We start from the raw sequence: 57,671 nt of genomic DNA on the forward strand, positions 1-57,671 counted from the left end.
GACAAAAAAGAGTTTACGGCAGATATGAAGAATATCTATAATGCACCCAACAAAGAGGTGGCTGCAGCAGAGCTTGACAATTTGGAAAAGAAGTGGGGAGGAAAGTATCCTTATGCCATACTTTCATGGAGAAACAACTGGGATGATCTGACGGTTTTCTTCCAATTCCCCTTGGAAATCAGAAAAATAATCTATACTACAAATCTAATTGAAAACCTGAACGGGAAAATCAGAAAGTATACCAAATCAAAGCTTTCATTCCCTTCAGACGATGCCGTAAAAAAGACCGTGTATCTGTCACTTATGGAGATTGAGAAAAAATGGACACAGCCTATTCATAACTGGGGATTGATTATGAACCAATTTATGCTTATTTTTGAAAACAGAATACAGATATAAGAGGAAACTTACAACTGAATCCTGGTTCCATTTACACAAAATTGTGGACAGTGTCGATTTCAACTTCTAAAATAGCCTCCTTATATTGTGTATGTATGAACATACTGACTATCTTTCCGCCTCTATTGTATAAGTAAAGCTGTCTGCCCGATAGTATCCGATGTTGTATTCAATAGGTACTCCATTCACATCATAAACAAATCTTTTCCTTATTAATATAGGATCACTTGATTTTATCTCCAGTTTTTCTGCGATGAATTCTCCTGCAAGTCTAGCGGTAATCTCTTCTTTGCTGGTTTTTACCACTATATTATATTGAGTTTCCAGCATCTCATATAAGGGGCGGGTAAAATCTTCTTCACCTGTCAGTGGTATATTCGGGTTGAAATAGGAGATGAAGTAGACAAACGGGTATTCTTTTTTTCCTCTGACGCGTTCCATTACTACGCAACGCGTATCAGGATTAGAACTTGAATCAAAGAAAGTACCGATTTCTTCTGTAGGTCTTTTTAGGCTGATATGTAGCTCGAAATTGCGAATCTCGATACCTAACATCTTCATTTCCTGTGAGAAACTAAGCCAGTTTTTTACTCCGCCTACGATACCTTTCTTTACTACCTTCGTTCCGTAGCCTTTCTTTCGTACCAGAAGTCCTTCAAATACGAGTTTGTTGATAGCTTGTCTCAATGTGTTCCTTGAAATATGTAATTGTTCAGACAATTCGACCTCGTTGGGAAATAGCTTCCCGTTTTTGTACTCTTCAGATTCTATGAGTCTTCTTAGTATCTCTTCTGCTTGAATATGAAGAGGCTTGTCGCTATTATGATCTATTTTCATATCTATCCTGATTAGTTTATTTTCAGCAAATATAAGATTTATCAAAAAATAATCCAAGTTTTGTTTGGAATAAAAATAAAATCTATATATTTGCACAATCGAAATATGTATGAACATATAAAATTTAAAACGCTATAAATATGAGAAAAGCTAATTATGATAAATTTCCTTCTACGAAGCTGACGGGAATGCTTGTTCAGGGTTGGGATGCTATCATTTCTATGTTAAAAGAGAAAATGGATGCAAGAAAAGTGCTGGCAGTGGATTTATATACAGGAGTATATGAAGAAGAAGTGCTGGATGCTTTTTCAAAAGAATTCTCCGGAAGAGTGATGAATGTACGTGATTTGATGAAACCGGAAAAAGAAATTCAAACGTTGACAGAACGCTTCATGACTGAAGATGTATTATTTGGCTATGTCACCAATTTGAAGCTGGAAGATTATTTGGATGCGGATAAGGTGGCTGCTGTACGGAAGCAAATCAGTGAAGCAAAAGAAACCATTGTAATCATAGGTACGGGAGCAGCTGTTGTTGCTCCGCAGGATGCAATGGTAGTTTATGCGGATATGGCACGTTGGGAAATTCAACAACGTTTCCGCCGGCATGAGGTAAAAGCTTTAGGAATAGACAATCGGAACGATGCCGTTTCTTTGCAATACAAGAGGGGGTATTTCAACGATTGGAGAGTATGTGATAGGTATAAGGAAAGATTGTTTGACAGGGTAGAATTCTGGATTGACACCCATGTGGCCGGGACACCGAAGATGATTGATAAGGATACTTTCTTTAAAGGGGTGGAGGCAACGGTGAACACACCGTTCCGGGTAGTTCCTTTCTTCGATCCGGCTCCCTGGGGTGGTCAATGGATGAAAGAGGTTTGCGACCTGGATCGTGAACGCGAAAATTTCGGCTGGTGCTTCGACTGTGTACCTGAAGAAAACAGTCTTTATTTTGAAGTGAACGGAGTGCGCTTTGAACTGCCTTCGGTTGATTTGGTTTTACTGAAAAGTAAAGAATTGCTTGGTGAACCGGTGGAGGCACGCTTTGGAAAAGACTTCCCTATTCGTTTCGACTTTTTGGATACGATGGGCGGAGGTAATTTGAGTTTGCAGGTGCATCCTACTACTCAATTTATCCGTGACAGCTTCGGTATGTACTACACGCAGGATGAAAGTTACTACATGGTAGACGCGGAAGAAGATGCGGTAGTTTATCTGGGAGTGAAGACAGGAGTGGATAAAGAAGCGATGATCGGCGATTTGCGTAAAGCACAAAAAGGTGAACTGGTATTTGACGCAGAAAAATATGTAAATAAGATTCCGACAAAGAAACACGATCACTTCCTGATCCCGGGAGGAACGGTTCATTGTTCCGGTGCCAACAGTATGGTGCTTGAAATCAGTTCGACTCCGAACCTCTTTACTTTCAAGCTATGGGACTGGCAACGCCTGGGACTGGATGGAAAACCGCGTCCGATCAATGTGGAACGTGGTAAATGCGTTATCAACTGGAACCGTGATACGGAATATGTGAATGAACACCTTCGCAACCAATTTAAGGAAGTTGCTTCCGGAGATGGTTGGGTAGAAGAACGTACCGGATTACATCCGAACGAATTTATCGAAACCCGTCGTCACCGTTTCTCATCACCGGTGTTGCATCACACAAACGATAGTGTAAATGTATTGAATCTATTGGAGGGAGAAGAGGCCGTTGTTGAGAGTCCTACTCATGCTTTTGAACCTTTCGTGGTACATTATGCCGAAACATTTATCATTCCAGCTTCTGTAGGTGAATATACAATAAAACCTTATGGAAAGTCCTGTAATAAGGAATGTGTCACTATCAAGGCGTATGTCAGATTTTAGTAGTTGAACTTTTTAAGCCTAAAATAGTATATGTATGAATATGATAAACGGGTCGTTTTGACCCTGGATGCAGGAGGAACAAATTTTGTGTTTTCTGCCATTCAAGGAAATAATGAAATGATAAGCCCAATAAGTCTTCCGGCGGTTTCTGATAATTTAGACGAATGTCTGGAGGTATTGGTAAAGGGATTTGATAGAGTAATAGCTGCTATATCAGTTCCTCCGGTAGCAATAAGTTTTGCTTTTCCGGGTCCTGCTGATTATAAGAATGGAATAATTGGTGATTTGCCCAATTTTCCTTCATTCAGAGGAGGTGTTGCATTAGGTCCTTTTTTAAAGCATAAATACGGAATTCCGGTTTTTATAGAAAATGACGGGAATCTGTTTGCTTACGGTGAAGCCTTGTCGGGTGCATTGCCTATGATAAACAGAGAATTATCTTTAGCTGGCTGCAGCAGAGAATATAAAAATTTGATTGGTATAACATTAGGAACGGGATTCGGTGCAGGAGTTGTTATAGATAAAGTTTTATTGACCGGGGATAATGGTTGTGGAGGGGACATCTGGCTTATGAGAAATAAGAAATATCCAGATATGCTTGCCGAAGAAAGTGTTAGTATACGCGCTGTGAAAAGAGTGTATGGCGACTTGTCCGGACAAAACTCTGCCTCATTGAGTCCAAAAGATATTTATGACATTGCTGAAGGTATAAAGGAGGGCGACCGTCATGCAGCAATCACAAGTTTTAATGAACTTGGTATGATGGCGGGTGCTGCTATCGCTTCGATGTTGAATGTTGTGGATGGTCTGGTGGTTATAGGTGGTGGCGTTGCAGGAGCATCAAAATATATATTGCCTGCTTTGATAACAGAACTTAGAGCGCAGTTGACTACTTTTTCGGGAAATAAGTTTCCATGCGTTTCTATGCAGGTATATAATGGAGAAGATGAATCGGAAAGAGCTTGTTTTTTGAGTTTATCTGATAGTCAGGTTGTCATTCCTGGTACCCGTTTGACTACTACCTATCATCAATTGAAACAGACCTTGGTCTTGTGCAGTAAAGAAGGCGCTAGCCGCTCTATTATGCGAGGAGCTTATGCCTATGCGCTACAAAAAATAGATTTAACGTAATATTCGTAAACTAAATATCATATGAAAACACTTAAAAAAATCATTTTCATTTCTATTGTGTTAGGAATGATATCATCATTAATTATTTCGTGTAAAAATGATGATAAGGGACAGACAGGGTTACTGACCTTAAGTACTTTGGAGGGGAAAATTAAGATTGGGGATCATGTTTCTGTAGAACTGTCACTGCCTCATCCTGATTTGATTTCGAAAATTGTGGTTAAGAAAAGTATCGAAGGAAAAGAAGTCAGTTCTTATTTAAAGGAACTGAATGTGAGGGAGTTGAGCTTTCCATATACATTCACAGAGGAGATTATTGCCGGTGATGAAAATGGAATATTAGTGTACTCCTTTTATGGAATGGATGAGAATAGCAGAGTGGTGGATGCCGCAGACCTGGTTTTAACAGTGGAGCTGGCGCAGATTCCGTTATTGCTAAAATATGACTGGGTATTGGCATCACAAACGATTAAAGGAGAAGATACAGCTACTTCCGACTTGAAAGATGATATACACCGGTTTAATTCAGACCTGACTTGGCAGGTTGATTGGGGATTCATATTCTCAAGTGCCGCTTTGGAAACGTTAAACTCCTATTGTGCATGGAAGGTTACTATGGATGGAGCTACTGTCAAGACTTTATCTACCATTCACTATAATGTGTTTTCACCGTCCCAAGCTTTGATGACTCAATATAATGTATTGCAGTTGTCAGATCGTAAAATGATATTGGAAAGTTATCAAGACCTTTCAGGATTGGGTGATGACTATTCTTCAAATGAAAGAGTGCTGGAAGTCTATACGCCGATATCCAAAACCGAAGATTTTACTCCTTATCGGGGACAAAATCCGGATAATTATATTGTAGCGTCTTGTAATCCGGGATCTTATTAATAAACAATCTAATCATAAAAACACATGAATAATTTATTGAGGAGCATAACTTTATTGTTGTTGATGTTTATTCTGGGAAGTGTTAGTGCACAGAATACAAGTTTGAGCATTAAGGGTATTGTTCGTGATGCAATGGGTGACCCCATTGTCGGAGCTACTATTTTGCAGCAAGGTTCAACGCATGGAACCATTTCTAATAAGGATGGAGAGTTTTCATTATCTGTTCCGGAAAAATCAATGCTTGAGATTTCTTTCATAGGGTATCAAACAAAGATAGTTAAAGTTACCGCGCAAAAGAGAGAATTTAACATCGTGCTGGAAGATGATACACAAGTATTGGCTGATGTGGTAGTGGTAGGATATGGTGTGCAGAAAAAAAGTGATCTGACTTCGTCAATTTCCACTATCAAGTCAGAACAATTATCTTCTACTTCGATAACCTCTTTAGACCAGGGTATTCAGGGAAGAGCAGCCGGTGTAGCTGTTTTGAACACTTCGGGGCAGCCCGGTGCCGGAACTTCTATTCGAATCAGAGGTACCAGTTCTATTAATGGAAATAATGAACCTTTGTATGTGATTGATGGTGTCCCTGTGATTAGTGACGCAAGTACATTCAGTACCGGGACTTTAAAGAATCCCGCTCTTAATCCTTTGACTAATATCAACCCCAATGATATTGAATCCATTGAAATATTGAAAGATGCTTCTGCAACTTCCATATATGGTGCCCGTGGGGCGAATGGTGTTGTACTGGTCACTACCAAACAAGGTAAAAATGGAAAGCCTAAAGTCTCTATCGGAGCTAAATACACATTGCAGCAGGTAACTAAAAAAATGGATATGTTGAATGCAGTTCAATTGGCCGAACTGGGAAATGAAGCAACGGACAATGCGGGTGAAGAAAGAAATCCTGTTTTTGCAGGGTTGAATAATCTGTCTAAACTGAATACGAACTGGCAAGATGAGATATTCCGCACAGCACCTATGCAGAACTATGATATTTCAATATCAGGTGGTAATGATAAAACGACTTATTTTGTGTCCGGTAATTTACTGTTGCAGGATGGTATAATTATTGGTTCAGATTTCGGAAAAGGAAGTTTCCGCATTAATTTGGGGCAGCAAATAAATAAATGGCTAAAGACTGGCGTATCTGTGAATCTGAGTTATAGCCGTTCAAATGGTGTAGTGACGAACTCGGAAGGAGGATTTGCTTCTTCGATCACTTCTTGGGCGTTGGAAATGAATCCGGCTCTTCCTGTGAGAAATGAATCCGGTGATTACATCTATGAAAACAATCTCACTACAACTAACAATGTGGGTAATCCTGTACAAGATGCCTATGAAGCGAAAAATAGAAATACTTCATTCCGGACATTGGCTAATGCTTATTTAGAATGGGTTCCAGTTAAAAATCTAACTTTTAAAACGAGTATCGGTGTCGACTATTTCTATATAAAGGATCAGGCTTTCGCTCCCGGGGAGATTAAACGTGCAGAATCGAATGGTGGTTATGCCAGCGTAGGAAATCGTGACGGTTACAACTGGGTGTGGGAGAATACCGTCAACTATACAAACACTTTTGAGAAGCATACGATTAGCGCTTTGGCCGGTATGACGGCGCAAGCTTTTGTTTCGGAAAATTCGGCGGTTGCAACAGCTGATTTTACAGACGGATTTTTAGGATTCAATTCTATACAATCAGGAGCATTACGTCAAGCCGCAAGTTCGGGCATCTCCGAATGGCAGATGTTATCTTATCTGGCTCGTGTGAATTATAATTACGGTGGTCGTTATTTAATGAGCCTGACGGGGCGTATTGATGGATCTTCAAAATTTGGAAAGGGGAATAAATATGGCTTTTTCCCTTCAATTTCGGGTGCATGGAGAATTTCAGAAGAAAATTTCATGAAGCAGTCGCAAGCCATTTCAAATATGAAGTTGAGAGTAAGTTATGGTATTGTGGGCAATGAAGGAATTCCTCCTTATAGTTCGCAAGGGTTAATGTACAACACAGAAGCTTATTTTGGCAATAGTGAAGTGGCAACAGGAGTGGTGCCTTATACGCTGAGTAATCAAGACTTGAAGTGGGAAACAACTTCTCAGGTAAATCTTGGTTTTGACTTGGGGTTATTCAACAATCGCCTTACCTTAACTGCGGACTATTATCGCAAAAATACGTGCGATTTGCTGCTTGCTATGCCTGTGTCATTTAATACCGGTTATGATACAGCCGTAAAGAATGTTGGTAGTCTGCGTAATGAGGGTTTTGAATTTGCTTTGGGAGCAGTGCCTTTTGCCGGTAAATTCGGCTGGGATATGAATTTTACTCTCGGTTACAATAAGAATGAAATTACAGATTTAGCCGGAAGCCAGGAGAATCTTTCGGGGGCATCTATTTTGGGAGTAACCTATTGGACTAAAATAAATGAGGGTAAACCTATCGGTACAATTTATGGATATAGAACTGATGGTATAGCACAACTGAGCGAAGACTTGTCTAAAATTCCATATTTCTCTGGAAAAACCTTGAAGCATGGCGATCGTAAATATGTCAATAAGAATGGTGATAATGTGATTAATGAGGACGATTTATTTGAATTGGGAAATGCCAATCCGGATTTTACTTTCGGATTCAATAATACCTTTACTTATAACCTGCGCGATCATTCATCCATTGGGCTGACAGTCTATTTGCAAGGTGCGGTAGGTAATGAGATTGTGAACTTCAATAAGTTTTCATTGGAAAGCTTTGACGGACATAAAAACAACTCTGTGGCAGCATTGGAAAGATGGACTCCAGAGAATCCTACTAATAAATATCCTCGTGCCACGACCAAATCATCAGGTACTATTTTATCCGATCATTATGTGGAAGACGGTTCATATCTCAGAGTGAAAGATATCACGTTAAGTTATACTTTCCCCAAAAGCATCCTTCAGAAATTTTATTGTGAGGGACTTACAATCTTTGCCGGATTAAAGAATATTTATACGTTCACCAATTATTCCGGATATGATCCTGAGGTAAGCCGTTTTTCTAACGACAATCTTTCAATGGGAGCTGATTATGGTTCTTATCCGATGTCTAAATCGTATGAGTTTGGTTTAAGAATGAATTTTTAAAAAAGAATAGATTATGAAAAAATACATATTAAGCGTTTTATTGGGTGGAGCATTTATGTTCACTGCTTGTTCGGATTTCCTGGACGAAGTGCCTAAAGGGAATATTACAAGTGAAGGATATTATAAAACTGCTCAACATGCTATATCTGCTACCAATGCTATTTATGATTATTTGATTATCGGATATGCTCCCAATGGATTATGGGATAAAAACTATGGTGGCACTTTCTACAATGATTATTGGGTTCTTCAGGATATGTTTGCTGATAATTCGGAAACAAATCAAACCAGCATTGACTATCAGTCGGTAGAAAATATGCAGATAGACCAATATAATCAGCCTGTAGAATTGTTGTGGAGAGATTTTTATCAAACGATAAAATGTTGTAATGTTGTGATTGATAAAGTTCCATCCATTGATATGGATGTGACTTTAAGAAATCAGTTGGTGGCCGAAGCAAAATTCTTTAGAGCAATGATGTATTTTGATTTGATCCGTATGTTTGGCGATGTTCCTTTACGCGAACATAATGTTGAGAGTGCTGCGGAAGATGTAACTAGCCGAACCTCCAAAGAGACAATTTATGAACTGATCTTTTCGGATCTTAAGACTGCTGAAACCGATTTGAAGTACGCTGAACGTTTTGGCGGGGGAAGACCTTACCCTGCATCTGCATCAGCTTTGTTAGCCAGGGTTTATGTTACTTATGCAGCAGAATATCAGAGTAAGGGGCATTACCAACTTGCTGTAGACAAGGCTAAATCTGTCATCAAGAGTTTTCCTATGCTTAAAAACTACGGTGATTTATTTAAGGTGGCCAATCGTTTTAATACGGAAATAATCTGGGGAGTAAACTTTAGTGCGGCGTTGAGTGAAGGTTGGAAAGGTGGACAGTTTTTGGTACGTTTATTGCCTGCCCTTGACGGAGTCAGCAATGCTCAGGGATGGGAAAATGCAACCGAAGATTTGTGGAACAGCTTTGATCAGCAGAATGACCAACGCTTGGATGTTACTTTGAAAAGAAGTTTTACTTATAGTGATGGTAGCGTCGAGGATTTTGATAAGCCTTATGTTTTTAAGTATTGGGATAGCCAGGCTGAACCTAAAGGGAATAATACCGAGGCCATATTTCCGGCAATTCGTACTGCTGAGATGTATTTGATTATAGCCGAAGCTTTGAATGAAATAAATCAAGGAGCTAATGAGGAGGCGGTGATTGCAATTAATGCTGTAAGGAACCGTGCCGGGCTGACCACAGCTGTACCTACCGACTATAAGGGATTTAAAAATGCTGTATTGAACGAGTACCGCCATGAATTTGTGATGGAAGGACATCGTTGGTTTGATTTGACCAGAATGTGTACGCCGCAAGAATTTGTGTCTATCATAAAGGCTGCCAAACCGGAATCTACTCCTAAAGAATACCATGTGAAATTTCCTATTCCTCAAAGAGAAATAGACTTGTCACAAAACACGATTACTCAGAATGAAGGCTATGGACAATAACCAAAATGATAGGATTATGAATAAGTTTATCTATTTGTTGGCCTGTACATTATTTGTATCTTGCCAAAACAATAATAAGTCATCTGTGACAAAGATGGAGGTCGAACTCGATTCGATGTGGTGTACACGGCTAATGCCCGGGCTTGGCGGTGGAGTGACAGGAGGTGACGGTGCTATATCTATAGATTTGAAGGATGGAAGAAGTCTTTTTATGTGGGGAGACTCATTTTTTGGAGATGTTGTTGATGATAAAAGGAGCAAAGACTCTAAATTCGTGATGGGTAACACTTTTACGATTATCAATGAGAAAGGCGAATTGGAGACCTTGTATAGTGGTGATTTGAAGAATCCTTCCGCATATATACCGGCAGAGCAGGACGGAGATTCGCCCCGTTGGTATTGGCCTGGAGATGGATTTGTGAAAGATGGTATTCTTCATTTGTTTATGTCCAAGTTCAGGAAAGTGGGTGAGGGATCTTTTGGTTTTGAATATATGTGCTGTGACTATTTTCGTCTGGATGTGAAAACTATGAAGATCATTGATAAGGTGAATATTCCTGCTGCCAATCAGAATGGTGTACACTATGGACATGCAGTGATGCCTTATCAAAATGCAATCTACGTCTATGGAACAAAGTCGGATTCAACAGGAGCAAAGGCAGTCGTTCATGTGGCGAAAGCTGAATTGGTTGATAATAAGTTGACGAACTTTGTGTATTGGGATGGCGCTGGCTGGCAGTCGGACGCTACTAAAACGGCGAAACTTGAAGGACTTCAGAAAAATATCTCTGAACAATTTAATGTATTTAGTCTAAAAGAAAAGATAGTGTTGGTTTCCCAAAATCGTTCGGGAAATGCCAAAGAGATTTATTCTTATATTGCCGACAGTCCTGAAGGTGCATTTAGTCATGAGAAATTGCTCTATACGGTGGATGAACCTAATTTTGAAAAAGACAATATGATGACGTATAATACGATGGTACATCCTCAATACATGAAAAATGATAAAATATTGATGTGTTATAACGTTAATACTTATGATTTGAAGAAGGTATTTGAGAAGGCATCGTTGTATCAGCCTCGTTTCTTTTGGGTACCCGTAGATCATATATTAAAGTGATAGTTATGGTAAAGAATAACTCTTATTTGAAAGCCATTCCCGTGCTAGCCGCTTTTTTTGTTATGGGATTCTGTGATATAGTCGGTATTTCATCCGACTATATGCAGAAGAGCTTTAATTGGTCTCCAACCATGACAGGGTTTGTTCCTTCAATGGTATTTATCTGGTTTTTGTTTTTAGGGATTCCTGTTGGTAACAGAATGAGTAAATACGGGCGGAAAAATACAGTACTCGCCAGTATGGCGGTGACAGTGGTTGGGATGTTTTTGCCATTGTTGGTCTACAGTAGTGTAACCTGTATTATTGCGTACGTTTTGTTAGGCGTAGGAAATGCTATATTACAGATCTCTTTAAATCCGTTATTGAATAATGTTATTTCTAGTCCTCGGTTATTGACCAGTAGTCTGACGGCCGGACAGGTTATCAAGGCTGTTTCTTCGTTGGTCGGTCCTGAGATTGTATTATTTGCCACCCTGCATTTTGGTGATGATAAATGGTATTATTGCTTCCCTATTTTAGGCACTATTACATTATTCTTTGCTTTATGGCTGACGTTTACTCCCATTCGGAGAGAGCAGGTGGAAGAGAGTAAAGTATCTTTCTCTGATTCTTTCAACCTGCTGAAGAATAGAACTATACTCATTCTTTTTTTGGGAATATTCTTTATTGTAGGTGTGGATGTCGCTACAAACTATGTCAGTTCAAAACTGATGAATATCCGGTATGACTGGACTGCAGAACAAGTGAAGTTTGCTCCACAAGTATATTTCTTTAGTAGGACGGTTGGCGCTCTTCTCGGTGCTTTCTTACTGACCCGCATTGCAGGTGTACGTTATTTCAAAGTCAATATTCTGGCGTGTATCCTGATGCTTGTATTATTGATCGGTATTCAGAATCCCGCTGTTAGTCTATTGTGTATTGGCGGAGTCGGCTTTTTTGCTTCGTCTGTATTTTCTATCATTTATTCGATGGCATTTCAAGAGTGTCCTACAAAAATGAATCAGATTTCCGGATTAATGCTGACGGCTGTAGCCGGAGGAGGAGTGGTAACCCCTGTTATTGGCTTTGCAATAGACAATGCCGGAATTACAGCTGGGGTTATTGTCATTTTGCTTTGTGTATTGTATCTCACCTACTGTGCTTTTGCGGTAAGAGAACGCAAGAGTGGGGAGCAGACAGCTTTATAATAAATTAAAATATAATGATGAATCAGAACTTAATAAAAGGATTAGCAGTAGCTGCTATATGGTGTAGCAGTACTCTTGTACTTCAGGCAGCACAAGATAATATAGCTCCACGGGCGCACGTCACGGTATCTAATGTGTTGAATGAAAATTATGCTGCCGGCAATTTAGTTGACGGTAAAATAATGTATGGTGATAAGGGCGAATGGGCTTGCAAGGGGAGCGTTACATCGTGGGGAGTCATGTATACTCCGTGGGCACAGTTGGAATGGGATGAAGAAGTGTGTGTGGATCGAGTGGTATTATATGACCGTGTGTCTCTTGCTGAACATCTTGCCGGTGGAACTCTTCAGTTTAGTGATGGATCTCAGCTTAGTGTAACAGCTATTCCCAATGATGGAAGTCCGAAAAGTATCTCTTTTCCTAAGAAAAAGGTGAAATGGATTCGTTTTGAAGCAACAGACGGTAATGGAAAGAATTTGGGGTTGTCTGAAATCGAAGTTTTTGCCGCACATGGTGATCAAACTGACTATGTGGAGTGGGTTGACCCTTATATTGAAACTACCCGGGGACGATGGTTCTTCTGTACTCCGGGAGGACGTCCCTTTGGTATGGTGGCTGCTCATGCTTTTACCCGCAATAAAAATCAGGGAGGTGGCGGATACAATTATAATTTTCCGGATATCTTGGGATTCTCTCAAATAAATGAGTGGATGATTTCCGGTCCGAACATAATGCCGGTTGTAGGGGAAATAAATCCTACTGAAGGTATGGCAGGATGGAAATCGCCTTTTAAACATGAAAGTGAAATAATTCAGCCAGGCTATCATCGTCTGTATTTGGACCGATATAAGACTTGGGTGGAATATACGGCAACAGAGCGGGCTACATTCTATCGTTTGAATTATACCGAAAATGTAAATGCCAAATTATTGGTGGATGTAGGTAGTGTTTTGGGTAATTGCTCTATGGATAAAGCTACCTTACTGCGTGTCAGCGATACACGTGTTGTTGGAGAATTTTTCACAACAGAACGCTTCTGGGGCGGTCCGGACAGCATAAAAATAAGTTTTGTACTAGATTGTAACCGCCCTATAAAAAGTATTGACGGATGGAATGAGAAGGGCGTCTTGCCCGATGTTGAGGCCATTGCGGGGAATGCTGCAGGTATGGTCTTGAACTTTGGACAGCTAAATGCTGAAGAGTTGCTTTTTAAGATGGCACTCTCCTATACCAGTGTAGACAATGCAATAGCCAATATGGATGCGGAACTGAACCATTGGGATTTTGACAAGGTCTGTAAAGAAACCCGTTCAATCTGGAATGAGGCTTTAGGACGTATAGCTGTTGAAGGTGGTACGGATGCTCAACGTATCAAGTTCTATACTGACCTTTGGCATGTATTGTTAGGACGGCATAAAATAAATGATGTGAATGGCTATTATCCGGATTATGCCGGAAATAAATACGTCAATAAACGTACGTCTGAACCTATGAAGGTACGTCGTCTTCCGCTTACAGCCGATGGAAAACCGAAGTTTAATATGTATGGCTTTGACGGGCTTTGGTTGACACATTGGAATTTGAACGTTTTATGGGGTCTGGCATGGCCCGAAGTCATGGATGATTTATCTGCTTGTCTGGTTCAGTATGCTGATAATGGAAAACTGTTGCCTCGTGGGGCATGTTCGGGTGGATATTCATTTATTATGACCGGTTGTCCGGCTACTAGTTTACTGGTAAGCACATATATGAAAGGAATTATGAAAAAAGCAGATCCTTTGCATACACTTGATGTCATAAAACGTAATCATATGCCTGGCGGAATGATGAGCTATGAGAGTGCTGATGATTTAAAGTTTTATATCAGTCATGGTTATTGTCCGGACAATGCAAGCAAAACTCTGGAATGGGCATTTCAAGATTGGGGAGCAAGCCGGATGGCTGCAAGGTTGGGAAAACGCTCGGAAGCGCGTATGTTTGAAAAACGTTCACGAGCATGGACTCCTTTATTCAATGCGGAACAGGGTTTGGTATTTCCGAAAAAGAGAAATGGTGAATGGTTGCATCAGGATGGATTGAGTGGAAGCGGTTGGGTAGAAGCTAATTCCTGGCAGGCCACCTGGTCTTTGTCTCATGAACTACCTAAGTTGGTAAAGATGATGGGAGGTGCTGATAAGTTTTGTGAGAAGTTAAATTTTGCATTTGAGCAGGCAAAGGATTTAGATTTTGTTTATGCTTACAGTGGAGGATACGTAAGTTATGCTAATCAGCCCGGATGTTCTAATGCACACGTTTTTACCTATGGTGGAAAACCTTGGTTGACACAATATTGGGTGCGTCAGGTAAAAGAACGTGCGTATGGGGGAATTACTCCAGATAAAGGGTACGGTGGCCATGATGAAGATGAAGGTCAAATGGGAGGTGTCAGTGCTTTGATGGCACTTGGACTATTTAGTGTAACAGGGACGGAATCTGATACTCCATACTATGACATTACTTCACCTATTTTTGATAAGATTACAATCAAATTGAATAAAAATTATTATGAAGGAAGTACATTTACTATAACTACCCACAATAATTCTGCTGAAAATTGTTATATCCAACGTGCGCAATTGAACAATGTGGAATGGAATTATGCACAATTTGATCATGCAGACTTTGCCAAAGGAGGAAAGCTTGAGTTATGGCTAGGTAATCAGCCCAATAAATCGTGGGGAAAGCTTAAATATTTGGCTCCGGACTCAGATTTATAATTGAAATAGAACAGTTGCTATTTCTCTATTAAATAACTGGAACAATGTCGATTCTGGCATTAATACTGGGTGTGGTTCTGTCATAACTAATAATGTTGACAGAACCACTTTTTTAAGAGGCTGGAGATGCGTTGGAAGGATAAAATTTGATTTGTTTGGATATGGAAAAGGAAACGGCGTCTATTAAAGAGAAGAAGACGCTATCTTTGCCCGAATCCTGCTCAATGATTGCGGAGTGATCCATAGATAGGATGCTATATGCTTTAAAGGTACATATTGCAATAGTTCCGGTGTCTCTTTGATAAGAGTAAGATAACGTTCTCTTGCTCGCGGACTTCCGGAGCTGATAAGCCAGTTTTCCTGTAAAAGCAGTTGACGGTCCATCAGGTGAAGTCCCAGATTGGCGAGTCCGATAGAGGAGGAGAATAGTTGATTCAGAACAGTCCGGGAAATATAGTAAGCTACACTATCACACATTGCTTCGATATTGATGAGCGAATATGCATTGTCTACATATCCCCAGACGGAGAAGGCAGCTTCTCCGTCTGAAGCAAACCAAATGGTGGTATCTACTCCGTCTTTATGATAATATGCCCGCCAAATTCCTGTTTTTATGAAATAAAGATTGTTATTTCTGGTTCCTTCGCGTACAATTAATTCTTTCTTTTTGAAATGCACTTCTTCCATACAGCCCAGTAAAGTCTGTACGTCGGTTTCTGATACCTTATATCTGTTGCAAAGTTTTTCAATGAATGTATCCATGCTGCAAAGATACTCATCGTCGTCGGACCATGAAGCGATCTTTGAAATAAATTCCGATAATATAAAGCATTGTTAATAATTCGGCTAATGGCACAGCCAGCCAAATACCCGGCACACCCAAAAGCGGAGGAAGTATGAAGAACCCTATCAACATAAATACGATTCCGCGGAGAAGAGTGATGATAGTGGCCCGCTGTCCCCGTTCAATACTCTGATAGTAACCTATTCCTATCATGTTCACCGCAAAGAAAATGAATCCGATTCCAAAAAATGGAATTCCTTTTACCGCTATGTCAAATGCGGGATAACTACGGTCGATGAATGATGAAACGATATTCTGACTGCATAGCACAGTGAGGATGAAAAAACAGATTCCACAGATTAAAGCTGTCCGGAAGGCAAGATGCAGTGCTTTTCTGACACGATCGGGTTGACCGGCTCCGAAGTTGTAGCTGATAATCAGTTGTGCAGATTGTGCAATGGCATTGTAGACCATAAAGATGATGGGGAAGAAATAACAGGCAATGCTGAATGCTGCTACTCCGTCTTCTCCGAGATGGCGGATAAAAACATAGTTTCCTAAAAACATCATGCAGGCGATAGATGCTTCATTGACGAAACCGGAGGTTCCCAGTTTTATCATGTAACCGACATTGCGGAAGGTGAGCATCAGACTTTTTATACTCAATTTAATGCGGTATAAACGGATGCTATGAGAGAATCGTAGAAGGTAGATTAGAGTCATTAATCCCCCTGCAATGGTCCCTAGGCTGGTTGCGAAGGCGGCTCCCATCATTCCCCAGCCAAACTCGAAAATAAAAATATAATCTAAGATGATGTTGAGTATGGCAGCAACGGCATTACACATCATGGCATAGTTGGGCGAACCGTCCAACCGGATAAAGAACATACCTGTGCTTAATAGTTCGTAGAAAACCAGAAATGGTAGATACCATAACATATATTCTATCACAAGCGGCAACAGCTTTTCCGAGCTGCCGAGCAATCGGGCCAATGGTTCTACAAATAGGCAGCACAAGACGGACATCACTAATATAATGAGCGAAGAGAAAATAAGAGCTTGTGTTATATTGATGCTTGCCGCCTTATTTTTCCCTTGCGATAAATGAATGGAGGCAACTACCGATCCTCCGATTCCGAACATCAGTCCGATTCCGGTGGCAATCATAAAGAATGGTGCCGCGATATTGACGGCTGCCAGTGCATCGCTGCCAATTCCTTTCCCTACGAATATCCCATCTGTGATGACGAATATAGCCGAGAAAACCATTCCGAGTACTGTAGGAACCAATAATTTGCGGAATAACATGGAAACGTCCATACTGCCGAAATCAATACTATCTTTCATAACTTTCTATCTTTTGTTTGTTAAATCGGGTGCAAAGGTAGGGGTATGAAAGAAGATAAAAATTACCATTTGGTAATTTTATCCCATTTGTTGGATTCTCGTATATTTAGTGATATATTTGTGCTTCAGATTAATAATACAGTAAGAACCTTATGGATAAAATAAAGGCGGTTTTCAATTGGAGTGGTGGAAAGGATTCCGCTCATGCATTGTTGCGTGCTTTTCAATCAGAGCGTTATGAGATTGTTGCCTTGTTGACAACAGTGAATCGTGACACACAACGTTCAACGATGCATGGTATCCCGTTGCCTTTACTTGAGGCACAAGCTGCAAGTATTGGTATTCCTCTCTACATTGTTGACTTGACGCCGAAGGGTAATATGGAAGATTACTCATCGGCAATGTCGCAGGCTGTGGAATATTTTAAATCATTAGGGGTGACACACTTTATCTTTGGTGATATTTTTCTGCATGATGTACGCTGGTATCGTGAGCAACAGCTTTCACCATTTGGAATGGAAGTTGTCGAACCTCTGTGGGGACAATCGTCGGAAAAAGTGATGGAGGATTTTCTTTCATCAGATCTGGAAACTGTTGTAGTCACTACCATGGCTGACGGACTGGGAGCCGCCTTTATTGGCAAACTGGTTAATCGCGAGTTTGTGGCATCGCTTCCTATAGGAGTTGATCCTAATGGTGAAAATGGCGAATACCATACCTTCTGCTATAAGGGGCCGATTTTCCATTCTCCTGTCGCATTTCATCTGGGAGACATATTCTCACAAAGTTATGATATTCGTCTTGACGATGGGACGATGAAAACCTATACCTATTGGTTTGCGAATCTGAAAGAGGGTTATGCTACGGAATAAAGTCTTTTTGGGATTTATTTGATGATTATCTTCATAGCTTGTGCATCAAATGTCACAGATTCGTTCCGGAACAGTCTTTCTATATGTCCGCTCGTTATCATCTCATTTGTGGGGAGACTATACAATTGTGGGTTGTCAATCAGCATGATCGTGTCGCAGAGAGACAGGGCAATATCTAGGTCGTGTGTGGAGAACAGGATACACTTTCCTTCCGTTTGCGCGAGCTTTTTCAGTAGTAGGCAGAGTTCGTAGCGATTAGGTAAATCCAGAAAAGCAGTAGGCTCATCAAGTAGAATGATAGGTGTGTCTTGTGCAAGTGCACGTGCTATCATGATTCGTTGGCACTCTCCGTCGGACATCTTATCCATTGTCTTTTCTGCATAATCGGACATTCCTACCAGATGCATGGCAGTAACCACTTTTTTCTCATCTTCCGCTTGTAACTGTCCGATCCAGTTGGTATAAGGAGCACGTCCCAATGCGACTACATCTTTGCAACGCAGGTTGGCGATTCGTACTTTGTCAGTTGTTACAAAACTAATCTTTCGGGCTAATTTCTCCGGTTTCAGTGAAGCGATGTTTTTCCCATGCAGGATGATTTCTCCGGCTTTAGGTGTTTCCAGTCCCATGATGGCACGGAGAAGCGTGCTTTTTCCTGTACCATTCCGTCCGAGCAGTGCGACGAGCTGTCCACCCGTGATATGGGTGGAAACTTTCTCCAGCAATATACGTTGTTCGTATCCTAATGTCAGATCTTTTAGTTGAATCATTTGAATATACGCAAGTTTTTACCTATTACCCATAAAATAACCGGGACACCCAATAGCGCAGTGATACAATTCACCGGCAACAGAAACTTCTTGGCTATGATGTCACAAATCAGCATCCCGATCAACCCTGTCAGCATCGTACCCGGCATCAATATCCGGTGATCGGCGTTGTCAAACAGGATCCGTGTGATATGTGGGATAGCCAGCCCGATGAATCCTACCGGACCGCAAAAGGCTGTGACCGTTCCTGTCAGTAACGCTGTAGATATAAAAATAAGCGTTCTTGAACGCTTGACATTCATTCCCATGGTGCGTGCATAATTTTCACCAAGCAACAACAGATTCAGTGATTTGATACAGGCGATGGATAGCAGCAATCCTATGCATATTACTGGTGTTATAATCGTTAATTGCCCTGTCGTGATGTGACTAAGTGACCCCAAAGACCAGAGTGTGAACATTTTCAGTTGTTCTGCAGAACTTAGGTATTGTAATATCTGGATGATAGCTCCCGCTACGTAACCTATCATGACTCCCATAATCAGTACACCTAATATATTCTTTACTTTTCGACTGATGATGGCTACTCCCAACAGGATGACGGAAGTCCCTATCCACCCCGAACCTACAATACCGACTGATTGCAGAAAGGGAAAATCTGTCCAACCGAGAAGCGGGGCGCCTAGTATAAACAATGCCACTCCAAGACCCGCCCCGGAACTCACTCCCAACAAGTAAGGATCTGCCAAAGGATTCTGGAAGACTGTCTGCATTTGCAGACCGCTTACCGAAAGAGCTATACCTATTAATGCCGCTACTATGACGCGGATAAAGCGGATGGAGAGAACGATATTGCGGGTGGTTTCATCACATTCGCCGCCGGTGAGTACGGCTCCTATCTTTGATATAGGGATGAAAGTATCTCCTGTTGCTATATCTATTAATAGTAACAGGATGGCAACTATTCCTAATGCGGTGAATAATAGAGCGGTACGTCTGCGGGATGGTTTCATTTCAGGTGTCTGTAATAATAAGGTGAATCGTAAACGAGTTCCGGATGGAAAATATGAATCAGATCACGTAACACCACATCAGGACGAACAACTGCCGATTCCCAATAGTCATTGCCTCCTGTTGATGTCAGTCGCAAGTTATTGTTGTAGACTGTCTTTTCCCGGACGGCTTTAGCATCTGCAAATTTAGGATTCACAGCTTTTAATTCGTCTAATGTGGTGACCGAACCTACATTGATCCAATAATCTGCCTTTTGTATCAGTCCGTAGGCTGTTTCCAAGCCGATAGGAGTTGAACTGTTGGAATTATTTTCCTTATAGATATAATCTGCACCAGCGTCTGCAACCAACTGTGCCATGTAGCTTTGGGTGGAAGGCATTACCCAACTGTCGTTCCACGGAGTGTTGAACATGACGGTAGGGTGTTGGCTGATGGAGTCGGTAAGAGCTTTTAAAGCATGGTAGCGTTTCGGAATTTCCCGGAACACTTCAATCCCTTTCTTCCGGTTGTCAATCAATTCGGAAAGAACAACCATCCACTCGGCTTTTCCGAGTGGAGATTCTTCCAGATATTCTCCCATATATATATAAGGTATGGCTAATTCTTTCAGTTTATCTGTAACAGCTGTTTGAGCATCACCAATACCATATAATAGTACGACGTCCGGCTTTAATCCCAGCAACAACTCGTAATTCATTTCCGCTCCCATATCTTTGATTGAATCTTTGTGGGCGAGAATGTAGGGATTAGACACGTAATTGATGCCGGATACTCCGACAATACGTTTGAGTTCTCCCAGTGCATCAAGCATGGCGATATAGGAAGAAGACATACATACGATATTTCTGGCTCCGGCAGGAATGACGGGACCATTAAAGCCTGCAGGTGCTTGCTCTCCATTGCGCGAAATGAAATAGGACATTTTCACGTCTTGTGCTCCTTGCCACGGATTGGAGACTTGAATCAGTGTACTGGCTGCATTATCTGCCCCCAGTATTTTAAATCCGGAAGCATATTCGGGAGTATATATATCCTGGCTGAATGCTTCCAGAGATGTTTTATTACGGGATATACAGCTTGCCAAAAAGAAGAGGCATAGTAAAGCGATAGTTGAGATTGGAGATTTCACTTTTATACAGATTTTAATTAGAAAAAAGATTAGTGGATGCTTTCGAGTGGCAAAGATAGGACTAATTATTAGTTTGTTTTTATTTTCATTAGAATTTTCTTCTGATTTGTTTCTATTTGATGTATCTTTGCCGCAGAAATTTTGGTGTCATTCGTCCGATGCTACGGAAGAATGGTGAAAAGGGAATCAGGTGTAAATCCTGAACAGACCCGCTGCTGTAAGCTCCGCCAAAAGTTTTCCTACAATACTCAAATCCACTGTCTCACTTTGGAGAGATGGGAAGGGCGTTAGGAAAATGGAGTAAGTCAGAAGACCTGCCAAAGTTGAATTCTTGAAGCTTTCTGGGATTAGAGTTTGAAGAGTGCAGTTTTTAATTCAAAATACATCTTTAATTGCTGATGTGAAGTTTCAGAAAGGAGAAATATGCCTTTTTGAATGTTCCATTATACGGGGGAGAAGTACGTATATTGGTTTGAGTATGTAGAAAATTGCATCCTTGCTGTAACCCTATGAAAGTTTATTATTTAAATTAATAAACAGGAGGATTATGTTCAGGCAGATTCATTTTAGAGTATTTTGGATAGGATGCTTTTTGAGCATGTTTTTATTACTATCAGCACAAAGTAAACTGGATAGCTTACACCATCTTCATGAAGTAGTAATTACTGCTAAAATTAATAAGGAAGTGATTCCGGTGCAGTCTTTATCTGGTGATAAGTTAGAAAAATTAGCCGTACATTCGGTTGCAGATGCCATACGCTATTTTTCGGGAGTACAAGTAAAAGATTACGGTGGAATAGGAGGATTGAAGACCGTAAATATCCGAAGTATGGGGACGAATCATGTCGGAGTGTTCTATGATGGCATTGAATTGGGGAATGCACAGAATGGAGTGATTGATTTGGGACGCTTTTCTTTGGATAATATGGAGGCCGTTACTTTATATAATGGGCAGAAAAGTGCTATTTTCCAGCCAGCGAAAGATTTCGGTTCTGCCGGTTCTATTTATCTTCAGTCGAGAACGCCTGTTTTTCAGGCGAATAAGGCTTATCATGTAAAAGCTGCTTTTAAAACAGGCTCCTTTGGCGTTGTCAATCCATCTCTACTTTGGGAACAGAAACTAAGTGAGAATGTAAGTGCGTCACTTAGTACTGAATATATGTATACCACCGGAAAGTATAAATTTACTTATGCGGTAGCTGGGGGGTACGATACTACGGCAGTCCGCCGTAATGGCGATGTGAATGCTTTACGCACGGAAGGTGGTTTATATGGTAAAATAAAAGGCGGTTACTGGCGCACAAAAGCTTATTTTTATAATTCAGAACGTGGGTATCCCGGTGCTGTTGTGCGGAATCGTTTTTCACATGAAGATCGCCAATGGGATACCAATTTCTTTCTTCAGTCTTCTTTCAAGAAAGATTTTGGTGAAGCATATAGTCTGTTGTTGAATACCAAATATGCATATGATTATTTACACTATTTGGCAGATCCCAGAAAAGAGGAGGCCACTATGTATGTAAATAATACATATCGTCAACAGGAGGTTTACTTGTCAATGGCTAATAGAGTCACTATTCTTCCTTTTTGGGATATAAATCTTTCAGTGGACTACCAGTGGAATAAGTTGAATGCCAATCTGACTGATTTCCCTTATCCACGGCGAAATACGACGTTGGTGGCGGCGGCTACCTCTTTACATTTTGATCGTTTTAAGTTTCAGGCCAGTGTCTTGGGAACTTTCGTGCATGAGAACGTTGCTTCGGATACTACTTCAGCTGGGAATAAAATGGAATTTACTCCTACCGCCATCGCTTCCTATAAACCTTTCAAGAATATTGATTTTAATTTGCGTGCCTTTTATAAGCGGATATTTCGTATGCCGACTTTAAATGATTTGTATTATACATTCATAGGAAATATAAAATTAAAACCAGAATATACAAATCAGTATAATATTGGATTCACTTATCAGAAGTTATTTACCGGAACATGGTTGCAAGCCTTGAATGTTCAGTTGGATGCATATTATAATGAAGTGGAAAATAAAATAATAGCTACTCCTACCAATAATTTCTTTCGTTGGACAATGATTAATTTGGGGCTTGTTGAAATTAAAGGAGTGGATGTTGTTTTACAAGGAGCCTGGAAATTAGGTGATAATTGGACCTTTGACAGCCGCTTATCATATACTTATCAGAAAGCACAGGATTTTACTGATAAGTTGGATGAGGATACATATGGAGGACAAATATCGTATATACCTTGGCATAGTGGCTCGGCTATACTAAATGCTGAATACAAATCATGGGAACTGAACTATAGTTTTATATATACAGGTGAGCGTTATGATGTTTCGGCTAATACTCCGGATAATTATCGTCTTCCTTGGTATACAAGTGACTTGTCTATAGCGAAGAAATTCAATTGGAAAAAGAATGATTTTAAGTTGACTTTGGAAGTCAATAATATTTTTAATCAACAATATGAAGTGGTGAGGTCTTATCCGATGCCAGGAACTAACTTTAAATTCATTTTAAACTTAACTATATGATTGTGAATAATATTCTTTCGCGCGTCTTGTTTGGAATATTAGCAAGTTGCTGTTTGCTGGCTTGTCGGGGGGAGCTTCCGGTTTTACCGTCTGATGAGATAGAAGTCGGTAAGGATCCTTTAGGGGGTGTTCATATTAAAGGAATGTATCTTCTCAATGAAGGAAATATGGGTAGTAATAAGTGTACACTTGATTTTTATGACAGTACTACCGGTAAGTATCATCGTAATATTTATGCTGAACGGAATCCATCTGTAGTGAAGGAACTGGGAGATGTTGGAAATGATTTGCAAATTTATGGAGACAAGTTGTATGCTGTAATCAATTGTTCCAATTTTATAGAGGTGATGGATGTGGAAACTGCACAACATTTGGGGCAAATAGATGTGGTTAATTGCCGTTATATCACTTTTAGTAATGGAAAGGCGTATGTCAGTTCGTATGCGGGACCTGTTGGGATAGATCCCAATGCACGTCCGGGAAAAGTGGTTGAAGTGGATACGACAAATTTAGCTATCACCCGTGAAGTGGTAGTCGGTTATCAACCGGAAGAGATGGTGATAAAGGATGGAAAACTTTATGTTGCCAATTCTGGCGGATATCGTTTCCCTGATTATGACCGGACTGTATCGGTTATTGATTTGAAGACTTTTCAGGTTATTAAAACAATTGATGTAGCTATTAATCTTCACCATATGAAGTTGGATCGTTATGGACGTATATATGTTAGCTCGCGAGGGGATTATTATGGAACCGGATCAGATGTCTTTGTTATAGATACTCAAACGGATCGTGTGACGGGAAGCTTGGGTATTGCCGCGAGTGAAATGTGTTTGAGTGGGGACTCTATTTATATGACTAGTGTAGAATGGAGTTACGTTACAGAAAGTAATACAATTACTTATGCTCTCTATGACGTGAAACAAAATAAAATGGTCTCTCGCAATTTTATAACCGATGGAACAGAGGCGGAAATAGCAATTCCGTATGGGGTGACTGTGAACCCGGAGACGAAAGAAATATTTGTAACAGATGCAAAAAGTTATGTCGTGCCTGGTTATCTCTATTGTTTTAGTCCTGAAGGAAAGAAAAGATGGAAAGTCAGGGCAGGCGATATACCGGCTCATTTTGCTTTTACAACGAAAACATTTCAATAACTAACTGATATTTAATAAAAATGGACAAAAAGATTTTAAGACTAACATTAGTCATTGCAGTTTCTTTATTTTGGGGAACTGCATTTACAGGGTGTAGTGATGAAGAAAATACTCCGGCGGCTTATCAACTAAAGAAGGAGGATATTCGTGTATCACAACCGGAGGGTGGTTTTGCGGTTGTGATAGATCAACTACTAAAAGTGCAGGTTGAAAGTGAATCAGACGAAGGAATCTCTTATGTGTGGTTGTTGGATGGTACTGAAATTGCTCAGACGAAAAGCTTGGAGTATATGTTTGAAGAGGTGGGAGAATACGAATTGACATTACGTGTGTCACAGGGAGAGAGTCGTTTTGATTATCCCTTTACGGTTACAGTAACTTTTGAAAACATAGAACCAGCTCCTGAAGGAGCGACTGCTTATGTTACTAAAGTTTTTGATTTTGTTCCGGCTGTCGGACAATTTACTAATACATTGCCAGTATATAAAGAGGGTGATACACAGGAGGCTATGAATGAAAAAGTATTGGCAGCCATTGGCAATAATAAAAAAGGGATGATTTCGTTAGGGGGATTCGGAGGATATGTTGTAGTAGGTTTTGACCATACGATAACCAATGTTACCGGGAAACGTGATTTCCGGGTACTTGGCAATGCTTTTTATTCTGCGGCTAATCCAGACTCTGGCGCGCCAGAAGGAGGAAGTTGTGAACCGGGAGTTATCATGGTGGCTTATGATAAAAATCAGAATGGGAGACCGGATGATGATGAATGGTATGAAATTGCTGGTAGTGCTCATGAAGACGCTACATTAGAATTATGGTATGATAAGGCTGTCGCTGCCGGGAATGATGTGAAGACTTATCGAAATTATGAAATTACTTACTATCGGCCGGAAAAAGAACCGACAACTGCGGAAGAAAGAGAAATGTATATTCGCTGGGAAGATAACCAGGGAAAATCTGGATATAAAGTGAAGAATACATTTCATAATCAATGCTATTACCCGGAATGGATAAAGGAAGATAAAGTAACATTTAAGGGAACTTGTTTGCCTCAAAATGCTGTTGATGAGAGTGGACAAGGAAGTTATTTTGTTTTGTATAAATTTCGCTATGGTTATGCTGATAATGAATTGAATAGTAAGGATGAATCTGCTATTGATATAGATTGGGCAGTAAATTCGAAAGGTCAAAAAGTACACCTGCCAGGAGTCGATTTCATAAAGATATATACTGGTGTCAATCAGGAAAACGGTTGGCTGGGTGAATGTTCCACTGAAATATCAGGGGTTGAGGATTTACATGTTTTAGGAGTTGATATTGATACTCGCAAATAAGCTAAGAAATAATTGAAAATAAAAGTAAGAATGAGAAAGTTTTTAGTATTGGCAACTGTTGCTTTGGGATTTGTTTTTACGGCGTGTGATGATGAAGAAAATTTGAACTCGTCTGTGTTAATCGGAAATAAGTCGGGAAATAATGTGATAGCGCAATTAGATACATTGTATCTGGATGCCCGGGCTGAAAATCTGTCCGGAACGATGGAGTATTTATGGACAGTAGATGGGAAAGAAGTCTCAACCGCTTCAACATATAAGTTTTCACAACCTAAGACTGGAGAGTATGTTATAGGGTTGACTGTGTCGGATGGCAATGGAGAAACTCTTCAAACGAATATAACTGCCAAGGTAGAAGGTCGGTTTGGAAAAGGAACTTTTATTTTGAATGAAGGAAATATGAGTAATGAAACCGGAACTTTGACCTTTGTAGATTCAAAAGGAACAGCGATGGATAGTGCATACTATCGGGTAAATCAAACTTTACTCGGTAATGTCTGCCAGGATTTGTTCATTAGTGATAATAAAATTTATGTACTTTCTCAAAATGGAGCAAAGAATGGTGGTGAGGGATTACTGACTATTGCTAATGCGGATAATTTAGAGAAAGAAAGAATTTATGATAATGCTACTTTGTCTTGGCCTACTAATTTAGCGGTAATAAAAGAGGCTCTTTATATTCGTGATAATAAAGGTGTCTATATGCTAAATACTTCTACAGATGCTTTGACTTTTGTCGAGGGTACTGGCGGAGCCTTGAAAAATCGTATGGCTGTGGTTGGAGAAAAAGTTTTTGTGATGGGCAGTAAGAAGCTTTTTGTTATTCAGAATGGAACAGTTATACATACTATTCCTTTTGAAAGTGCCTTGTCTGGTATCGCGAAGGCATATGATGAAAACTTATGGGTATCATGTACAAATCCGGCAAGTATTAATAAAGTTAATCCTCTTGATTATACGGTTGAGTCTCATGCTTTAGATGTTAGTATTGGCGCCGGTTGGGGTGTTGCTCCTGCTTTTTCTGCGAAAGATGATATTGTTTATTTCAGTAATGCAGGCTTTAATCTATATCGACATATTTTCTCTCAAAATGAGACGGAAAAAGTTGCTAATATCAAAGATTATGTAGAAGATGCCGGAACATATTACAATAGCTTAGGTGTTGATCCGGTAAGTGGAGAGGTTTATTTTGCGACTTTAAAGGGATTTTCAGAGTACAAAATAAATGATATTGCCATATTTGATTTTACTAAAACACCAGCTTTACAGGCTGACATTAAAAATAAGAATAGTTTTCCGGCAGGAGTTTTCTTTACGGAGAATTTTAAGTGATAGATTTAACTCTATAATCTATCATTTTTATTGATGAGGACTTTCTCATTCAATCAAAAAATGTCCTTTTAAAAAGAGTATGTTTTTTGATTGATGGGAAAGTCTTTTTTTTAGATTATACTGTGACCTTGTGTGATTGGAATGTAATAAGTTTTAATAAAATGAATAAAGTGATATACTTTCAGGAAAACTCCTTAAATTTACCTCCACAATTCTGACTCAATTAAAAAACAGACTTATACTGCTATTGACATGAAAACTTGTAGACTATGTGGACTACTTTTGCTGTTACTTTGCATACATACTGTATTATATGCTCAACAAACAAGAACTGTCAAAGGCAGAGTGCAGACGTTGGAGCCTGAGAGTAATAAACGACAGCCTTTACCTTCGGCTAGTATTGTTGTTTTGCAAAAGAATGACTCTACTTTCATAAAAGGAATAACAAGCGATAAAAATGGTCGTTTTACTCTTGATTACCAGTCACAGAAGAAAAAACAATATTTGTTGAAAGTTTCTTTTATGGGAATGCAATCCGTATATCGTGTATTGGGGGATTCGGCATCAGTGAATGTCGGTACGGTTACATTGAAGGATGATGATATTCAGATTGGTGAAGTGGTAGTGACCGGGAAGTTGCAAGAAGTAATGATGGAGGGGGATACTACCGTTATTAATGCTGCTGCTTATAAAACTCCCGATGGAGCTTATTTGGAGGATTTGGTGAAGCGTGTTCCTGGATTGGTGTATAATAAGAAAGATCAATCGCTGACATATAATGGTCAACCTATCAGTGAAATCAATGTAAATGGCGAAGCCTTTTTCTCCGGAGATAAAAAGACTGCACTTGAAAATCTGCCGGCAGATTTGATTAGTAAGTTGAAAGTGTACGATAAAAAATCAAAAGAAGAAGAATTTACCGGAATTAGTTCAGGAGAAAAGAAATATGTACTTGACTTGCAGACCAAGGATGAATTGAATAAAACCTGGTTGACGAATGCCACTGTGGGGTATGGAAATAACCAGAAGAAGGATTTGGAAGGGCAGGTGAATTATTTTAATAAAGACGGAGAAAATCTTTCTTTCATTGGACGTTCCACCAACAGATATCAGAATAGCACTTACAAGGATAATATTAATAATTCGGTGGGAATGAATATGACTCATAAATTCGGAAAGAAGTTTTCTTTGACCGGAAGCATGAACTATAATCTCAATCGGAACGGAAATATTTCTTCCATGTATCAGGAGCAATATTTAACTGCTGGTAACCAATATTCTGCATCTACTAATGAAGGTAACTCTAAAAGCAGGTCGTTCAATTCTAATATCATGGGTAGTTGGGAAGTGGATAAACGTACACGCATACATTTTAACGGTGGTTTCAGTTTTTCTCCTAACTGGAATGAAAGCAATAGCCAGAATGCTTCTTTTGACGCTCCTCCTAACGTCAATCATGAAAGTTTGTTCGATGATTTTGAATCGATTTCCCAAGATATCAAAGTAAATCGTAGTGAAAACCGGTCGCGTTCGGAAGGGCAATCGAACCGTTATAATTGGATGATGGGGATTATGAGGCGGCTGAATGAAAAAGGTACAACTTTAGGATTGAACATTCAAAGTTCGGATTCTTGGGGGGATAATGAAAGTTTTTCGCTTTCAAAAACTACTTATTTCCGTCTTAAAGATAAGCAAGGCAACGATTCATTGCTTTATCGTAACCAGTATTTGAAGTCACCCCAGAAAAATAATTCGTGGCGGGTAGGGATTAACTTCACCCAACCTATCGGTAAGAAAATGCATATTCGTGCAGCGTATAACTGGAACACTCATTATGAACGCGATAACCGCGACACTTATGAATTGTCTTCTTTGGCGAAGTCGGATGTCTTTGGTGAGTTGCCTCCTGATTATGAAACGGGTTATGTAGATAGTTTGAGTAATCGAAGTCATAGTCGTACTAATGGACATGATCTGAATGTAGGCTTCAATTACTCTGATGATATATGGATGGTGAATGCATCATTAGGGATTACTCCGCAAAGGCGAACCATTGAACGGAAAATGGGGAAACTGTATGCGGATACCACTGTGCATACTATCGACTTTCAGCCTATGATATGGTTGGCCTGGAAAAAGAAAGAGGCACGAATTACTTTCAATTATGACGGTAGAACCCGGCAACCTTCTTTATCGGACTTAATGCCACTTACAGATAATAGTAATCCATTATATATTACTCGAGGGAATCCGGATTTGAAGCAAATGTTTGCTCATAGTATGCGTATAAGCTTTCAACATTCTAAAAAAGGCATATCTGCGAATCTTGGAGGACAGTTGGAACAGAATAGCGTTACGCAGGTAATGATATATGATGCACAGACTGGTGGACGTGAGACATATCCTGTCAATATAAACGGTAACTGGAATGTGTATGGAAGTGCTAATTGGTGGAAACGTTTAGGACATTTCTCTTTACGGTTGGATATGAACGGTAATCATAGTAATCGTGTCAGCATGATTAACGAAGATAGAAGTCTTGAGCCGGTGAAAAGTACAACGCGTGACACTGGATTGAATTGTGAGGCGAATGTTTCTTATCAGCCTATGTGGGGAGGTCTTGACTTCTCTACTTCCTGGAATTATCAGTATTCGCTCAACTCTGTAAATGACAACAATACGTATACACGTTATTATAATTTTCGTCTGGAAGGATATGTTGATCTTCCTTTGGGCATACAGTTACGGACGGATGGAGCTTATACATTCCGTAATGGTACGAATATCCGCAAAGGAGAAGATGATGAGATGTTATGGAATGCAAGTGCTACCTGGAGATTCTTGAAAAAGAAAGAAGCAGAGCTGTCTGCTCATTGGGTAGACATTTTAGGAAAGAGGAAAAGTTATAACCGCATGGCAACTTCCGATGGCTTTTATGAGTATCGTACGCAGGAAATAAAAGGGTATTTCATCGTTACTTTCAAATATAACTTTCGTTTGATGATGTGATTTTTAGAAAAAAGTCGTATGTTTGCTACAGAACCATAAAACAAAATGTACTATGAGCGGTAATTATGTTATCAACATCGGTCGGCAACTAGGTAGCGGCGGAAAAGAAATAGGAGAGAAGTTGGCAGCCCGTTTGGGGATTGACTTCTACGATAAAGAATTGATTAATCTGGCTTCTGAAGAAAGCGGATTGTGCAAAGAGTTTTTTGAGAAAGCGGATGAGAAAGCTTCGCAAGGTATTATTGGCGGATTGTTCGGTATGCGTTTCCCTTTTATCAGTGAGGGGGCTATGCCGTGTAATAACTGTTTGAGCAATGATGCCTTGTTTAAGGTGCAAAGTGATGTGATTCGTCATCTGGCGGCAGAAAAGTCTTGTGTCTTTGTCGGACGCTGTGCGGACTATATCCTGCGTGAACATCCCCGTTGTGCGAATATTTTTATTTCGGCCTCTATGGAAGATCGTATTGCTCGATTATGTGCCATGCATCATATTGATGTGGAAGCTGCAGAAGAAATGATAGAGAAAGCGGATAAGAGACGTTCGGAGTATTATAATTATTATAGTTATAAAACGTGGGGAGCAGCTGCTACTTATCACTTATGTGTTGATTCTTCTTCTTTGGGAGTTGAAGAGACTGTACGGTTTATAGAAGAATTTGTGGTGAAGAAGCTGCAACTTATATAATAGGTGTAGAAGAAGTTTATAAGAAAAATAAATGAAGCCGGTTATATCCTTCAATGGAATATACCGGCTTTATTATTTATAAGTTAAACATGATTTACATCATCGTTAATAATATCATCTGTCCCGTCAGAATACGGAGGAACATGGATAATGGGTAAACTGTAGAATACCCTACTGCCGGAGCATCTCCGGATGTTGTTTGATTGGCATAAGCCAATGCGGGCGGGTCGGTATTACTACCGGCTATCAATCCCATCAGGGTGAAGTAGTTTACCTTATAATATAATCTTGCGATAGCACCGATTATAAGCAACGGGATAACGGTGATAAGGAAACCACAACCTACGTATAATAATCCGTCACCTTCGACTACCGTTTGCACAAAATTGGCTCCGGCATCTATACCGACACTGGCAAGGAAGAGTACGATACCGATTTCTCGAAGCATCAGGTTGGCGCTCATGGTTGTATAAGTCACTAAATGGAGCTTATGACCGAAACGTCCGATAAGGATAGCTACTACCAGCGGTCCGCCTGCCAAACCTAATTTCAAAGGAGTCGGCATACCGGGGAATGCTATAGGAAGGCTGCCCAGAAGAATTCCTAAGAAGATACCAACAAAAATAGTCACAATGTTCGGTGTGTCCAGACGTTTTAACTGATTACCCAACACACCTGCCACACGTTCAACTGCATCTTGCTGACCTACCACCATCACACGGTCACCTACCTGAAGTACCAGATTTGGATCGGCAAACAAGTCCATACCGGAACGGTTGATGCGGGTAACGTTCACTCCATACATACTGCGAAAATGCATAGATCCTAAAGTCTTTCCGTTGATTTCCGGTTTAGTCACCAGAATACGGCGGGAAACCATGGGAAGGTCTTGTTTCTCCCAGTCGAGTTCCACTTCTTTACCGATAAATACGGTAATTGCAGGGGCGTCTTCTTCCGAGCATACAATGAACAATTGATCCCCCATATTGAATATGGTTTCATGGTTGGGAACGCTTACATGGCCTTCATGACGAATGCGTGAACAAACGAACTGACGGCCTAAAAACTCTTTGATTTCAATCAAAGTTTTTCCGCTGATTGATTCATTGCGTACTTCCAGACTCATCATGTGAGGTTTGTGATGTGCATCTCCATTTTGGGCTTTCAGACTTTCTTCTTCTTTAGTCATATTGACACGGAAGATGTAACGGATAGCGATGATTGAACCGATAATACCTACCACGCCAAGCGGATAAGCGCACGCATATCCCAGTGCGATTTGTGGACCTGTGTAATTAAGCTGGTTCAATGCTTCATTGGCGGCACCAAGTCCCGGAGTGTTTGTGACAGCTCCATAGAGGATACCTACCATCATCGGCAGTTCTACCCGGCCGTTCCAGAGGTAGTAAAGCCCCAGCGCAACAGCAATATTTAACACTACGATGCCTACAGCCAACAGGTTCAATGTCATTCCTCCTTTTTTGAAAGAAGAGAAGAAAGATGGCCCCACCTGAAGACCGATACAGAATACGAACAAGATCAATCCGAATTCACGGATGAAATGTAGGATGTGTGTATCGGCTGTGAAGCCGAAATGTCCCATTAGGATGCCGGCAAACAAAACAAATGTGACGCCCAAAGATACTCCGAATATCTTTATCTTACCCAGATACACTCCGGCTGCCACTACAAATGCGTAGAGGAGCACGATGTGAGCTACGGAACTGGGGTCCCACAATAAACTTTGTAACCAATCCATAATATAGCAGTTTTTATAATGTTTTTCTAAAAACGGGTGCAAAATTACTCATAACATTGGAGCAAATCAAATAAATGAAGAACTAAAAAAAATAAAGAATGAAGAATTTCTATACAGATTCTATGCGAGAGTGAGAGGTGTGCGAATTTTCTATAAAAAGAAGTTTTGTTTTAACTTATTGGTTATATTTGCATGTCGAACAACAGACAATTAGAAAGAGATAGATAAAAATAAAGACAATATTAATCTTGTTTTAATTTTAGATAAACTATGGCAGACAAAAAAGAAAAACTCTTCTCAGACTTTTCTCCTGTCTCCACCGAACAATGGATGGAGAAGGTTACAGCCGACTTGAAAGGTGCTGATTTTGAGAAGAAGCTCGTTTGGAAAACAAACGAAGGGTTTAAAGTGAAACCTTTCTACCGGATGGAAGATCTGGAGGGTTTAAAAACTACTGATGCGCTTCCCGGAGAGTTCCCTTATCTGAGAGGTACTAAAAAAGACAACAATGAGTGGTTGGTTCGCCAGGAAATCAGGGTAGAATGCCCCAAAGAGGCTAATGCAAAAGCATTGGACATCTTAAATAAGGGTGTTGATTCACTATCTTTCCATGTAAAAGCAAAAGAGCTCAATGCGGAATATATTGAAACGCTGTTGAATGATATTCAGGCAGAGTGCGTTGAATTAAATTTCTCAACTTGCCAGGGGCATGTTGTGGAGTTGGCTAACTTACTGGTGGCTTATTTCCAGAAGAAAGACTATGATGTAAAGAAGCTGAAAGGCTCTATCAATTATGATTTCTTCAATAAGATGCTGACTCGCGGTAAGGAAAAAGGGGATATGGTGCAGACAGCGAAAGCATTGATCGAAGCTATCCAGCCACTTCCTTTTTATCGTGTATTGAATGTAAATGCAATCTCATTAAACAATGCCGGAGCTTATATCTCTCAAGAGTTGGGTTATGCATTGGCTTGGGGTAATGAATACATGAATCAGTTGACTGATGCCGGTATTCCCGCTGCCGTAGTAGCTAAAAAGATAAAATTCAACTTCGGTATCAGCTCCAATTACTTCCTTGAAATTGCTAAGTTCCGCGCCGCACGTCTGTTGTGGGCAAATATCGTAGCTTCTTATAAACCTGAATGTCTGCGTGATTGCAGCAATAAGGGAGCTAACGGTGAATGTCGTTGTGCAGCAAAAATGGCGGTTCATGCCGAAACTTCTACTTTTAATCTTACTTTGTTTGACGCACATGTGAATTTGCTTCGTACACAGACTGAAGCAATGAGCGCTGCTTTGGGTGGGGTAGATTCAATGACAGTCGTTCCGTTTGATAAGGCTTATGGGACTCCGGATGAATTATCAGAACGTCTGGCTCGCAATCAACAACTATTGCTGAAAGAAGAATCTCATTTCGATAAAGTAATTGACCCGTCTGCCGGTTCTTATTATATTGAGAATCTGACTGTATCTATTGCTAAACAAGCGTGGGAAATCTTCCTTGCTACAGAAGAAGCAGGCGGTTTCTATACCGCATTAAAAGCTGGTACAGTTCAGGCTGCAGTAAACGAAAGCAATAAAGCCCGTCATAAAGCAGTGGCGCAGCGTCGTGAAATTCTGTTGGGTACTAACCAATTCCCGAACTTCAACGAAAAAGCCGGTGACAAGAAACCAGTGGAAGGAAAATGCTGCTGTGGCGGTGACTCTCATACTTGTGAGAAAGATGTGGATACATTGGTATTCGATCGTGCAGCCAGTGAGTTTGAAGCGTTGCGTCTTGAAACGGAAGCATCAGGTAAACGTCCGAAGGCGTTCATGCTGACAATCGGTAATTTGGCGATGCGTCAGGCACGTGCACAATATTCCTGCAACTTCCTGGCTTGTGCCGGTTATGAAGTTGTCGATAATCTTGGATTTGAAACAGTAGAGGCAGGAGTAGAGGCAGCTATGGCTGCGAAAGCTGATATTGTTGTAATCTGTTCCAGCGATGATGAATATGCTGAATATGCAGTTCCTGCTTTCAAAGCCTTGAATGGTCGCGCTATGTTTATCGTTGCCGGTGCTCCGGCTTGTATGGATGACTTGAAAGCCGCAGGTATCGAAAACTTCATCCATGTTCGTGTCAACGTATTGGATACCTTGAAAGAGTTTAACGCTAAACTATTGAAGTAAGATGAGAAAAGATTTTAAAAACATCGATATATATGCCGCATTTCAGCCGGTTAACGGTGCTGAATGGCAAAAGGCTAACGGTATCTCCGCCGATTGGAAAACACCGGAACACATTGAAGTGAAGCCTGTTTATACAAAAGAAGACCTCGAAGGAATGGAACACCTCGGCTATGCTGCCGGACTTCCTCCTTATCTGCGTGGTCCGTATTCAGTAATGTACACCCTTCGCCCCTGGACTATCCGTCAGTATGCCGGATTTTCTACTGCCGAAGAATCCAATGCTTTCTATCGCCGTAATCTGGCTTCCGGTCAGAAAGGTTTGTCAGTAGCGTTTGACTTGGCTACTCACCGCGGTTATGACCCCGACCACGAACGTGTAGTGGGGGACGTAGGTAAAGCAGGTGTGTCTATCTGTTCATTGGAAAACATGAAAGTTTTGTTCGATGGTATTCCTTTGAATAAGATGTCTGTATCCATGACGATGAATGGTGCTGTACTTCCGATTATGGCATTCTATATCAATGCCGGTTTGGAACAGGGCGCTAAACTCGAAGAAATGGCAGGTACTATCCAGAACGACATTTTAAAAGAATTCATGGTGCGTAACACCTATATTTATCCACCTGCATTCTCTATGAAGATTATCTCTGATATCTTCGAATATACTTCACAGAAGATGCCTAAGTTTAACTCTATCTCTATCTCCGGTTATCACATGCAGGAAGCAGGTGCTACCGCAGATATCGAGTTGGCTTATACATTGGCTGACGGTTTGGAATATCTCCGTGCCGGAACAGCGGCAGGCATCGATATTGATGCATTTGCTCCGCGTCTTTCTTTCTTCTGGGCAATCGGAACCAATCACTTTATGGAAATTGCCAAGATGCGTGCCGCACGTATGTTGTGGGCAAAGATTGTGAAACAATTTAATCCGAAGAACCCGAAATCACTGGCATTGCGTACTCACTCACAGACTTCCGGATGGTCATTGACGGAGCAAGATCCGTTCAACAACGTAGGACGTACCTGTATTGAGGCTATGGCTGCAGCTTTGGGGCATACCCAATCTTTGCATACTAATGCATTGGATGAGGCTATCGCTCTTCCGACGGATTTCTCTGCACGTATCGCACGTAACACGCAGATTTATATTCAGGAAGAAACTTACATCTGTAAGAACGTTGACCCATGGGGTGGTTCTTATTATGTAGAATCTCTGACTAATGAATTGATTCACAAGGCATGGGATTTGATCCAGGAAGTTGAAAAACTGGGCGGTATGGCGAAAGCTATCGAAACAGGTATTCCTAAAATGCGTATCGAAGAAGCTGCTGCACGTACACAGGCTCGTATCGACAGCGGTCAGCAGACCATTGTGGGTGTGAACAAGTATCGTTTGGAGAAAGAAGCTCCGATTGATATCCTTGAAATTGATAATACGGCAGTTCGTCTTGAACAGATTGAAAACCTGAAACGTTTGAAAGAAGGACGTAATCAGGCAGAAGTGGACAAAGCATTGGCGGCTATCACTGAATGTGTGAAGACTGGCAAGGGTAACTTGCTTGAACTGGCAGTTGAAGCAGCTCGTGTTCGTGCTACTTTGGGCGAGATTTCTTATGCGTGCGAACAGATTGTAGGACGTTATAAAGCAATAATTAGAACGATATCAGGCGTGTATTCATCAGAAAGTAAAAACGATAGCGACTTCAAGCGTGCTTGTGAACTGGCAGAGAAGTTTGCGAAAAAAGAGGGACGTCAACCTCGTATCATGGTTGCAAAGATGGGACAAGACGGTCACGACCGTGGTGCCAAGGTGGTAGCAACAGGTTATGCAGACTGCGGTTTCGATGTGGATATGGGACCATTGTTCCAGACTCCGGCAGAAGCTGCCCGTGAAGCGGTGGAAAACGACGTTCATGTAGTAGGTGTTTCTTCACTGGCTGCCGGACATAAGACATTGGTTCCGCAGATTATTGAAGAACTGAAGAAACTGGGACGTGAAGACATTGTAGTGATTGCCGGTGGTGTTATTCCTGCACAGGATTATGACTTCCTGTATAAGGCAGGTGTAGCTGCTATTTTTGGTCCGGGTACTCCGGTGGCGAAGGCTGCTTGTCAGATTCTGGAGATTTTGATGGATGAAGAATAACAGCTGGAATTCTTCTAAACAATAATATATTCCCGCTTTTTAGACTTGTTTTAGTTTAAAAGGCGGGATGTTTTTTTGTTTATATTCTTTGCTATCTTTTTATTTTGCCTATATTTGCCCAACTTTCATTGGGAAAGGTTTAACAAATGAACGGAAAGAACGACAATATAGATGTCTGTTTTGAGCAGTTTTATGCCGCCAACTTCCCAAGAGTCAAGAACTTTGCAAGGTTATTGACCAAATCGGAGGAAGATGCGGAAGACATTGCCCAGAATATATTTCTTAAGTTATGGACACGCCCTGAACTTTGGCGAGAACAGGAAACCATGACCGGTTATCTCTATACCGTGACCCGGAATGAAATATTCAATCTTTTCAAGCATCAGAAGGTAGAGCAGGAATATGAAGATAAAGTTTTGAAAGCACAGTTGTTGGGTGAGCTTTGTGACGAAGATTCTTCCCTGTTAGAGAATCTGTACTATAAAGAAGTATTAATGCTTATCAAGATGACACTCAGCCAGCTGCCTGATCGTCGTAGACAGGTTTTTGAAATGAGTCGTTTTGAAGGACTTTCTCATAAAGAAATAGCAGATAAATTGCAAATCCCCTTACGCACGGTAGAAGATCACATCTATAAAACATTGACTGAGCTTCGTAAAGTGTTAATGTTTGTTATTCTGTTCCGCTTCTTCCCGTAGTTTCTTTTTCTGAATAGTGATATCTATGTAAGTGTTTCTAAATACAATAATAAATATCACTTTATGAAGAATTATATTCGCGACGTAATCGACCGTTATATTAAGCATGACTATCCGGAAGAAGTCAATCAGGATTTTCGCACATGGTTGACTGATGAGGAGCGTGCCGACGAAAAAGACTGCGAACTCAATAAACTTTGGGAGGCAACCGAAGCTGCCACAACTCCCGGTTATCGTGGCTCTTTGGAACGGATGTACGAGCTAACTGGGATCGGAGTAAGACGGCGGATTCATTATCTACATGTTCGTCTGGCAGTCTGGCAGATAGCAGCGGCTTTATTGATAGCCGTATCTTCCGTTTCGATTTATTTGGCATTGCAGAACCGTCAGGCACCGGATCTGTTGCAAGCATATATTCCTACTGCTGAAATGCGTAATCTCACTTTGCCGGACGGTACACAGGTATTAATAAATTCTCAAAGCACTTTACTTTATCCCAAAGAATTTACGGGTGATACACGTTCCGTTTATTTAGTGGGAGAAGCCGCTTTCAAAGTGAAGCGTGATGAAGAACATCCTTTTATAGTAAAGTCTTCTGATTTTCAGGTGACCGCATTAGGGACAGAGTTTAACGTGACAGCTTATCCGGACGAAGAAGAAGTGACAGCAACATTGATTTCCGGGAAGGTGCTGGTAGAGTATAACGGACAGAAAAATCAGGAAATATTGAGGCCGAACGAGCAGTTGGCTTATAATAAGCGCACCCGTTCTGGAAATGTACTTTGTCCTGATATGCAGGATGTCACAGCCTGGCAGCATGGTGAACTCGTTCTTCGCAGTATGACGCTGGAGGAAATATTCACCCGCCTTGAACGTAAATACCCCTACACATTTGTGTATAGTTTCCGTAGTATGAAAGAAGACCGTTTCAATCTTACTTTCGGGCAAAATGCTTCCATAGAAGAAATAATGGATATTGTTGTTCGTGTAGCAGGGAATCTGGACTATCAGATTGTGGGAGACAAGTGCTATATTTCCAGTGCCGGAAAAAGCAGGCTCCGACATCAGGGGACGAAATAGAACCTGTATATCATACTAATATTAACCTTAAAAATACATTGAGCCTATGCGGAAAAAATATCCGGGAGAAGCTGCAACCTTCCCCCGGATGTGAAATCGAAATTCTTACTATTAGCGTTAATCAGACGCTACTAAATTCGAGAATCTAACTTTATCTGTATAAACTAATACTAAGAAGATGCAGCAAATTTATGAATTAATAGCCAATAAGCAGGCAATCAGTCGAGTATTTATGCTTTTTTTGTGCTGTCTGCTCCTTTCTACCCCTACTTTTGCTCAAAGTAGCAATGCCCGGATTACGATCCATAAGAAAAACATATCGGTCATCGAGGCATTGAAAGAAGTGGAAAAACAAACGAAACTGTCCGTTGGCTACAACGAGTCGCAGTTGAAAAACAAACCCTCCATCAATTTGGCGTTGGAAAAAGCCACGTTGGAGAGTTCTCTCAAAGAAATCCTTAGAAATACGGGATATACCTATCAGTTGAAAGGGAAATACGTAATCATTGTTCCACAGGAAAAACAGGAAGTGGAAGCAGCTTCTGCCAAACGTATCACCGGACGTGTGCTGGATGATAACGGAGAGCCGCTAATCGGTGTCAATGTACATGTAGAAGGAACGAGTGCCGGATCTATCACAGACATGGACGGTCGTTTCACACTCGAAGCTCCGGTAGGAAGCGTGTTGAGTATCAGTTACGTAGGTTATACTCCACAGACGGTAAAAGTGACCGGGCAGAATACATATAGCGTGCAGCTGGCTTCGGATACGAAACTGTTGAGTGAGGTCGTTGTGACTGCACTTGGCATCAAACGTGAGCAGAAAGCATTGAGCTACAACGTGCAACAAGTCAAGTCCGACGAACTGACCCAGATTAAGGATGCTAATTTTGTGAACAGCCTGAATGGTAAAGTGGCGGGCGTTACTATTAATACAAGTTCTTCCGGTGTCGGCGGGGCAAGTAGAGTGGTGATGCGTGGTACGAAGTCCATTGAACAGAGCAGTAATGCCTTGTACGTGATTGACGGTATTCCGATGTATAATTTCGGTGGTGGAGGTGATACGGAATTTGGCTCGAAGGGAGCTACCGAAGCCATTGCTGATATTAATCCGGAAGACATAGAAAGCATTTCCGTACTGACCGGAGCGGCGGCAGCCGCCCTTTACGGTAGTAATGCGGCAAACGGTGCGATTGTGATTACTACAAAAAAAGGACAGGTAGGTAAACTGCAAGTAGGTGTATCCAGTGGCATCGAATGGTTGAATGCTTTTAAGATGCCCGAATTCCAGGGACGTTATGGCACGGGGAGTAATGGTAAAACGGGAAATTCCAATATTTATAGCTGGGGACCGAAGTTAAACTCGGCTGCTCAGACAGGGTATGAACCCGATGATTTCTTTGATACGGGTGCGGTATATACAAATTCCGTTACGCTGTCTACCGGAACGGATAAAAATCAGACATTCTTTTCTGCGGCTGCCGTCAATTCGGCAGGGATGGTCCCGAACAATAGGTATAACAGATATAATTTTACTTTCCGCAATACGACCAGTTTCTTGAATGACAAGATGAAACTGGATGTAAGCGCAAGCTATATTCTTCAGAACGACCGCAACATGACCAATCAGGGGCAGTACTCCAATCCGTTGGTTTCTGCTTATCTTTTCCCTCGCGGGGATGATTTCTCGATCGTGAAGAATTTTGAGCGTTGGGATGAAGCTCGGAAGATTAGCGTACAGTTCTGGCCGCAGGGCGAAGGTGACCTTCGTATGCAGAATCCTTATTGGATTGCTTACCGTAATCTCCGTCTCAACAATAAGAAACGTTATATGGCTTCGGCAGGTTTGAGTTACCAGATTCTTGACTGGCTGAATGTGGCAGGGCGTGTCCGCATCGACAATACTCATAGTGAATATGAAGGCAAGCTTTATGCAAGCAGTAGCAACACGTTGACTGACGGTAGTTCACAAGGGCATTATACAGTAAACAACGGACAATATTCACAGACTTATGCCGATGTATTGGTGAATATAAACAAACGTGTTCAGGATTTTACAATTGTTGCCAATATTGGTGCCAGTTATAGTGGAGTGACCAGTAAGGAATTGGGTTACGCCGGCCCGATACGCGAGACGGGTATTCCTAATCTGTTCAATGTCTACGACCTTGACAATGCGAAGAAACGTGCTACGCAGGTGGGTTGGCGTGAAGCGACCGAGTCTGTTTTTGCCAGTGCCGAAGTAGGGTGGAAAAGTATGCTCTACCTCACCGTGACAGGGCGTAACGACTGGGCTTCCCAGTTGACACATTCTCCGCAGGCTTCTTTCTTCTATCCTTCCGTGGGACTTTCGGCAGTCATCACTGAAATGTTGGAACTGCCCGATTGGGTGGATTATCTTAAAGTACGCGGATCATTCAGTTCTGTAGGTAATCCTTACCCCCGTTTCCTTACTTATCCTACCTATTCGTATGATGCCAATAAGCAGGACTGGAAATCGCAGACGAATTATCCCATAGGCAAACTATATCCCGAACGTACTGATTCATGGGAAATAGGGTTGGATGCAACCTTATTCAAGGATATCAAGCTGAGCGGATCCTTCTATTACGCCAATACTTACAACCAGACATTCGACCCGCGGCTTCCTGTATCATCGGGATATGACAAACTGTATGTACAGACGGGCTATGTACGCAACTATGGTTTCGAGGCTATGTTGTCTTATGGGCATCGTTGGGGAGATTTCGGTTGGGACAGCAGCTTTACTTTCTCGGCCAACAAGAATGAAATCGTCGAACTGGTGAAGGATTATGTTCACCCGGAAACGGGCAAAACTTACAACGTCGATAAACTGGAACTCAAAACTGATGAAGGCCGCGGATTCGGAAAGGCGAAATTTATCCTGAAGGAAGGCGGCACGCTGGGCGATCTTTATACCCATGCCGATTTGAAGCGTGACATTAACGGTAATATCCTGATTGACGATAGCGGCAATGTGACAGCCATCGACAATGCTGGTGACATAAAGTTGGGGAGCGTACTACCTAAAGCAAATCTTGCCTGGAATAATAGCTTTTCTTATAAAGGCATTAATGCCGGTTTCTTGCTGACAGCCCGTTTGGGAGGAATCGTTTATTCGGCAACACAGGCCTACCTCGATCTCTATGGAGTATCAGAGACGTCTGCCGCCGCGCGTGATGCCGGAGGAGTATGGGTGAATGGCCGTAGCCGCGTGAACCCGCAAAGTTTCTATGAAGTGGTAGCGTCGCAGAGCGGGTTGCCTACCTACTATACTTATAGTGCCACCAACCTGCGTCTGCAGGAGGCACATATCGGTTACACCGTTCCGCGCCGCTGGCTGGGCAATGTCTGTGATATCAATGTATCCCTTGTGGGCAGGAATCTCTGGATGATCTACTGTAAAGCTCCTTTCGATCCTGAAGCAGTAGCTACTACGAACAACTATTATCAGGGAATCGACTACTTCATGATGCCGAGTTCCCGGAATATAGGATTCAACATAAAGATTAACTTCTAAATACTATGATGGACATGAAACGAAAATATAACATTCTTCTGATAATGATCCTTTCATTATTTCTGTTTCCCTTGGGCGGTTGTTTCGACAGTGATATTAACCGGAGCATGTATGAGGCGGACGGAGAAGAAATGCAGCGTGAGAATCACATTGTGGGTGCTACGCTCAAAGGGATGCAGGGACTGGTGGTTCCTACACGTGAGCACCTTTACCAGTTTATGGATGCCATGGCGGGAGGAGCTTATGGTGGCTATCTGGAAGGAATCGTAGACACTTGGGTGATGAAATTCTCCACATTCAATCCCGAACAGGGATGGCTCAAATCCCCGTTTTCCGATCCGATTAAAGACATGTACCCGCAGTACCGCGATATGCTGAACAAGACGGATGACCCTGTGGCTCTGGCATTCGGTAAGATTCTCCGGGTGTGCATCATGCATCGTGTGACGGACATTTACGGTCCGATTCCTTATTCGAAGATGATGGATAATGATAATTCGGGTGAAGACCTGGCTGTCCCTTACGATTCGCAGGAGCAGGTGTATACACAGATGCTGAAAGAACTGGAAGAAGCGGACAAAGTGTTGGAGGAAAACAAAGACCTGTCATCCGAGGCTTTCCGCAAACTGGAAGACTTGTATTACGGAAACATTTCCAAATGGCGTAAGTTCGTACATTCCATGCAACTTCGTATTGCCATGCGTATGAGCTATGTCAATCCGACTGAGGCGCAGCGTATTGCGCAGGAGGCTGTAGAAGCGGGAGTGATTGAATCGAATGAGGACAACGCCATGCTTCATGTAGCGGAGAACCGTTCGGAATTGCTGTTTAATAACTGGAATGACTACCGTATCAGTGCCGATTTGGTTTCTGTTATGAAAGGTTACGAAGACCCTCGTTTGGATAAGATGTTTGTCAAAGGCGTGCAGACAGTCGATCAGGATGGCGAGAAAGTCGAAGTGAACGACTATTATGGTGTACGTATCGGCATATTCACCCAGAAGAAAGACGACATGATTAACCTTTACTCAAAGCAGGTGATTTCCAGCACCGACCCTTATCTCTGGATGAATGCGGCGGAGGTGACTTTCCTTCGTGCCGAAGGCGCGTTGCGTGGTTGGAATATGGGAGGCGATGCGCAGGCATTGTATGAAAAGGCTATTGCCCTTTCATTCGAAGAGCGCGGCGGAGCCACCGGAGCGGACCAATATGTGAAGGATGCGGCGAAAAAGCCTTTGGATTATGTGAATCCGATGGATGGGTCTGATATTAAGTATAGTCATCCGGCTGTAAGCACCATTACGATTGCCTGGGAGCCGGGAGCGGAGTATTTCGAACGGAATCTGGAGCGTATCATTACTCAAAAATGGATTGCAATATTCCCGCTGGGGCTGGAAGCATGGGCGGAACATCGTCGTACGGGTTATCCGAAGTTATTGCCTGCCGTGGAGAATAAAGACCCCAACAATAGTGTGAATGTAACGATCGGTCCCCATCGTCTGCCTTTCCCTGCCGATGAATATACGGGAAATCCGAAGTACATAGATCAAGCTGTACAAATGCTGAATGGTCCCGATGCCGCCGGAACAAAACTTTGGTGGGATAAGAAAGACCATTCCATCGAGAATAGTCAATCCTCAAACTAGAACAAACCTTTAAATCAATGAGATTATGAAATATAAATCAATCTTTAAGTTATGCTTGCTGACTACTTTTCTGTCGGTTGCCGCCGTCGGTTGTGACGACTGGACGGAAATGGAAATACACGATAGTCAGGTGAATGGGTTTAAGGAACAGAATCCGCAGGAATATGCAGCATATACACAGAATCTCCGTGCATATAAGGCTACGAAACACGCAGTCGTTTATGCCCGGTTGGATAATGCTCCGGAAGTATCTACCGGTGAGAAGGATTTTCTCCGTGCGTTGCCGGACAGTATCGATATAGTGACGATGCGTAATGCCGACCGCCTGTCCGAATATGATCGGGAGGATATGAAGTTGGTGCGTGAGGATTATGGGACGAGAGTGCTTTACTATATAGACTGCACGGCTGAAGATAAGCTGAACACCTCTGTTGCTTCTGCAGTTGAGGCAGTGCGTACAGGGACATTTGACGGTATTGCCCTCGGTTCGGAAGGTGCTGCGGTAGATGTTTCGGCGTTAAGGCCGCTTGTGGATGCTTTGGGACAGACACCGTGTCTGTTAGTTTTTGAGGGTACTCCTTCTTTGTTGCCGGAAGCGCAGCGCAGCCTTTTCAACTATTTTGTGCTCGATATTTCCGCTGCATCCGATGAATATGATATAGAAACCTCCGTACTCTATGCCACCGGATATGGCAAGGCCGCCCCGGAGCGTCTGTTGCTTGCAGTCACTCCTGACGGTACATTGACCGACTATAACGGAGTGACGCGTAATGCTATCGCCGGAGCAGCTTACGGTGCTCTCAATATGGATACACCGTTGGGAGGCATTGCTATTTACAATATCTCTGCCGATTACTACGATACTGATATTATTTATAAACAGACCCGTGGAGGCATTCAATTTTTGAATCCCGCTTCGGTTCACTAAACGATGGAAGCTATGAGAATACATAAACTTTATCAGTGCTTTGCAGCCGCAGTTTTGTTATTTCTGCCGGTTGCCTGTGATAATACGGATTACAGCGAAAAGTCACCGTTCGATAATTCGGCATACTTGAATGTAGCTGCCAGTAAAAATACGGAGGCTTTCACTTTTAACCGTAAAGTGACAAGCCAGACAAAAGCCTTTAACGTGAACTTGACTTATCCGTCGGGGAATGACGTGAAGGTCAGCCTGAAGGTAGACCCTTCAATGATTAGCACCTATAATGCAAAGAATGACACCCACTATGAAGCACTTCCCGAAGCATATTACCAGTTGTCGACAGACGCGGTGACTATTCCGGCAGGGAAGACTACTTCCGAAGAAATACGCATCAAGTTTCTGAAACTCGATGAACTGGAGATTGATGCTACCTATCTTTGTCCTCTTTCTATAGGAGGAGCCGAAGGAGTGGGCATCATGAACGGTTCACGCACAATGTATTACCGCGTGCGTCGTTCCAGTGCCATCACTACGGCAATGAACCTGAAGAACGTGTATGTCGCCGTTCCGGGATTCGATAAGGGAAGCCCTACCGCAGATGTAGTGAATAATCTGACAGCTATTACAATGGAAGCAATCATACGGATTAACCAATTTGATGATGAAACGAATATTTCCTCCATAATGGGTATCGAGCAGTATTTGTGTGTACGTTTGGGAGATACGGGCTTCCCTCGTCAGCAGTTGCAGGTTCAGACCCCTGTGGGCAAATTTCCTACTGCCGACAAAAAACTCCAGCTTCAAGCGGGAGAGTGGTATCACATCGCATTGACGTGGGATTTGAATACGCAGGTGATTGCTTTCTATGTGAACGGAAAATTGCAAAGCAGGGAAGAAGGACACGGCAAGAGTGATGTAACAACCATTAGTTTGGGGGATAAACTGGCGGATGATGACAATGGTAATGGCGGTGACTTTAATTTCTATTTCGGACGTTCGTACGGTGAATCTCATGATATAATTCGTCAGCTGAATGGTGATATTTGTGAAGCCCGTATATGGAGCGTGGCACGTACCGAACAGCAAATCTATGAGAATATGTATAATATCGATGACCCGGCAGCCGAATCTGATTTACAGGCTTACTGGAAATTTGACGAAGGCACTGGAAATACTATTATAGACCGGACCGGACATCACAATGATGCGAAGATGATTCCATACTGGACGAATGACACCTATACACAGCCACGTCCGAAAACGGAAGCAGAGTTATGGCCCAGTGGTGTGGAAGTGCCTATAATGAATAAATAAGTCAAAGTGGTTATAAACTAAAAACGAATGACGATATGAAACGAATATTAAAATATATCTGGCTTTGGGGCTTGTTGTCTTTATGCGTTTCTTCTTGTGAGGAAGAAGCGGCTGTAATCAATCCTGATGTTTCGCATGATAAACCGACAGAAGTGGTCATAGGTGATTCGCCAAGATTGTGCAGCGATCTGCAGAAAGATAATCAACAGGTGTTCCTTATAGTTACTGATAAAGAGAATGAGGTCGTAACAGACCATGTGTCTGTAGTAATGAAAGAAGCCGCTGCGGGAACGAAGAATTTGACAGTGGTGGTAGATAAAGATTTCGATGTGGAAGCTTTCCAATTAGCATATACCAACTCGAATTACACATTGTTACCGGATAATGCTTATGAATTGGGCAATGGTGGTAGTCTGACAATTGCTGCCGGAGCTATGCAATCGGGTAAGATGACTTTAATTCTTAAGGGATGGATGTTACCGAAAGTTGAGAATAATATAACTTCTTTGAAAACTACTCAATTTCTACTTCCTCTTCGAATAAAGGAGGATGGTGAATATCAAACGTTGCTTTATCGTATCAATTGGACCAATGGAAAGTTTCGTTTGACTTCTGACAAAGGATATACTTGTATAGGATATGTTGACACAGAAAAGATGAGTCCTTTGGTAAGTTCTGTGTATTGGTTGCAAGAAAATTTTATGGTTTTTGACAGCACTCGATTTCCTCAACTTTTTGATGTTGTAAATCTACTAAGAGCTACTATTGATGCAGGAGGTAAACTGAATTTGAATGCAGATATAAGCCATGTATTGAAAAATGCAGATAAGTATATCCGCCCCTTGCAGTTAATGGGCATGAAAGTTTGTCTAACAGTGAAAAATAGTTCAGCTATAGGCTTTTGTCATCTGACAGATGGTGAGATTGATAATTTGGTAGCACAAGTGAAAACCGCAGTAGAATTGTATGGATTGGATGGCATCGATCTTTGGGATGATAGTGATGAATATGGAGCAAATGGAATAAAGAACACCAGTGCCTATCCAAAATTAATAAAAGCTTTGCGTGGGGCATTATCAAAGGAAACTATGTTAACGGTTGCTGATAAGGGGGAAGCGACAGCAACCTTCTTTGACAAAGAAAAATGTGGTGGTATAGAAGTTGGCAAATACATTGATTATGCTTACAATGGATATATAAATCAATATTCTATTCCTTTTTGGACTGATTTTGAAGTGCCTGATGCAGACTGGCTGGTTCATGGACGAAAGCCTTTTGCTGGTTTGGATAAAGAATGTTTTGTTTGTTTTGCACAGGATTTTACAAAGAGTGTCCTCGCCGAACATGAAATGAAAGAGGATATGGATTATATGTCTTTTATGATGGATATAGAGGGTAGTGGTGAAATAATACCTAACGGAGTGACTGTTTTTCAAGAAAGTAAGGGATATATCGCTTACGATATTCCTGATAATACTCGGGGAGCGGAAGGAATAACACAGGCTCCTATGGATGATATGAATTGGTTATATGATCCTAATTTTGAAACTCAAGTAGTCAGATTTCCTCACGAATCGGGTGCTGTAGGAAATGATGTTAATAATACTTATTTCCGTAAAGACTGGTAACAGCCTAAAATGCTAATTCTCCATATCGAGAATCCATAAAGCTTTTCTGGGGGCTATTATTTATTCTTTTGATAATAAAGTAGTACATCAGAATGAGTAATCAAACAGTTGTCAGTCATTTCGGACTGGCTGATGTCGAATATGTCCGTAGTTTATAGTTGAATACAACAAAATAACTTTTTTACTAATAAATTGAATAATGAAGAATGTATTGAAAATCTGGTTAGTCGACAACACTGTAACCGTCGACAACAAAGACGATAAGATCGGTCAGCTCGAATCGTCCGGTAATCTTTCGTTGCAGGACATCCTCAACGAGATGCACAAGGAGGACACCGGGCTCCGTCCCGAAACCATCGAGCACGTCGTGAAGCTCTACAACCGTGTGGTAGGCGACCTCATCCTTAGTGGATATAGTGTCAACACCGGTCTTTACCACGCCGTAGCACAACTCCGCGGCGTTATCGATGGCGGAAGATGGAATCCCGAAAAGAACTCCGTCTACGTTTCTTTCACCCAAGACAAAGAACTGCGTGAAGCTATCGCCCAAACCTCTATCAGTATTCTGGGCGAACGCCAAAACGTGATGTACGTTGCCGGATTCTCACCTGCCACCGCCACTGCAGGCCGTCCGTTCACGGTCAACGGCCGTATGTTGAAAATTGCAGGTACGGATTCTTCCGTCGGAATCACTATCTCCGACAGTAAGGAACAAACCACACCGGTCGACCTCAATATGCTGGCCGTCAACAACCCGTCGCAACTCACATTCATTGTTCCTGCCGGGCTGGCTGATGGCGAATATACCCTCACCGTCACTACTCAGTATGCAGGAAGCACGCTCTTGAAAACACCCCGAACCGCTATCGCTACTTTCTATGTCGGCAAGAAACCCGATGCGGGAGGTGGCTCCGGCTCTGGTGGAAGCGGCGGAGGAAGCGGAGAAGCTCCCGATCCTGCAGAATAAAATGTTCTCTTGGCCGGATGTAGCAACCCCCCGCCCGGTTTATGCAGAGAGGCTGCATAGCTCTATACACGCATCATGTATAGAGTTGTGCAGCCTTCGTGTATAGGGCTATACATGATGCGTGCATAACTCTGATATTTTTTCTTGTTTTGCTCTCTTTTTTATCAAATACTTACGAATATAACCATATTTGAGTTTGGTGTTTAGCTATCTTTTTTGTACTATATTTGTTTATAGTACTAATTTATTAGTACTTTTGTCTCTACCGAAAGAAAATATTAAAGATTATGGCAAGAATAACGATTCCTTATGCAGTGGCAGATTTCGCAGAAATGCGCGAACGTGGCTTTTATTATGTCGATAAGACAAATTACATTCCGGGACTTGAAGACTACAAGGCTCCTGTTTTTCTCCGTCCCCGCCGTTTCGGGAAAAGTCTACTCATCTCCATGTTGGCCCACTACTACGACCGTACGAAAGCGAATCGTTTTGAAGAACTCTTCGGCGGCACTTGGATTGGCGAACATCCTACGAAAGAGCATAATCAATATATGGTGATTCGTTATGACTTCTCGGCTATGGTGATGGCGAATGACATGCAGGGACTGGCACAGAACTTCAATGACTTGAATTGTGGACCCGTGGAAGTCACGGTAGAACATAACCGTGATTTATTTGGTGATTTCCAGTTTACAACCAAAGGGGATGCTTCCAAGATGCTTGAGGAGGTACTTACATATGTACGTTCACATGGACTTCCCAAAGCCTATATCCTGATTGACGAATATGATAACTTCACCAATCAATTGCTTACTTCTTATAATGATCCGCTTTATGAAAAGGTAACCACCAGCGACAGTTTTCTTCGTACCTTCTTTAAAGTAATTAAAAAAGGCATAGGCGAAGGTACTATCCGCACTTGTTTCTGCACAGGCGTATTGCCGGTTACTATGGACGACCTGACTAGCGGATACAACATTGCGGAAATCCTCACCCTCGAACCGTCTTTCCTCAATATGCTCGGTTTCACCTATGAAGAAACGAAGACATACTTGCGCTATGTACTTGATAAATATACTCCCGGTGCAAGCGAAGAACGTTTCGAGGAAATCTGGCAACTTATTGTGAGTAACTACGACGGTTATCGTTTCAGCCCCAGTGGTGAGCGTCTTTTTAACTCCACTATTCTGACCTATTTCCTTAAGAAATTTGCTGCTAATGCCGGAAGCATTCCGCCCGAACTGATCGATGAGAACCTGCGTACGGACATCAACTGGATTCGTCGCCTGACTCTTTCGCTTACCAATGCCAAAGAAATGCTCGATGCCCTGGTGATAGACGACGAACTGTCCTACAACGTTACCGACTTGTCCAGTAAGTTCAATAAAAAGAAGTTCTTCGAGAAAGAATTCTATCCTGTCAGCCTGTTCTACTTGGGCATGACCACCTTGAAGAGTGCTTACCGCATGGTACTCCCCAACATGACTATGCGCAGCATCTACATGGATTATTACAACCAACTGAACAAGATTGAAGGCAACGCCAGCCGCTACGTCCCGGTTTACGAGCTGTATGATTCCAACCGTAGTCTCGAACCCCTCGTCCAAAACTATTTCGAACAATACTTGGGACAATTCCCCGCACAGGTCTTTGATAAGATTAATGAGAACTTCATCCGTTGTTCTTTTTACGAGCTCGTCTCCCGCTATTTGAGTCGTTGCTATACCTTTGCCATCGAGCAGAACAACTCCGTAGGCCGTTCGGATTTCGAAATGACCGGCATCCCCGGCACGGATTATTATACAGACGACCGCGTGGTGGAATTCAAATACTATCATGCCAAAGACGCTGACCGGATGCTGGCCCTAACCGAACCGCTGGCCGAACACGTGGAGCAAGTGAAAGGCTATGCAGAAGACACGAAAAGGAAATTTCCCAATTATCATGTCCGCTCGTATGTGGTGTATATCTGTGCCAACAAGGGATGGAAGTGCTGGGAAGTGTAGTAGGAATCATTTGTCGATAAATATGAGGAAGAAGTAATTATACTTTCTTATTCCTCGGGTAGCCATCGACTGACATTTCGTGTGTCAGTACTGAATTCTACTCCCACCTTTTTGACTTCCCGTTCATCTGCCTGATAAGGGATAAGATACCCTTTATCTTCGATTTGCTGTAATGCCTGCTCGGCTGTGCCATTCAGCTTGAATTCGAACACATAAATATACTTCGGTGTTTTGACAACTGCATCGGCCCGTCCTTTTGCACTGCGTACTTCTGCTTGTGTGAACTGTCCCATGAGCTTGAATATCAGATAGAAAACAGTCTGGTAATGTCGCTCTGTCTGGTCATTCAGTTCGTAAGGTATATCGGCAAAGAAGGCTTGAAGACGGGTTAGAAAGGCATTGATATTGCCACTTTCCAACTCATGGACAAATTTGCCAATATAGAAATCTTGCTCATTATCGGGAATATTAGAGTAGAATGGTAGAAGGAAATTCATAAAGCCATATCTCACTTCATCATTGGGAAAAGCAAGTTGATAAGTCTTGAAACGAGGGTCGTATTCTTTAATTGTCAGATACCCGCTTTGATAAATCAGCGGAATAGGGTTCCTGCTTTCTGCCCGGTATTCGTTGAATGACGCTGCGTTTGCTTCCACTCCGTCAATGAGCGTCCGCAGGTCATAGTTACTATCCATCAGCATCTTGACAAGGAAAGTAGGAGTTCCTGTCTGAAACCAGTAATTCTCAAATTTATATCCGTCGAACACATTCAATACACTGAACGGATTGAACACACCTTCTGCATATTCACAGAAATGATACCCGTCATACAGTGCAGTCATCTTATGGATTGTATCTTCCGGGGTCATCCGGTTGTATGAGGCTAGCTTATCCAATTCCGGGGTGAATGTATCTGTCAGTTCTTGCTTGGTGATGCCGCAAATGGTGGCATAAGGCGGTTTCATGCTGATGTCATTCAGTTGGTTTAAATCACTGAATACACTGACTTGTGAGAATTTGGTAACACCTGTCAGAAAGACGAAACGCAGATAGCGGTCAGTGCTTTTTAGTACTCCATAGAATGCTTTTAGCATTTTACGGTATTCTTCAAACAAAGGCAGATTGTCCAAAGCCTGTAACAGAGGTTTGTCATATTCGTCTACTAATACGACTACTTGTTTCCCGCTTTGCACGCATGCACGCTCTATAATATAGGCGAATCGTTCTTCCGGTTGTCGATCTTGTTTTTCGGTTCCGTAGATTGCTTCCCATTTCTCCAGATGTTGGTTGAGCATCGCTGTCAAATCTGCCGGAGAATCATACTTGCGTGCATTCAGGTCAATATGAAAAACCGGATAGACTTGCCAGTCAACTTCCATTTGTGAGATGGCTAGTCCTTCGAACAAGTCTTTACGTCCCAAAAAGTAAGCCTCGAAAGTAGAAATCAACAGGCTTTTTCCGAAGCGTCGGGGACGGCTAAGGAAATAGGGGATGCTTGTTGATACCATTTTTCCGACAAGAGCAGTTTTATCTACATACAGATAATTTCCTTTGCGAATTTTCTCGAAAGTTTGTATCCCGATGGGTAATTTGCGGTTTAAATCAATCATACTTGTTCTTTGTTATAAGAATTCTACTCTTGCAAAGGTAACATATTCTGTGGGATATTGTTCTTTTAGACAAATATTCGTGTAACTTTGTAGGCTGATAATATAAAACAAGAAGAGAAAAAATGATAGTTTGCATAGCCGAAAAGCCGTCTGTAGCACGTGATATAGCCGAAGTACTCGGTGCTCATACCAGAAAAGAAGGATATATAGAAGGAAACGGATACCAGGTGACCTGGACATTCGGGCATCTTTGTACCCTGAAGGAGCCACATGAATACACGCCTAACTGGAAATCATGGAATTTAGGTAGTCTGCCGATGATTCCTCCACGTTTCGGCATCAAGCTGATAGAGAATCCTACCTACGAAAAACAATTCCACATTATCGAGGGGCTGATGCAGAACGCGGATGAAATCATCAACTGCGGTGATGCCGGGCAAGAAGGAGAATTGATTCAGCGCTGGGTGATGCAGAAAGCCGGTGCACGCTGTCCGGTGAAGCGTCTGTGGATTTCTTCATTGACAGAAGAAGCCATCCGGGAAGGATTTGCCAAACTGAAAGACCAGACGGATTTCCAATCACTCTATGAAGCCGGTCTTTCCCGTGCGATGGGTGACTGGTTGCTGGGAATGAACGCTACCCGTCTTTATACTATTAAATACGGTCAAAATAAACAGGTACTCTCTATTGGTCGTGTACAGACACCGACTCTGGCATTGATTGTCAACCGTCAATTGGAAATAGCCAATTTTGAACCCAAACAATACTGGGAGTTGAAAACCAATTACCGGGATACCACTTTCTCTGCACTCATCCGCAAAAGTGATGAAGAAATAGCTGCGGAAGAGGAAAAGAACGGTGGAAAAAAGAAAATAGATAATCCGGGCATCGACCCTATTGCCAACCGGGAAGAAGGCGAGGCACTGGTAGAACGCATTAAGAATCTTCCGTTTGTAGTCACCAGTGTAGGCAAGAAAGATGGGAGGGAGTTTGCTCCACGTTTGTTCGACTTGACCTCACTTCAGGTAGAATGCAACAAAAAATTCGCTTATTCGGCCGATGAAACACTGAAACTGATTCAGTCTCTTTATGAGAAGAAGGTGGCCACCTATCCGCGTGTCGATACCACTTTCTTGAGTGATGACATTTATCCGAAATGTCCTGCTATCCTGAAAGGACTCCGTGATTACGAGGTGCTGACAGCTCCGTTAGCCGGTACCACGCTTCCTAAATCAAAAAAGGTATTTGACAACTCGAAGGTGACGGATCACCATGCCATTATCCCTACCGGAGTCTATGCTCAAAACCTGACGGATATGGAACGCCGTGTCTACGATCTGATAGCCCGTCGTTTTATAGCCGTGTTCTATCCGGACTGTAAGATTTCTACTACTACTGTAATGGGAGAAGTGGATAAGATAGAATTCCGGGTAACCGGAAAACAAATTCTGGAACCGGGATGGCGTGTTGTGTTTGCCAAGGAAGTAAAAGACCCTACCGAAGAAAAAGAAGAAGAGGATGAAAATGTACTTCCTGCTTTTGTGAAGGGCGAAAGTGGTCCTCACATTCCGGACCTGAATGAAAAATGGACGCAGCCGCCCAGACCTTATACCGAAGCAACATTGCTTCGTGCTATGGAAACGGCCGGGAAACTGGTGGACAATGATGAACTTCGTGATGCCTTGAAAGAGAATGGCATCGGTCGTCCGTCTACCCGTGCGGCTATTATTGAAACGTTGTTTAAGCGAAATTATATCCGTAAGGAAAGAAAGAATCTGATTGCTACCTCGACAGGTGTGGAACTGGTGCAGATCATCCACGAAGAGTTGCTGAAATCGGCAGAACTGACCGGGATCTGGGAAAAGAAGTTGCGGGAGATTGAAAAGAAAACATACGATGCCCGCCAGTTTCTCGAAGAACTGAAGCAGATGGTTTCGGAAATCGTGATGAGCGTACTTTCTGATAATACGAATCGACGTATTACTATTCAGGATGCAGTTGCTGCAAAAGCCGGAGAGAAAGAAAAGAAGGAACCTAAAAAGCGTGAACGAAAACCGAGTACACCGAAAGAAAAGAAACCAAAGGCGGAAAAAAAGACGAATGAAGTGAAAACCGATTCGCCCGGTTCTCCGGCTCCGATGGCTACGGCTGCTTCAACTCCTTCTGCAACAGGTGGGGGAGATGCGTTTGTTGGTCAACTCTGTCCGCTTTGTGGTAAAGGAACCATCATTAAGGGGAAGACTGCTTACGGATGTTCGGAATGGAGAAATGGATGTACTTTCCGAAAGAGTTTCTGATAGAAAAGAAGTGACCCTGCTATTGTTTTTCACTGATTTATTTTGTGTTTTCAATAAATTATTCATATGAGCCGCTTTATAAACTACTATAAGAAGATATTCTCACAAGAGTACATGGATCGCACTATTTCGGGTGGGATCAAATCACAACTCACCTTGCTACTCATTACCATCGCTACGGTGCTGGCTATCTTTTCTGTTATCGTGATGCTCTTTTCCATCCAACTGCATGGACACGAGGAGTGGGGAGAAAAGCTCTGGGTGGTGTACAACAACTTTGTAGATCCCGGTAACCAGATAGAAGAGACAGCTTGGCCTAACAGGATGTTAGTGGGACTTATCAGTTTTTCGGGATCCATTTTGTTGGGTGGTGTGCTTATCTCTACCATCTCTAATATTATAGAGCGGCGTGTAGGGGTGGTATACACAGGGCGGATGACTTATCGTAATATAAAAAATCATTATGTGTTGATAGGATTCAATGAGTTGTCCATCAATATGATACGTGAACTGTATAACGAATGTCCTTCAGCACGCATCTTGCTGATGAGCGGTATAGAGGCGGCAACAGTGCGCCATCGTATACAGTCGGCCCTCCCCATCGAGATAGAGCGGCAAGTGCTTGTTTACTTTGGCAATATTGAGTCGATTGAAGAACTTCAGCGGTTGAACATAGCGAGTGCTATTGAGGTGTATGTGTTGGGAGATGAAGAACGTTACGGACGTGATGCTAAGAATATAGCTATTGTGCATTTGGTGAGTGCTCTGCGTGGTAAATGTTCCGGCGGCGAGATGATGCCTGTGTATGTGCAGTTCGACAGCATCCCTTCATATTCTAACATACAGAAAATGAATTTGCCGCCCGAAGTATTTAGCATAGAAGGCAAACCTAATATTTTCTTTCGCCCCTTTAACCTCCACGAAAATTTGGCCCGGCAGCTATGGAGCCTCTACGCAGCCGATTGTGAAAGGCGTTATGATCCGCTGGATTATCGCCCCATAAGCATAACGCAACAGCCTGATGGAAGTTGGAGTGCTACCAGTCAAGACTATGTGCATCTGGTTATCGTGGGATTCAACCGAGTGGGACGTTCGTTGCTACTCGAAGCACTACGTATCTGCCATTATGCCAATTATGATGACCGCCTGCCTGCGGATGAACGTATACGTACCCGCATCACTTTAGTGGATCGCGAGATGGAAGCACAGAAAGACTACTTCAAAGCTCAGTTTCCTTATATAGAGAGTCAAATAGATGATATTGAGGTGGAATATTGCCATGACGACATTTGCAGTACTGCTATGCGTACCCGCCTGCAGCAGTGGGCACAAAATAAACATTGTATGCTTACAGTGGCCATTTGTGTGCATGATCCAGATTTGAGTCTTTCATTAGGACTCAACTTACCGCATGAAGTTTATCAATATCAGTGTCGTGTGCTAATCCGTCAGGAGTTTAATAATGATTTGTCGTCGATGGTGGACGACGAGAAGGGACGCTATCGCTATGTCAAGGTGTTTGGTATGGTAGACAGGGGAATAAAGAAAAACATCTTGCAAGATAAACTGGCTTTGTATGTGAACTATTTATACGATTGTTGTTATGCTGATGAAAGTCTCAAACAAAAAGAGGTATTGAAGAAGATGTATGAATCCTACGGTAACCACTCTGCTGACTTTATTTTGATGAACCATCAGGCGCAGTTTCTGTGGAATAAACTAAGCGAGCCGTTGCGTTGGGCTAACCGCTATCAACTAGATGCCTACAGTGTATTTTGTCGCACACTGGGCTACGGCATCAGACGGAGTGACCGCTCACCGACACGCATATCCGAATCTATGTTCAATGAAGAACTGCCAGCTCAAGTTTTGTATTTGTTAGTGCGCATGGAGAAGTACCGATGGAATGCCGAGCGTACAGTGGCCGGCTGGAGACGTGCTAAGGTGAAGGATAAAGTATTTTTGCAACATCCTCTTATTATGCCTTTCAGCGAGCTACTGCAAAAGCATCCCGAGGAGCTAGAGAAGGACGCTGATGTTATTTATAATCTGCCCTACATACTGGCATTGGGAGGATATGAACTTTATAGATTGGACGATCAATAGATCTATTTAACATTTGTATATAACGACACAACATTTAGATACATGAAAAACGTAAAAGTCTTTATTGCTTCGTCGGCAGAACTCGATGAAGATAAATTGCAGATGGATCTCTACTTTTCGCAGAAGAATAAGGGATATAGGAAACGTGCCATCTGCTTCGAACAGCGTACCTGGCGTGATTTTCCCAGTTACCTTTCCGAGGAGCATCTGCAGAATAGATATGATGATTACATTCGCCAATGTGATATTGTGATTTTTCTTTTCCACACTCGTTTGGGGCAATATACGCTACGCGAACTGCAAGTTGCTTTTGAACAAGTGAAGGCGAGTGGTGGTAAACGTCCCAAAATTTACATTTATGCTAAACGCGACGAGCATGGCGCGGCACTACTGGAGAAACTAAAACAATACAGTGAGCAAGAATATGGGCACTTCTGTGATACTTATGCCGACTACAATGAGTTGTTTCATCACTTTGACTATCAGTTAACGCAACTGGAAAACGAAGGTTTCATACGTCCCGATCCTGTAGACTTGCCACGTACGAGACGTTTTGTACTGCTTTGTTTGCTGCCTGTGGTGATAGTGGCTCTTTTCTTGCTGGCCTATCAGTTGTGGCAACCTGTGACGTTTAGGGTCGAACTAAAAGAGAATATAGCTACCACACTGCCCTTCCGGGGAGCTACGCTCACGCTGAAGTATGCCGATGTAGTGGAAACCCGTGAACTGGCTACGTTGCAAGAGATGGTGAAATTTGAAGGCATCAACCGCAAGCATGCTTGGCTCGACGACTTCACGCTAAGTTTCAAAGCTAAGGGCTATATGGCTGTAGATACTACACTAAGTTACACCCATGTTTGCTCTCTGAACATTTGTCGTAATAATGATGCCGGTCTGCTGAAAGGGATAGTGACTGATGAAGAGAGAAGACCCGTAGCCGATGCTCGTGTGCAGG

At 42.0% G+C, this 57,671-nt stretch carries 38 protein-coding genes and 1 riboswitch (1 of these 39 running past the window's edge); of the genes, 30 read left to right on the plus strand and 8 right to left on the minus strand.

The genetic code is table 11. From position 1 onward, the window contains the following. Positions 1 to 399: transposase (locus I2I04_RS11320; protein ID WP_195655048.1), on the plus strand; the 399-nt coding region annotated here is incomplete at its 5' end. A gap of 108 nt (positions 400 to 507) precedes the next feature. Here the strand turns inward: I2I04_RS11320 and I2I04_RS11325 are convergent. Next, the gene (locus I2I04_RS11325) at positions 508 to 1,236 is read right to left on the minus strand and encodes a GntR family transcriptional regulator (RefSeq protein WP_195655049.1); all 729 of its coding nucleotides are present in this window, start codon (positions 1,234 to 1,236) and stop codon (positions 508 to 510) included. Positions 1,237 to 1,376: 140 nt separating this feature from the next. Between I2I04_RS11325 and I2I04_RS11330 the strand changes: the two genes are divergently transcribed. From I2I04_RS11330 to I2I04_RS11365, 8 genes are read left to right on the plus strand one after another with little or no spacing between them, the layout of a single operon-like run. Further along, complete coding sequence (locus I2I04_RS11330; RefSeq protein ID WP_195655050.1) at positions 1,377 to 3,107, plus strand: class I mannose-6-phosphate isomerase; 1,731 nt, start codon at positions 1,377 to 1,379, stop codon at positions 3,105 to 3,107. A 30-nt stretch (positions 3,108 to 3,137) separates the two neighbouring features. Further along, entirely contained in the window at positions 3,138 to 4,238 is a 1,101-nt protein-coding gene (locus tag I2I04_RS11335) for an ROK family protein (protein ID WP_195655051.1), read from the plus strand. Positions 4,239 to 4,259: 21 nt separating this feature from the next. Continuing rightward, on the plus strand, positions 4,260 to 5,132 hold the full coding sequence (locus I2I04_RS11340; protein ID WP_195655052.1) for a hypothetical protein: 873 nt from the start codon (positions 4,260 to 4,262) through the stop codon (positions 5,130 to 5,132). Positions 5,133 to 5,156: 24 nt separating this feature from the next. Continuing rightward, a complete protein-coding gene (locus I2I04_RS11345) occupies positions 5,157 to 8,258 on the plus strand; it encodes a SusC/RagA family TonB-linked outer membrane protein (protein WP_195655053.1) in 3,102 nt (1,033 codons plus the stop codon). Positions 8,259 to 8,271: 13 nt separating this feature from the next. Continuing rightward, positions 8,272 to 9,765, plus strand: a complete 1,494-nt coding sequence (locus I2I04_RS11350) for a RagB/SusD family nutrient uptake outer membrane protein (RefSeq protein WP_195655054.1) — start codon at positions 8,272 to 8,274, stop codon at positions 9,763 to 9,765. Positions 9,766 to 9,781: 16 nt separating this feature from the next. Further along, positions 9,782 to 10,885 carry a DUF4185 domain-containing protein gene (locus I2I04_RS11355; RefSeq protein ID WP_120069522.1) on the plus strand — a complete coding sequence of 368 codons (1,104 nt, stop codon included), beginning with the start codon at positions 9,782 to 9,784 and terminating at the stop codon, positions 10,883 to 10,885. 5 nt (positions 10,886 to 10,890) lie between these two features. Then, positions 10,891 to 12,072, plus strand: a complete 1,182-nt coding sequence (locus I2I04_RS11360) for an MFS transporter (RefSeq protein WP_195655055.1) — start codon at positions 10,891 to 10,893, stop codon at positions 12,070 to 12,072. Between the two features lie 17 nt (positions 12,073 to 12,089). Beyond that, positions 12,090 to 14,828 carry a GH92 family glycosyl hydrolase gene (locus I2I04_RS11365; protein ID WP_195655121.1) on the plus strand — a complete coding sequence of 913 codons (2,739 nt, stop codon included), beginning with the start codon at positions 12,090 to 12,092 and terminating at the stop codon, positions 14,826 to 14,828. A gap of 183 nt (positions 14,829 to 15,011) precedes the next feature. Here I2I04_RS11365 and I2I04_RS11370 read toward each other — a convergent pair whose 3' ends face one another. Both I2I04_RS11370 and I2I04_RS11375 read right to left on the minus strand, forming a co-directional pair. Further along, the gene (locus tag I2I04_RS11370; RefSeq protein ID WP_195655056.1) at positions 15,012 to 15,590 is read right to left on the minus strand and encodes a Crp/Fnr family transcriptional regulator; all 579 of its coding nucleotides are present in this window, start codon (positions 15,588 to 15,590) and stop codon (positions 15,012 to 15,014) included. Positions 15,591 to 15,603: 13 nt separating this feature from the next. Further along, positions 15,604 to 16,959, minus strand: a complete 1,356-nt coding sequence (locus I2I04_RS11375; RefSeq protein ID WP_195655057.1) for an MATE family efflux transporter — start codon at positions 16,957 to 16,959, stop codon at positions 15,604 to 15,606. A gap of 152 nt (positions 16,960 to 17,111) precedes the next feature. Between I2I04_RS11375 and I2I04_RS11380 the strand changes: the two genes are divergently transcribed. Next, positions 17,112 to 17,831, plus strand: a complete 720-nt coding sequence (locus tag I2I04_RS11380; protein ID WP_195655058.1) for an adenine nucleotide alpha hydrolase — start codon at positions 17,112 to 17,114, stop codon at positions 17,829 to 17,831. Positions 17,832 to 17,845: 14 nt separating this feature from the next. Here I2I04_RS11380 and I2I04_RS11385 read toward each other — a convergent pair whose 3' ends face one another. From I2I04_RS11385 to I2I04_RS11395, 3 genes are read right to left on the minus strand one after another with little or no spacing between them, the layout of a single operon-like run. Next, positions 17,846 to 18,601, minus strand: coding sequence for an ABC transporter ATP-binding protein (locus tag I2I04_RS11385; protein WP_195471101.1), 756 nt, complete (start codon positions 18,599 to 18,601; stop codon positions 17,846 to 17,848). After that, the gene (locus tag I2I04_RS11390; RefSeq protein ID WP_195471099.1) at positions 18,598 to 19,614 is read right to left on the minus strand and encodes a FecCD family ABC transporter permease; all 1,017 of its coding nucleotides are present in this window, start codon (positions 19,612 to 19,614) and stop codon (positions 18,598 to 18,600) included. The genes I2I04_RS11385 and I2I04_RS11390 overlap by 4 nt, the downstream gene beginning before the upstream one ends. After that, a complete protein-coding gene (locus I2I04_RS11395) occupies positions 19,611 to 20,744 on the minus strand; it encodes an ABC transporter substrate-binding protein (protein WP_195471097.1) in 1,134 nt (377 codons plus the stop codon). Before I2I04_RS11395 ends, I2I04_RS11390 begins: the two co-directional genes overlap by 4 nt. Positions 20,745 to 20,869: 125 nt before the next feature. Next, positions 20,870 to 21,081, plus strand: a riboswitch (cobalamin riboswitch). A gap of 210 nt (positions 21,082 to 21,291) precedes the next feature. Between I2I04_RS11395 and I2I04_RS11400 the strand changes: the two genes are divergently transcribed. The 6 genes from I2I04_RS11400 to I2I04_RS11425 all read left to right on the plus strand — a co-directional run bounded on the left by I2I04_RS11400 (position 21,292) and on the right by I2I04_RS11425 (position 30,818). Beyond that, positions 21,292 to 23,298, plus strand: a complete 2,007-nt coding sequence (locus I2I04_RS11400) for a TonB-dependent receptor (protein ID WP_195655059.1) — start codon at positions 21,292 to 21,294, stop codon at positions 23,296 to 23,298. Beyond that, a complete protein-coding gene (locus I2I04_RS11405; RefSeq protein WP_195471095.1) occupies positions 23,295 to 24,455 on the plus strand; it encodes a DUF5074 domain-containing protein in 1,161 nt (386 codons plus the stop codon). The genes I2I04_RS11400 and I2I04_RS11405 overlap by 4 nt, the downstream gene beginning before the upstream one ends. Positions 24,456 to 24,475: 20 nt before the next feature. Continuing rightward, the gene (locus tag I2I04_RS11410; protein WP_195655060.1) at positions 24,476 to 25,792 is read left to right on the plus strand and encodes a PKD-like domain-containing protein; all 1,317 of its coding nucleotides are present in this window, start codon (positions 24,476 to 24,478) and stop codon (positions 25,790 to 25,792) included. A 30-nt stretch (positions 25,793 to 25,822) separates the two neighbouring features. Next, positions 25,823 to 27,124 carry a DUF5074 domain-containing protein gene (locus tag I2I04_RS11415; protein WP_195471092.1) on the plus strand — a complete coding sequence of 434 codons (1,302 nt, stop codon included), beginning with the start codon at positions 25,823 to 25,825 and terminating at the stop codon, positions 27,122 to 27,124. A gap of 252 nt (positions 27,125 to 27,376) precedes the next feature. Next, positions 27,377 to 30,133 carry an outer membrane beta-barrel protein gene (locus I2I04_RS11420; protein ID WP_195471089.1) on the plus strand — a complete coding sequence of 919 codons (2,757 nt, stop codon included), beginning with the start codon at positions 27,377 to 27,379 and terminating at the stop codon, positions 30,131 to 30,133. 52 nt (positions 30,134 to 30,185) lie between these two features. Further along, positions 30,186 to 30,818, plus strand: a complete 633-nt coding sequence (locus I2I04_RS11425; protein ID WP_195471087.1) for an AAA family ATPase — start codon at positions 30,186 to 30,188, stop codon at positions 30,816 to 30,818. A gap of 94 nt (positions 30,819 to 30,912) precedes the next feature. Here the strand turns inward: I2I04_RS11425 and I2I04_RS11430 are convergent, their stop codons facing one another. Next, a complete protein-coding gene (locus I2I04_RS11430; RefSeq protein WP_195471085.1) occupies positions 30,913 to 32,577 on the minus strand; it encodes a putative transporter in 1,665 nt (554 codons plus the stop codon). Between the two features lie 270 nt (positions 32,578 to 32,847). On the opposite strand from I2I04_RS11430, the gene mutA reads away from it, so the two are divergent. The 11 genes from mutA to I2I04_RS11485 all read left to right on the plus strand — a co-directional run bounded on the left by mutA (position 32,848) and on the right by I2I04_RS11485 (position 50,703). Beyond that, positions 32,848 to 34,749 carry a methylmalonyl-CoA mutase small subunit gene (gene mutA, locus I2I04_RS11435; protein WP_143257840.1) on the plus strand — a complete coding sequence of 634 codons (1,902 nt, stop codon included), beginning with the start codon at positions 32,848 to 32,850 and terminating at the stop codon, positions 34,747 to 34,749. A 1-nt stretch (position 34,750) separates the two neighbouring features. Further along, positions 34,751 to 36,898 carry a methylmalonyl-CoA mutase gene (gene scpA / locus I2I04_RS11440; RefSeq protein WP_143257841.1) on the plus strand — a complete coding sequence of 716 codons (2,148 nt, stop codon included), beginning with the start codon at positions 34,751 to 34,753 and terminating at the stop codon, positions 36,896 to 36,898. A 146-nt stretch (positions 36,899 to 37,044) separates the two neighbouring features. Beyond that, complete coding sequence (locus tag I2I04_RS11445; protein WP_143257842.1) at positions 37,045 to 37,596, plus strand: RNA polymerase sigma-70 factor; 552 nt, start codon at positions 37,045 to 37,047, stop codon at positions 37,594 to 37,596. Between the two features lie 63 nt (positions 37,597 to 37,659). After that, positions 37,660 to 38,676, plus strand: coding sequence for a FecR family protein (locus tag I2I04_RS11450; RefSeq protein WP_195655061.1), 1,017 nt, complete (start codon positions 37,660 to 37,662; stop codon positions 38,674 to 38,676). Between the two features lie 178 nt (positions 38,677 to 38,854). After that, positions 38,855 to 42,217, plus strand: a complete 3,363-nt coding sequence (locus tag I2I04_RS11455) for a TonB-dependent receptor (RefSeq protein WP_195655062.1) — start codon at positions 38,855 to 38,857, stop codon at positions 42,215 to 42,217. 5 nt (positions 42,218 to 42,222) lie between these two features. Beyond that, on the plus strand, positions 42,223 to 43,863 hold the full coding sequence (locus tag I2I04_RS11460; RefSeq protein WP_195655063.1) for a SusD/RagB family nutrient-binding outer membrane lipoprotein: 1,641 nt from the start codon (positions 42,223 to 42,225) through the stop codon (positions 43,861 to 43,863). 25 nt (positions 43,864 to 43,888) lie between these two features. Then, positions 43,889 to 44,791, plus strand: coding sequence for a glycoside hydrolase family 18 (locus tag I2I04_RS11465; RefSeq protein WP_195655064.1), 903 nt, complete (start codon positions 43,889 to 43,891; stop codon positions 44,789 to 44,791). A 12-nt stretch (positions 44,792 to 44,803) separates the two neighbouring features. Further along, positions 44,804 to 46,102, plus strand: a complete 1,299-nt coding sequence (locus I2I04_RS11470; RefSeq protein WP_195655065.1) for a DUF1735 and LamG domain-containing protein — start codon at positions 44,804 to 44,806, stop codon at positions 46,100 to 46,102. A 35-nt stretch (positions 46,103 to 46,137) separates the two neighbouring features. Beyond that, positions 46,138 to 47,730, plus strand: coding sequence for a BT_3987 domain-containing protein (locus I2I04_RS11475; RefSeq protein WP_195655066.1), 1,593 nt, complete (start codon positions 46,138 to 46,140; stop codon positions 47,728 to 47,730). Positions 47,731 to 47,929: 199 nt separating this feature from the next. Then, complete coding sequence (locus tag I2I04_RS11480; RefSeq protein WP_195471073.1) at positions 47,930 to 48,697, plus strand: DNA-binding domain-containing protein; 768 nt, start codon at positions 47,930 to 47,932, stop codon at positions 48,695 to 48,697. 287 nt (positions 48,698 to 48,984) lie between these two features. Further along, complete coding sequence (locus tag I2I04_RS11485; protein WP_195655067.1) at positions 48,985 to 50,703, plus strand: ATP-binding protein; 1,719 nt, start codon at positions 48,985 to 48,987, stop codon at positions 50,701 to 50,703. A gap of 47 nt (positions 50,704 to 50,750) precedes the next feature. On the opposite strand, the gene I2I04_RS11490 is transcribed toward I2I04_RS11485, so the two are convergent. Further along, the gene (locus I2I04_RS11490; RefSeq protein WP_143257851.1) at positions 50,751 to 52,313 is read right to left on the minus strand and encodes an ATP-binding protein; all 1,563 of its coding nucleotides are present in this window, start codon (positions 52,311 to 52,313) and stop codon (positions 50,751 to 50,753) included. Between the two features lie 122 nt (positions 52,314 to 52,435). Here I2I04_RS11490 and I2I04_RS11495 point away from each other — a divergent pair, with 122 nt between their 5' ends. The 3 genes from I2I04_RS11495 to I2I04_RS11505 all read left to right on the plus strand — a co-directional run. After that, positions 52,436 to 54,610, plus strand: coding sequence for a DNA topoisomerase 3 (locus I2I04_RS11495; protein WP_195655068.1), 2,175 nt, complete (start codon positions 52,436 to 52,438; stop codon positions 54,608 to 54,610). A 66-nt stretch (positions 54,611 to 54,676) separates the two neighbouring features. Beyond that, positions 54,677 to 56,716: a hypothetical protein gene (locus I2I04_RS11500; RefSeq protein ID WP_195655069.1), complete on the plus strand. Its 2,040-nt coding sequence runs from the start codon at positions 54,677 to 54,679 to the stop codon at positions 56,714 to 56,716. A gap of 42 nt (positions 56,717 to 56,758) precedes the next feature. Then, on the plus strand, positions 56,759 to 57,671 hold the 5' portion of the coding sequence (locus I2I04_RS11505; RefSeq protein WP_143257854.1) for a carboxypeptidase regulatory-like domain-containing protein. Its footprint extends 179 nt past the window's final position; only the first 913 of its 1,092 coding nucleotides appear in the window; it begins with the start codon at positions 56,759 to 56,761; the stop codon falls past the right edge of the window.

This window comes from Bacteroides sp. 1001136B_160425_E2 (genome assembly GCF_015559655.1).
In the GTDB taxonomy this organism is placed as follows: domain Bacteria; phylum Bacteroidota; class Bacteroidia; order Bacteroidales; family Bacteroidaceae; genus Bacteroides; species Bacteroides luhongzhouii.

Bases quoted from the DNA above. Each gene is read 5' to 3' on its own strand.
- I2I04_RS11325 (WP_195655049.1), bottom strand. From the start codon at position 1,236: ATGAAAATAGATCATAATAGCGACAAGCCTCTTCATATTCAAGCAGAA.
- I2I04_RS11330 (WP_195655050.1), top strand. From the start codon at position 1,377: ATGAGAAAAGCTAATTATGATAAATTTCCTTCTACGAAGCTGACGGGA.
- I2I04_RS11335 (WP_195655051.1), top strand. From the start codon at position 3,138: ATGTATGAATATGATAAACGGGTCGTTTTGACCCTGGATGCAGGAGGA.
- I2I04_RS11340 (WP_195655052.1), top strand. From the start codon at position 4,260: ATGAAAACACTTAAAAAAATCATTTTCATTTCTATTGTGTTAGGAATG.
- I2I04_RS11345 (WP_195655053.1), top strand. From the start codon at position 5,157: ATGAATAATTTATTGAGGAGCATAACTTTATTGTTGTTGATGTTTATT.
- I2I04_RS11350 (WP_195655054.1), top strand. From the start codon at position 8,272: ATGAAAAAATACATATTAAGCGTTTTATTGGGTGGAGCATTTATGTTC.
- I2I04_RS11355 (WP_120069522.1), top strand. From the start codon at position 9,782: ATGAATAAGTTTATCTATTTGTTGGCCTGTACATTATTTGTATCTTGC.
- I2I04_RS11360 (WP_195655055.1), top strand. From the start codon at position 10,891: ATGGTAAAGAATAACTCTTATTTGAAAGCCATTCCCGTGCTAGCCGCT.
- I2I04_RS11365 (WP_195655121.1), top strand. From the start codon at position 12,090: ATGAATCAGAACTTAATAAAAGGATTAGCAGTAGCTGCTATATGGTGT.
- I2I04_RS11370 (WP_195655056.1), bottom strand. From the start codon at position 15,590: ATGGATACATTCATTGAAAAACTTTGCAACAGATATAAGGTATCAGAA.
- I2I04_RS11375 (WP_195655057.1), bottom strand. From the start codon at position 16,959: ATGAAAGATAGTATTGATTTCGGCAGTATGGACGTTTCCATGTTATTC.
- I2I04_RS11380 (WP_195655058.1), top strand. From the start codon at position 17,112: ATGGATAAAATAAAGGCGGTTTTCAATTGGAGTGGTGGAAAGGATTCC.
- I2I04_RS11385 (WP_195471101.1), bottom strand. From the start codon at position 18,601: ATGATTCAACTAAAAGATCTGACATTAGGATACGAACAACGTATATTG.
- I2I04_RS11390 (WP_195471099.1), bottom strand. From the start codon at position 19,614: ATGAAACCATCCCGCAGACGTACCGCTCTATTATTCACCGCATTAGGA.
- I2I04_RS11400 (WP_195655059.1), top strand. From the start codon at position 21,292: ATGTTCAGGCAGATTCATTTTAGAGTATTTTGGATAGGATGCTTTTTG.
- I2I04_RS11405 (WP_195471095.1), top strand. From the start codon at position 23,295: ATGATTGTGAATAATATTCTTTCGCGCGTCTTGTTTGGAATATTAGCA.
- I2I04_RS11410 (WP_195655060.1), top strand. From the start codon at position 24,476: ATGGACAAAAAGATTTTAAGACTAACATTAGTCATTGCAGTTTCTTTA.
- I2I04_RS11415 (WP_195471092.1), top strand. From the start codon at position 25,823: ATGAGAAAGTTTTTAGTATTGGCAACTGTTGCTTTGGGATTTGTTTTT.
- I2I04_RS11420 (WP_195471089.1), top strand. From the start codon at position 27,377: ATGAAAACTTGTAGACTATGTGGACTACTTTTGCTGTTACTTTGCATA.
- I2I04_RS11425 (WP_195471087.1), top strand. From the start codon at position 30,186: ATGAGCGGTAATTATGTTATCAACATCGGTCGGCAACTAGGTAGCGGC.
- I2I04_RS11430 (WP_195471085.1), bottom strand. From the start codon at position 32,577: ATGGATTGGTTACAAAGTTTATTGTGGGACCCCAGTTCCGTAGCTCAC.
- mutA (WP_143257840.1), top strand. From the start codon at position 32,848: ATGGCAGACAAAAAAGAAAAACTCTTCTCAGACTTTTCTCCTGTCTCC.
- scpA (WP_143257841.1), top strand. From the start codon at position 34,751: ATGAGAAAAGATTTTAAAAACATCGATATATATGCCGCATTTCAGCCG.
- I2I04_RS11445 (WP_143257842.1), top strand. From the start codon at position 37,045: ATGAACGGAAAGAACGACAATATAGATGTCTGTTTTGAGCAGTTTTAT.
- I2I04_RS11450 (WP_195655061.1), top strand. From the start codon at position 37,660: ATGAAGAATTATATTCGCGACGTAATCGACCGTTATATTAAGCATGAC.
- I2I04_RS11455 (WP_195655062.1), top strand. From the start codon at position 38,855: ATGCAGCAAATTTATGAATTAATAGCCAATAAGCAGGCAATCAGTCGA.
- I2I04_RS11460 (WP_195655063.1), top strand. From the start codon at position 42,223: ATGATGGACATGAAACGAAAATATAACATTCTTCTGATAATGATCCTT.
- I2I04_RS11465 (WP_195655064.1), top strand. From the start codon at position 43,889: ATGAAATATAAATCAATCTTTAAGTTATGCTTGCTGACTACTTTTCTG.
- I2I04_RS11470 (WP_195655065.1), top strand. From the start codon at position 44,804: ATGAGAATACATAAACTTTATCAGTGCTTTGCAGCCGCAGTTTTGTTA.
- I2I04_RS11475 (WP_195655066.1), top strand. From the start codon at position 46,138: ATGAAACGAATATTAAAATATATCTGGCTTTGGGGCTTGTTGTCTTTA.
- I2I04_RS11480 (WP_195471073.1), top strand. From the start codon at position 47,930: ATGAAGAATGTATTGAAAATCTGGTTAGTCGACAACACTGTAACCGTC.
- I2I04_RS11485 (WP_195655067.1), top strand. From the start codon at position 48,985: ATGGCAAGAATAACGATTCCTTATGCAGTGGCAGATTTCGCAGAAATG.
- I2I04_RS11490 (WP_143257851.1), bottom strand. From the start codon at position 52,313: ATGATTGATTTAAACCGCAAATTACCCATCGGGATACAAACTTTCGAG.
- I2I04_RS11495 (WP_195655068.1), top strand. From the start codon at position 52,436: ATGATAGTTTGCATAGCCGAAAAGCCGTCTGTAGCACGTGATATAGCC.
- I2I04_RS11500 (WP_195655069.1), top strand. From the start codon at position 54,677: ATGAGCCGCTTTATAAACTACTATAAGAAGATATTCTCACAAGAGTAC.